Source organism: Bradyrhizobium betae (assembly GCF_008932115.1).
Classification (GTDB): Bacteria; Pseudomonadota; Alphaproteobacteria; order Rhizobiales; family Xanthobacteraceae; genus Bradyrhizobium; species Bradyrhizobium betae.
The window spans coordinates 3,669,083-3,725,166 of sequence record NZ_CP044543.1; the positions used below are offsets into that span (position 1 = coordinate 3,669,083).

General features: G+C 63.2%; 52 protein-coding genes, 1 tRNA gene and 1 pseudogene. 24 read left to right on the forward strand and 30 right to left on the reverse strand.

Annotated elements, in window-relative coordinates; all coding sequences use genetic code 11:
* Positions 1-211: 211 nt before the first annotated feature.
* A complete protein-coding gene (locus tag F8237_RS17420; RefSeq protein WP_151646533.1) occupies positions 212-1,537 on the reverse strand; it encodes a DUF2235 domain-containing protein in 1,326 nt (441 codons plus the stop codon).
* Positions 1,538-1,788: 251 nt separating this feature from the next.
* The gene (locus F8237_RS37230; protein ID WP_259174463.1) at positions 1,789-1,920 is read right to left on the reverse strand and encodes a hypothetical protein; all 132 of its coding nucleotides are present in this window, start codon (positions 1,918-1,920) and stop codon (positions 1,789-1,791) included.
* A 186-nt stretch (positions 1,921-2,106) separates the two neighbouring features.
* Here F8237_RS37230 and F8237_RS17425 point away from each other — a divergent pair, with 186 nt between their 5' ends.
* The 3 genes from F8237_RS17425 (at position 2,107) to F8237_RS17435 (ending at position 3,121) form a co-directional block, all read left to right on the forward strand.
* Entirely contained in the window at positions 2,107-2,388 is a 282-nt protein-coding gene (locus F8237_RS17425) for a hypothetical protein (protein ID WP_151646535.1), read from the forward strand.
* Entirely contained in the window at positions 2,381-2,677 is a 297-nt protein-coding gene (locus F8237_RS17430; RefSeq protein ID WP_151646537.1) for a hypothetical protein, read from the forward strand. Before F8237_RS17425 ends, F8237_RS17430 begins: the two co-directional genes overlap by 8 nt.
* A gap of 165 nt (positions 2,678-2,842) precedes the next feature.
* Entirely contained in the window at positions 2,843-3,121 is a 279-nt protein-coding gene (locus tag F8237_RS17435) for a DUF1488 family protein (RefSeq protein WP_151646539.1), read from the forward strand.
* An 87-nt stretch (positions 3,122-3,208) separates the two neighbouring features.
* On the opposite strand, the gene F8237_RS17440 is transcribed toward F8237_RS17435, so the two are convergent.
* The 3 genes from F8237_RS17440 to rpmB all read right to left on the reverse strand — a co-directional run bounded on the left by F8237_RS17440 (position 3,209) and on the right by rpmB (position 9,057).
* Entirely contained in the window at positions 3,209-4,834 is a 1,626-nt protein-coding gene (locus F8237_RS17440; RefSeq protein WP_201280127.1) for a DNA recombination protein RmuC, read from the reverse strand.
* Between the two features lie 21 nt (positions 4,835-4,855).
* Positions 4,856-8,554, reverse strand: coding sequence for a DEAD/DEAH box helicase (locus F8237_RS17445; RefSeq protein ID WP_151646541.1), 3,699 nt, complete (start codon positions 8,552-8,554; stop codon positions 4,856-4,858).
* 191 nt (positions 8,555-8,745) lie between these two features.
* Positions 8,746-9,057: a 50S ribosomal protein L28 gene (gene rpmB / locus F8237_RS17450; protein ID WP_151646543.1), complete on the reverse strand. Its 312-nt coding sequence runs from the start codon at positions 9,055-9,057 to the stop codon at positions 8,746-8,748.
* A gap of 527 nt (positions 9,058-9,584) precedes the next feature.
* Between rpmB and F8237_RS17460 the strand changes: the two genes are divergently transcribed.
* From F8237_RS17460 to F8237_RS17480, 5 genes and pseudogenes are all read left to right on the forward strand, one after another.
* Positions 9,585-10,394 carry a DUF3108 domain-containing protein gene (locus tag F8237_RS17460; protein WP_162006385.1) on the forward strand — a complete coding sequence of 270 codons (810 nt, stop codon included), beginning with the start codon at positions 9,585-9,587 and terminating at the stop codon, positions 10,392-10,394.
* A gap of 615 nt (positions 10,395-11,009) precedes the next feature.
* Positions 11,010-14,423 (forward strand): helicase-related protein, encoded by a 3,414-nt coding sequence (locus F8237_RS17465; protein WP_151650588.1) that lies wholly within the window; start codon positions 11,010-11,012, stop codon positions 14,421-14,423.
* Positions 14,424-14,489: 66 nt separating this feature from the next.
* Positions 14,490-14,771: pseudogene (locus F8237_RS17470) on the forward strand (RNA-binding S4 domain-containing protein); the annotation flags it as partial.
* A 132-nt stretch (positions 14,772-14,903) separates the two neighbouring features.
* The gene (fdxA, locus tag F8237_RS17475; RefSeq protein ID WP_151646549.1) at positions 14,904-15,242 is read left to right on the forward strand and encodes a ferredoxin FdxA; all 339 of its coding nucleotides are present in this window, start codon (positions 14,904-14,906) and stop codon (positions 15,240-15,242) included.
* Between the two features lie 345 nt (positions 15,243-15,587).
* Positions 15,588-16,391: a CarD family transcriptional regulator gene (locus tag F8237_RS17480; protein ID WP_162006094.1), complete on the forward strand. Its 804-nt coding sequence runs from the start codon at positions 15,588-15,590 to the stop codon at positions 16,389-16,391.
* 136 nt (positions 16,392-16,527) lie between these two features.
* On the opposite strand, the gene F8237_RS17485 is transcribed toward F8237_RS17480, so the two are convergent.
* Positions 16,528-16,887, reverse strand: a complete 360-nt coding sequence (locus tag F8237_RS17485) for a DUF1496 domain-containing protein (RefSeq protein ID WP_151646553.1) — start codon at positions 16,885-16,887, stop codon at positions 16,528-16,530.
* Positions 16,888-17,038: 151 nt separating this feature from the next.
* On the opposite strand from F8237_RS17485, the gene F8237_RS17490 reads away from it, so the two are divergent.
* Positions 17,039-17,987 (forward strand): IS630 family transposase gene (locus F8237_RS17490; protein WP_151650542.1). Its coding sequence is split into 2 segments (ribosomal slippage): positions 17,039-17,374 and positions 17,376-17,987, totalling 948 coding nucleotides; the frame shifts between segments, so codons are not numbered across the junction.
* 6 nt (positions 17,988-17,993) lie between these two features.
* Here the strand turns inward: F8237_RS17490 and F8237_RS17495 are convergent.
* The 8 genes from F8237_RS17495 to cyoA form a co-directional block, all read right to left on the reverse strand.
* Complete coding sequence (locus F8237_RS17495; protein WP_151646555.1) at positions 17,994-18,542, reverse strand: hypothetical protein; 549 nt, start codon at positions 18,540-18,542, stop codon at positions 17,994-17,996.
* Positions 18,543-18,792: 250 nt separating this feature from the next.
* Positions 18,793-19,326, reverse strand: coding sequence for a response regulator transcription factor (locus F8237_RS17500; RefSeq protein WP_014439278.1), 534 nt, complete (start codon positions 19,324-19,326; stop codon positions 18,793-18,795).
* Positions 19,316-20,725: an ATP-binding protein gene (locus F8237_RS17505; RefSeq protein ID WP_162006095.1), complete on the reverse strand. Its 1,410-nt coding sequence runs from the start codon at positions 20,723-20,725 to the stop codon at positions 19,316-19,318. Before F8237_RS17505 ends, F8237_RS17500 begins: the two co-directional genes overlap by 11 nt.
* Positions 20,697-21,548 carry an SURF1 family protein gene (locus tag F8237_RS17510; protein ID WP_151646559.1) on the reverse strand — a complete coding sequence of 284 codons (852 nt, stop codon included), beginning with the start codon at positions 21,546-21,548 and terminating at the stop codon, positions 20,697-20,699. Before F8237_RS17510 ends, F8237_RS17505 begins: the two co-directional genes overlap by 29 nt.
* Positions 21,545-21,925 carry a cytochrome o ubiquinol oxidase subunit IV gene (gene cyoD / locus F8237_RS17515; protein WP_151646561.1) on the reverse strand — a complete coding sequence of 127 codons (381 nt, stop codon included), beginning with the start codon at positions 21,923-21,925 and terminating at the stop codon, positions 21,545-21,547. The genes F8237_RS17510 and cyoD overlap by 4 nt, the downstream gene beginning before the upstream one ends.
* A complete protein-coding gene (cyoC, locus tag F8237_RS17520) occupies positions 21,922-22,551 on the reverse strand; it encodes a cytochrome o ubiquinol oxidase subunit III (protein WP_151646563.1) in 630 nt (209 codons plus the stop codon). The genes cyoD and cyoC overlap by 4 nt, the downstream gene beginning before the upstream one ends.
* Positions 22,552-24,549 carry a cytochrome o ubiquinol oxidase subunit I gene (gene cyoB / locus F8237_RS17525; protein ID WP_151646565.1) on the reverse strand — a complete coding sequence of 666 codons (1,998 nt, stop codon included), beginning with the start codon at positions 24,547-24,549 and terminating at the stop codon, positions 22,552-22,554. It lies immediately after the preceding gene.
* Positions 24,550-24,560: 11 nt separating this feature from the next.
* Positions 24,561-25,721 carry a ubiquinol oxidase subunit II gene (cyoA, locus tag F8237_RS17530; RefSeq protein WP_151646568.1) on the reverse strand — a complete coding sequence of 387 codons (1,161 nt, stop codon included), beginning with the start codon at positions 25,719-25,721 and terminating at the stop codon, positions 24,561-24,563.
* 181 nt (positions 25,722-25,902) lie between these two features.
* On the opposite strand from cyoA, the gene F8237_RS17535 reads away from it, so the two are divergent.
* The gene (locus F8237_RS17535; RefSeq protein ID WP_151646570.1) at positions 25,903-27,231 is read left to right on the forward strand and encodes an MFS transporter; all 1,329 of its coding nucleotides are present in this window, start codon (positions 25,903-25,905) and stop codon (positions 27,229-27,231) included.
* 73 nt (positions 27,232-27,304) lie between these two features.
* Here F8237_RS17535 and F8237_RS17540 read toward each other — a convergent pair whose 3' ends face one another.
* Both F8237_RS17540 and F8237_RS17545 read right to left on the reverse strand, forming a co-directional pair.
* The gene (locus F8237_RS17540) at positions 27,305-28,729 is read right to left on the reverse strand and encodes a M48 family metalloprotease (RefSeq protein WP_151646572.1); all 1,425 of its coding nucleotides are present in this window, start codon (positions 28,727-28,729) and stop codon (positions 27,305-27,307) included.
* 99 nt (positions 28,730-28,828) lie between these two features.
* Entirely contained in the window at positions 28,829-29,680 is an 852-nt protein-coding gene (locus tag F8237_RS17545; RefSeq protein WP_151646574.1) for a thermonuclease family protein, read from the reverse strand.
* Between the two features lie 273 nt (positions 29,681-29,953).
* On the opposite strand from F8237_RS17545, the gene F8237_RS17550 reads away from it, so the two are divergent.
* The 3 genes from F8237_RS17550 to F8237_RS17560 all read left to right on the forward strand — a co-directional run bounded on the left by F8237_RS17550 (position 29,954) and on the right by F8237_RS17560 (position 32,874).
* Entirely contained in the window at positions 29,954-31,159 is a 1,206-nt protein-coding gene (locus F8237_RS17550) for an ABC transporter substrate-binding protein (protein WP_151646576.1), read from the forward strand.
* 174 nt (positions 31,160-31,333) lie between these two features.
* Positions 31,334-32,122 carry an enoyl-CoA hydratase gene (locus F8237_RS17555; RefSeq protein WP_151646578.1) on the forward strand — a complete coding sequence of 263 codons (789 nt, stop codon included), beginning with the start codon at positions 31,334-31,336 and terminating at the stop codon, positions 32,120-32,122.
* A 2-nt stretch (positions 32,123-32,124) separates the two neighbouring features.
* Entirely contained in the window at positions 32,125-32,874 is a 750-nt protein-coding gene (locus F8237_RS17560) for a VOC family protein (RefSeq protein WP_162006096.1), read from the forward strand.
* A 205-nt stretch (positions 32,875-33,079) separates the two neighbouring features.
* Here the strand turns inward: F8237_RS17560 and F8237_RS17565 are convergent, their stop codons facing one another.
* From F8237_RS17565 to F8237_RS17575, 3 genes are read right to left on the reverse strand one after another with little or no spacing between them, the layout of a single operon-like run.
* Complete coding sequence (locus F8237_RS17565; protein WP_151646582.1) at positions 33,080-33,892, reverse strand: enoyl-CoA hydratase/isomerase family protein; 813 nt, start codon at positions 33,890-33,892, stop codon at positions 33,080-33,082.
* A 15-nt stretch (positions 33,893-33,907) separates the two neighbouring features.
* Entirely contained in the window at positions 33,908-35,068 is a 1,161-nt protein-coding gene (locus F8237_RS17570) for an acyl-CoA dehydrogenase family protein (protein WP_151646584.1), read from the reverse strand.
* Positions 35,069-35,086: 18 nt separating this feature from the next.
* Complete coding sequence (locus F8237_RS17575) at positions 35,087-36,151, reverse strand: acyl-CoA dehydrogenase family protein (RefSeq protein WP_151646586.1); 1,065 nt, start codon at positions 36,149-36,151, stop codon at positions 35,087-35,089.
* A gap of 249 nt (positions 36,152-36,400) precedes the next feature.
* Between F8237_RS17575 and F8237_RS17580 the strand changes: the two genes are divergently transcribed.
* Positions 36,401-37,186, forward strand: a complete 786-nt coding sequence (locus F8237_RS17580) for an SDR family NAD(P)-dependent oxidoreductase (RefSeq protein ID WP_151646588.1) — start codon at positions 36,401-36,403, stop codon at positions 37,184-37,186.
* 230 nt (positions 37,187-37,416) lie between these two features.
* Here the strand turns inward: F8237_RS17580 and F8237_RS17585 are convergent, their stop codons facing one another.
* Positions 37,417-37,689 (reverse strand): GlsB/YeaQ/YmgE family stress response membrane protein, encoded by a 273-nt coding sequence (locus F8237_RS17585; protein WP_151646590.1) that lies wholly within the window; start codon positions 37,687-37,689, stop codon positions 37,417-37,419.
* Positions 37,690-37,728: 39 nt separating this feature from the next.
* Complete coding sequence (locus F8237_RS17590) at positions 37,729-38,343, reverse strand: YidB family protein (protein ID WP_151646592.1); 615 nt, start codon at positions 38,341-38,343, stop codon at positions 37,729-37,731.
* Positions 38,344-38,501: 158 nt separating this feature from the next.
* Between F8237_RS17590 and F8237_RS17595 the strand changes: the two genes are divergently transcribed.
* Both F8237_RS17595 and F8237_RS17600 read left to right on the forward strand, forming a co-directional pair.
* Entirely contained in the window at positions 38,502-39,509 is a 1,008-nt protein-coding gene (locus tag F8237_RS17595; RefSeq protein WP_151646594.1) for a 2-dehydropantoate 2-reductase, read from the forward strand.
* 18 nt (positions 39,510-39,527) lie between these two features.
* Positions 39,528-39,743 carry a hypothetical protein gene (locus tag F8237_RS17600; protein ID WP_151646596.1) on the forward strand — a complete coding sequence of 72 codons (216 nt, stop codon included), beginning with the start codon at positions 39,528-39,530 and terminating at the stop codon, positions 39,741-39,743.
* A gap of 143 nt (positions 39,744-39,886) precedes the next feature.
* On the opposite strand, the gene F8237_RS36085 is transcribed toward F8237_RS17600, so the two are convergent.
* Positions 39,887-40,507: a hypothetical protein gene (locus F8237_RS36085; protein ID WP_162006097.1), complete on the reverse strand. Its 621-nt coding sequence runs from the start codon at positions 40,505-40,507 to the stop codon at positions 39,887-39,889.
* Positions 40,508-40,716: 209 nt separating this feature from the next.
* Between F8237_RS36085 and F8237_RS17610 the strand changes: the two genes are divergently transcribed.
* From F8237_RS17610 to F8237_RS17650, 8 genes are all read left to right on the forward strand, one after another.
* The gene (locus F8237_RS17610) at positions 40,717-41,745 is read left to right on the forward strand and encodes an alpha/beta hydrolase (RefSeq protein WP_162006099.1); all 1,029 of its coding nucleotides are present in this window, start codon (positions 40,717-40,719) and stop codon (positions 41,743-41,745) included.
* A gap of 105 nt (positions 41,746-41,850) precedes the next feature.
* Positions 41,851-43,368: an AMP-binding protein gene (locus F8237_RS17615; RefSeq protein WP_151646600.1), complete on the forward strand. Its 1,518-nt coding sequence runs from the start codon at positions 41,851-41,853 to the stop codon at positions 43,366-43,368.
* A 27-nt stretch (positions 43,369-43,395) separates the two neighbouring features.
* Entirely contained in the window at positions 43,396-44,034 is a 639-nt protein-coding gene (locus F8237_RS17620) for an RraA family protein (RefSeq protein WP_151646612.1), read from the forward strand.
* Positions 44,035-44,060: 26 nt separating this feature from the next.
* Positions 44,061-44,432, forward strand: coding sequence for a dimethylsulfonioproprionate lyase family protein (locus F8237_RS17625; RefSeq protein ID WP_151646614.1), 372 nt, complete (start codon positions 44,061-44,063; stop codon positions 44,430-44,432).
* A 59-nt stretch (positions 44,433-44,491) separates the two neighbouring features.
* A complete protein-coding gene (locus F8237_RS17630) occupies positions 44,492-45,448 on the forward strand; it encodes a tripartite tricarboxylate transporter substrate-binding protein (protein ID WP_151646616.1) in 957 nt (318 codons plus the stop codon).
* Positions 45,449-45,550: 102 nt separating this feature from the next.
* A tRNA-Arg gene (locus tag F8237_RS17635) sits at positions 45,551-45,627 on the forward strand.
* Between the two features lie 1,124 nt (positions 45,628-46,751).
* Positions 46,752-47,495: an AAA family ATPase gene (locus F8237_RS37455; RefSeq protein ID WP_162006101.1), complete on the forward strand. Its 744-nt coding sequence runs from the start codon at positions 46,752-46,754 to the stop codon at positions 47,493-47,495.
* Positions 47,495-47,812, forward strand: coding sequence for a DUF6634 family protein (locus F8237_RS17650; protein ID WP_151646622.1), 318 nt, complete (start codon positions 47,495-47,497; stop codon positions 47,810-47,812). The genes F8237_RS37455 and F8237_RS17650 overlap by 1 nt, the downstream gene beginning before the upstream one ends.
* 561 nt (positions 47,813-48,373) lie before the next feature.
* On the opposite strand, the gene F8237_RS17655 is transcribed toward F8237_RS17650, so the two are convergent.
* The 8 genes from F8237_RS17655 to F8237_RS17690 form a co-directional block, all read right to left on the reverse strand.
* The gene (locus F8237_RS17655) at positions 48,374-49,681 is read right to left on the reverse strand and encodes a PQQ-dependent sugar dehydrogenase (RefSeq protein WP_151650589.1); all 1,308 of its coding nucleotides are present in this window, start codon (positions 49,679-49,681) and stop codon (positions 48,374-48,376) included.
* 8 nt (positions 49,682-49,689) lie between these two features.
* The gene (locus F8237_RS17660) at positions 49,690-50,127 is read right to left on the reverse strand and encodes a DUF2231 domain-containing protein (protein WP_151646624.1); all 438 of its coding nucleotides are present in this window, start codon (positions 50,125-50,127) and stop codon (positions 49,690-49,692) included.
* A gap of 13 nt (positions 50,128-50,140) precedes the next feature.
* Positions 50,141-51,001 (reverse strand): 4,5-DOPA-extradiol-dioxygenase, encoded by an 861-nt coding sequence (ygiD, locus tag F8237_RS17665; RefSeq protein ID WP_244625921.1) that lies wholly within the window; start codon positions 50,999-51,001, stop codon positions 50,141-50,143.
* Between the two features lie 24 nt (positions 51,002-51,025).
* A complete protein-coding gene (locus F8237_RS17670; RefSeq protein WP_151646626.1) occupies positions 51,026-51,349 on the reverse strand; it encodes an XRE family transcriptional regulator in 324 nt (107 codons plus the stop codon).
* A 33-nt stretch (positions 51,350-51,382) separates the two neighbouring features.
* Positions 51,383-51,937, reverse strand: coding sequence for an NADPH-dependent FMN reductase (locus F8237_RS17675; RefSeq protein WP_151650591.1), 555 nt, complete (start codon positions 51,935-51,937; stop codon positions 51,383-51,385).
* A gap of 17 nt (positions 51,938-51,954) precedes the next feature.
* Positions 51,955-53,577, reverse strand: coding sequence for a hypothetical protein (locus tag F8237_RS17680; protein WP_244625922.1), 1,623 nt, complete (start codon positions 53,575-53,577; stop codon positions 51,955-51,957).
* Between the two features lie 140 nt (positions 53,578-53,717).
* On the reverse strand, positions 53,718-54,470 hold the full coding sequence (locus tag F8237_RS17685; protein WP_151646629.1) for a helix-turn-helix transcriptional regulator: 753 nt from the start codon (positions 54,468-54,470) through the stop codon (positions 53,718-53,720).
* Positions 54,471-54,768: 298 nt separating this feature from the next.
* Positions 54,769-55,998 (reverse strand): metal-dependent hydrolase family protein, encoded by a 1,230-nt coding sequence (locus tag F8237_RS17690; protein ID WP_151646631.1) that lies wholly within the window; start codon positions 55,996-55,998, stop codon positions 54,769-54,771.
* Positions 55,999-56,084: the final 86 nt, after the last annotated feature.

Genomic DNA, 56,084 nt, shown 5'->3' on the forward strand with positions numbered 1-56,084 from the left:
GTGACGGCGAAGCGTGAAAGTTGGAGGAAGCGGGCCCCAATCCCGCTGTCGTCCCTGCGAACGCAGGGACCCATACCGCGTGACCTTTCGATTGCGGGCGGCGGCAGTCCCGGACGACGAATCTTCGCCAAACGACGCCTTGTGGTGATGGGTCCCTGCGTTCGCAGGGACGACGCCGGTGGCTCGCAATGACGAGTGGTGAGAGCCCCCATCACCCCGTCACGATCTCATCCGACTCCGCTCCCGCGCCCGCATGCGGCCCCACCGGCATCGGGACCGTCTGATACGTCTTCGGCAGATTCACCGGCCGATAGTCCGGGTCCAATTCCATCCGCTTCACCACGCTCTCGTGCACATGCGCGCCTTCGGGGATCACGCGCGGCTCGCAATCGGGGATGTAGAAGCCCAAAAACACCTTCCGCTCCGGCCATTCCTTGTACTTCGCGCTCTTCGGAACATATTCCAGCACGCGCCAGGCCGCGTTCATCGAATTGTGCAATTGGCCCGTCGTTCCCGTGTATTCAGGCGGGACATATTTGAACGGCGAGTTCTTGCGCTGCACGCCCCAGGCAAGCTGGTTCACCGTGCGCGGGTTGAAGTTCAGCCCGGCCTTCGCCGCCTCGTCGATCATCCACACCAGCGGATATTTCGACTCCCCGCTCTCGGCCTCCGGATAGCCGCCGCCGACGTCGCAATGCACGCCGGCGAACCACACCTGCATGATGTCCTGCGGCTGCTTCCTGTCGTCGGGCACGAAGCGGTTGCTCCAGAACTCCTGCGGCTCGCGCCATTGCTTGAGGCGGAACATGCAGCGCCGCTCGTCGATCGCGATCGCCTGCCGGAAGATGTTGACGCTGGGATTGCGCAGCGTGAAGGCCAGCTCCTCGAAGCTCGGCCAGTACAGCCGGTCGGCGCGCGGAACGATCACGCTCGCCACGGTGTCCCAGACGCCGATGAAATGGATGGTCGGCCAGCGCGAGGAGGTGATGCGCGCGAACTGCGCGGCGAGATCGAACTTGTCCTTGGGCAGCGGCCCGTCGTCGTCGAAGCCGGAATCCGTGAGGGCGGCGAGGTCGTTGCCGCGCCCGGAGCCGGAATATTGCTTGTAGGAGATCAGGCCCGAGCCTGCGAGGTTGGCCTGCTCCGGCGAGATCAGGCCGATCTTGTGGATCAGCCCCGCCAGCACCCGCACGGTATAGGCGCCGCGCGAAAAACCGAACAGATAGATCCTGTCGCCGGGCGCGTAATGCTCGACCAGGAAGCAATAGGCTGACAGCACGTTGTCATCGAGCCCGTAGCCGGTGGCGAGCCCCAGCACCAGATTGACGTTGGCCTTGAGCCGGTGCCACGTCGTCGGCTCCGTCACCGTGCCGACGCCGGGATCGTAGAACACCATCTGCCGCGGCTGCGTCTTGTCGGTCTTGCGCAGGCAGCGGTACAGCTTCAGGACGTTGGAGATGTTTTCGGAGATCTCGTTGCCGGTGCCGTCACAGCAGATGACGAGGTTCTTCGGCTCGGCTTTGCGCTCGTGCTCCACAGGTCAGCCCCTCCCGGTGATGCGACCCGGGCGAGTATAGCCGAAAAGCGCAGGAGGGAAGAGACGTGTGGCGCGGCGCATCCCCTCTCCCCTTGTGGGAGAGGGTGGCTCGCCGCGAAGCGGCGAGACGGGTGAGGGGTCTCTCTCCGCGCGCGAATCTCCCGCGTCAGAATTTCCGGAGGCAACCCCTCATCCGGCGCTTCGCGCCACCTTCTCCCACAAGGGGAGAAGGGAAGACAGCACGCCTCGCCCTACTTCTTCTTCCCCGACCCGATCTCCGGCTGCCACGCATCCTTGCGGCTCGGTGCCGCGGCGCTCGTCTTGATCTTGTCCTTCTTCGGCTTCTTGGTCTCGCGATTGCTGCGTTGCTGTCCCTTGGCCATGATGTCGGTCTCCTCTAGACGCGCAATGATGCGCCAGCGTACGCCTGCGGTCCGGCGATAGCGAGCGCTAAAGCGGCAGCCTGCGCGCCGGTGCCGCCGAAGAAAGCGTTGGCTATTGCGGCCAAAGGAGCGCATGTTCGTCCCAGCAGCGTCGGTTGGGGCCTGACCAGCGAAAGGGAGGCTTGCATGACCATTCGCTCGCGGCGCGAAACCATTACATTCAGGCATCCGGTCCACATCCGCGGCATCGAACGCGCATTGCCGGCCGGCGCCTATGAGGTCGTCACCGACGAGGAGATGATCGAGGGCCTGTCCTTCGCATCCTGGCGCCGCATCGCCACCATGATCACTGTGCCGTCCGAAGGCGTCAGGGGCGCAACCGAGATGCTGTCGATCGGCTCGGTCGACCTCGCCGATGCGCAGGCGGCCGACGCGCAATCCGAACAGGCAGGCGCCGCCCATGACTGACATCCCGGTCGATCTCGACAAGCATCGCGGCATGGCCGCCCAGAAGGCGACCGATCTGCGCCGCGCGCTGGCCGACGTCGAGAACAACGTCCGCGAGCTGCGCGAGCGCGAGGCTGATCTCGAAAACCGCATGATGTCGGCGCCCGCCACGTCGTGGCCCGAGGCCGCGGTGAAGGCGCGCTATCTGCTCAACCTCTATGCCGCCAGCCTGCCCACCGAAGACACCCGCCACCGCGCGCTGGTGGCCGCCCTGTTCGACGATTTCGCCAAGCTCAGCGGCGACAGCTGAAGCTAGCCGCAAACACATCTGTCGTCCCCGCGAAGGCGGGGACCCATAACCCCAGGGAGCGGTTTGACGCGAAGGCGGTTACTCCGAGTCCCCGTAAACCACTTTTCCCTGTCGTGACGAGTCCCTGCTTCAGCCGGGACGACGCGCGCAGCAAAGGAGTACCCCATGCCCCTCACCACCAGCCGCTTCATCGCCTACGATCAGGACCGCGGCATCGTCCAGTTCTCGATGCAGGACGGCCCCCGGGAATTCGCCTGCGCGATCTCGACCTCCGCCATGGACGACCTCGAACGCGGCCCCCGCGCCAGGCCCAGCGAGCGCGAAGAGCAGTTCATGCGCCTGCGCGAGCGCATCGAAGCCTGCGTGGAGCGGAAGTATCAGGCGACGGAGTTCGAAGGCACGCCGCCGGGGATCGTGCTGCGGAGCATTGATTTTCGGGGGTAGGGGAGAGGCGAGTACGCGGATCGCCAGCGTAGTGTGGCCTGTTCCGGCACTACGCCTATGAAGCGCGAGCTTTCGAGGCTGCTCCTGCTAAGCTTCAGTCTCGACCGATTGCAATTCCTCAATTGCTGATGGTTCAGGCTCGTCTGAGTTTGGCGTCGCCAAAAGTGCGGTCACTTCAATTTCCGGCAGCATCTCTACGGAGCGTAGCTTTCGGTCGATCGCACGCTTCCGAATTGATACCCCATCAATAGTGTTTGAAGCTTCCTGTAGCTTCTTTTGTACTTTATCGATAATCGAACCGTATTTTTCGAATTCGGTCTTTACTGCGCCGAGAATTTGCCAGACTTCGCTAGATCGTTTTTGAATGGCGAGAGTCCTGAAACCCATGCGCAGACTATTCAAAAGTGCAAGCAGGGTTGTAGGTCCAGTTACGAGAATTCGATTCTCGCGCTGGAGAAAGTCTGAAAGGCCGGGTCTTCTGATGACCTCGGCGTACAAGCCTTCCGTAGGTAAAAACATTACCGCAAAGTCGGTGCTAAACGGCGGGTGAATGTATTTTGTCGCGATATCGTTCGCAGCTTGCCGAATACGGGTCTCCAAGGCTTTGCCGGCTAGGTCGACCGTCTCCACATCGCCGCGCTCTGATGCATCCATTAATCGTTCAAAATCTTCGGTCGGAAACTTCGCGTCGATTGGCAGCCAGAGCGGGCCACCTTCGCCACCCGGAAGTCTGATTGAAAACTCGACCCTTTGATTGCTCCCGGGCCTTACTTCGACGTTCTTTTCATACTGATCAGGCGCCATCGCCTGTTCAAGGATGCTAGCTAACGTGACCTCTCCCCAAGTGCCTCTAGCCCTTACATTTGTCATCATGCGCTTGAGGTCGCCGACACCCGTGGCCAAGTTCTGCATCTCTCCTAAGCCGCGAAAGACCTGCTCCAACTGATCGCTGACTTGCTTGAAGCTATTGGTAAGTCGCTGTTCCAAAGTGTCGTGAAGCTTTTCATCGACTGTCGCGCGCATTTGCTCAAGTTTTGCGGCGTTGTCGCTACGGATGACCTCTAGACGAGCTTCTACCGTGGTGCGAATCCCTTCTTGTGCCTTCTCCAGTCTTTCAGTGAGGGAGCCGAGAGTGTCATTGACATTGCCGAGCCGTTCACTCTGCAACTGACTCGATTGGGTAAGCGAGTCATTTACGCTAGTTCCTAGCCGATGGAAGCTGTTACTGAGTTCGTCTTTCAGGATGCGGGCCGTCTCCGCATGTCCCGTTAAGTTCTGCTCAAGCTTCTGTTCGATCATGCCTCGAAGGCTATCTCGATTTGTGACTGCCTCCGATCTCCTTTTCTCGATGTCAGTGTCCAATTTGGAAGCGATGCTATCGGCTCGCAGCTCAATCGATAAAATTCCGCTATCGAGCCGGGTCGAAAACTCCTTAATCTGGTCGTTGATACCTCGTCCAAGGCTGCTAAAGCCAACGATGATCGCTTCCTGAAATTTCGCTAGTAGATTGGCGAGTTCCTCCCTGACGCTCCGTGATTGATCCTCGGTCACTCGGCGAAGGACCTCAGTCTCTTCGCGAAGTAGTCTGCCAAGCGCGGCCAGCGACAATTCTTGAGCCAATCGACGATAAGATAGGTAGCTGAGGAGCGAGAGTACGGCGGCGATCAAGCTAATTCCACATGAAGCTGACAACAACGAAAGGTTCAAATCCATTTGTCCCTCCAAAAGAAAAAATTATCGATCGATTTCTATCCAGCTCTCCTTGCCACGTTTTCCAACGCAGATACGTCCGGCAATGCTCTTCGCGGAAACATCGTAGAGAGCGCCGACTTGAAACACGCGGAGACCCAGCATTGCTCGTGATTCAGAGGATGTCGCCAGGTGTCGATTGTCTGGTGATGCAATTGCAGCTTCGACCCGATACTTTCCGCCCTTTTTGGCTAACGCAAGTTGGGTAGCAACTTCTGGCCATTTCTCGATGCCATCCGAATTTCGACGGACACCATTTAGCATCTCGATCAGAGGCAGAAGTCGGTAAGGCGCATTTGGCGTCATGAACTCAAGGTGGATCGAGAGGCCAGTCAGTTCGCACGTTCGAATGTCATCTGGGTGGGAAGCGCGGCCACTCCACGCGCATGTTCGCCGTTCGGCCGGTGTGCAGAACGTTCCGGTCGATGATCGATGAGCAACCTGCTCTAAGAGTCTGAGGCCAGACAGATTGCTGTTAACGAAGTAGCGCTTAAGTGCTCGTTTGCCAGTTAGTGCACATCTTTCGAGGCCAATCGGCAAAACCATCTTGTCTGTAATCTCGCATCTCTCGAGAACTCCGAGTTTCACAAAATGGCCGGTTATCTCGCATTTCTCTGCTTCGTCCATCGCTATGGGCAGGCGCGTCTCGTGGCACAGGGCAAATTCATGCTTGTGGCCTGTCCTTCCCGAGACTGACGACTTCATCGCTTCGTCGCGTCTATAGTTCCTTCCGGAAATTTCACTGACGGCCAATTCGTCGGCGAGGAAATCTGACTTCGTAAACGAACATACTCGAAAATGCTCTGCTTCGGCTTTTCTTCCGCTCATCGCTGACGTTTTGAGAAGGTCGGCCGAAACCAATTTTCCAGATACGGCAGATAATTCTGCCTCTTCACGAAGAATGCGCTTCCCGCTGTGCGCACAGAGAATCGTGAATTCTGGGAGAACAAGCCGCCCGCTCGTCTCTGATTTTGTGAGGAGATGCTGGAGCACGTAGGCGCCGGTCACGTCACATCTGGCCAAGCAATGGCTAGGTACAGTCTTTCCGGACTTAGAGCATAAACTTAGTTCGGGGACTCGAACGAGTATTCCATCGTGGGGTCGAACTACGAGAAGGCTCTCGTATTCGTGCTCTGAGTCGATGGTGTATCTTACCTTTACTCCGATTTCTCGATGGACTCTGCCGTCCAGTCCGACGAGGGTCATTTCAAGCCGAGGGGTGAACTCGTCTTCCAGTTTCTTGCGCTTGCGGGTATCGGATGTGCGTGCAGTCTCTTGTTCTCGACGTTCCAAGTAGAAGCGCGAGAATTCAGAAATGCCGTCATCCGACATCGCGGCTCTCTGAAGTCTGTCGATATCGATGCCAAGGGATTGAGGTTTGTCGAGAGCTTTAGGAATTGAATTGATGGCGGTCTTGCCGCGTTCGGTCCGGTGATCTTGATTCTTGCAATCTATGTCCACTAGCCGTTCGTAGCTGTCGTGGGCAACGGTAGCTCGAACTCGCAACAGAGCTGACCCATCGAACATTCGGACGGCATCGATCGGTTCTGAGGACGCGAGGTGTCCCCCGAATTGCGCAACCCAGGTCTGGGCGGCTTCTCGGGATGCTTGCGTCGGGTCCTGATCAAGGTCGTCTACTTTATGCAAGCCGCTCGCAACGACTCGGCTCACAAGGCGCTCGAAGGCTGGCGTCCCCGGTGCGTACAATGTGGTTCGTTTGGCTGGGTCGGTCGGGTCCGCGAATCTGATGTATTCGCGTCCTCCATTCTCTTCAGCGCGAAGAAGTCCGTTGGGGTCCACAGTTAGCTGGACGCCGAGGAGTTTGAGCGCCGCCAATGAGAACTCGCGAGAACCGAGCGATCGTTCAGTTTCGGGAAGTCTCGGGGTGCGTGGACCTTCATACTCGGCTTCCTCCATACCCCCGAGCATGGAGTCAATGTTTGCCTCCTCGCGTTCGAGCTCTATCTTGGCATCCTCAATGCTCTTTTCGGCAAGCTTGGTTGCTCTTTCGACATCTTTTCCTGCTAACGCAGCCAGCACGAGATCCAAGATTCTGTTCTCAAAGCCTGATCCGCCATCTTCGTCTCCGTCGCCGACGTCCGCGCCTTGCAGAAGAGCCTCTACGTCTCCGACGGCGTGTGATGCCATCTGAAGTTTTTCCATCAATCTACCAACGATGTAGTCTTCGAAAGTCCCTCTTAGAGTTACGTTGTAAATGCTCACAAATGCGTGCTCCGAAGCGAGGCGTTGCACGCGCCCGATTCGTTGTTCGACAATCATTGGATTCCAGGGCAGGTCGTAGTTGACGAGCACGTTTGCGATCTGGAGATTGACGCCTTCGGAGCCCGCTTCCGTTGAAACAATGACTCTATAGCGAGGGGGTGTTTCACGGAAGAGCCGGATAGTCGCCTGATTCCGCTCTCCCGAGTCACCATTGATTATGCCGACCTTCAATCCGTGGCCTTCGAGGAAGTTTTGGATTGTAGTTTGTGTCTCTCGGCGGATCGTGAATACGACAAGTCTCCAACCGTCGGGATTTTCTTTTTTTAACTTTTCTATAAGCTTGTTGAGGCCGAGAAGTTTGGCTGTTAGCGGCATCTCCGTCACGATGCTTTTGACTGTTGCTGCTAGGTCGGCCGGAGCCGTCCCTTTCCGTGCCATGTTGTCCAACTGAGCTGAGAGCGCCTCAGGACTGCTCGTCAAGGCCTGCAGTATCGAGATCTGGGTAAGCCGATTGAGTTTTTGAATCGGCTTGGCAATTGCTTTGATAAGCTGAAGCTCCGCGGTGGTGGGGTCTACTTCGTGTCGCAAAACTTTTCGTTCGGGGAAATAAAGGTTCGCATCTCCTCGACGGACGCGAGACATGTAGCCGTAGACGATTGATCGAAATTCGTCTCTCGCCTCTTCCTTTAGCTGGCGTGCCCCATCCCGAGGATCTGCAACAAATTTCCTGATGAACATACCTTCGCTGCCGAAGGGATTGTCATGTCCGCGCGCGACCGTTAGCAGATCGACTAAAGAATAGAGGTCCCACAACCGGTTTTGGATGGGCGTGGCGGTCAGCATTAGCACGTAGGGAAATCGTCGTTCCTCCAACGCCTTGCGAAAACGTTGCGCGACCTGAGGGGTATTGGGGACGCCGTAAAGATTTCTGAGCTTGTGAGCTTCGTCTAGGATAAGCATCTGGAAGCGATCTTCCGGAAGTCTTTCTAGATACAATCGAGCCGAGTTGTATGTTGTGATTACCGCGCCGACTTCGTCAGGCTCAGCGGCAAGTAGCTCTCTCCCGAATGCAACAATGCCTGGAATATTGAATTTTGCTTCCAGCTCTTCCTTCCATTGCTGGGCGAGAATTTTTGGGCAGACGATTAGAATTTTGGACAGCCGGGATCTGACGATAAGTTCGCTGACAATTAGACCAGCGCTGATCGTTTTTCCGAGACCGACATCATCCGCGAGCAAAGTTACCGGAAGGCGACGACAGAAGGTGATGAGGTTGGTTACTTGGTGGTGGTAGGGAGTAAGACGATCGCTCCAACGTGGCGCTGACTTAAAGTCTTCCGCGCGATCAATAACAATTGGATCGGTCAGATCCCACTCCAGACCTGCTCGGTAAATTCTGTAATCTTCGGACTGTTTGCTCCGGCTAAGAATCTTTGACTTAAATTCTGTGGCGACGTCCATCCTCCGTCCCAATCTAAGACGTGCTCAACCCCAGGATGCTCGGTTCTACCCTTGCGGGCAAGTGCACTTTCGTCGGTGTGGTGTTTCGCACAAACAAAAACGGCCGGATCTCCCGATCCGGCCGTCACGTAAAACTCTTACTCGGCTAAGCCTACGCCTCGCGACGCAAGTCCCCACCCAATTCTGAAATCCTAGCTCGCCTTCTTCTCCGGCGCGACCGACGGGCCGACCTTCTTCTGGATGGCGCGCTTCAGCTCGAGGGCGCGGGGCGACAGGGCGTCGGCGTTGGCCTTGAGCAGATAGGCGTCGAGGCCGCCATTGTGGTCGACGCTCTTCACCGCGTTGGTGGAGACGCGCAGGCGCACGTTGCGCTCCAGGGCTTCGCTGATGAACGTCACGTTGACGAGGTTCGGCAGGAAGCGGCGCTTGGTCTTGATGTTGGAGTGGCTGACCTTGTTCCCGACGAGGGGGCCCTTGGCCGTCAGTTCGCAGCGGCGAGACATGGCATAAATCCTTGAGTTCGATCCCCAACGAGTGCGGCCGCCATTCGGGGCGCCACGGGGGCTAATTCTTTCGTCCTTGCAGGGAGCGGCGGACGTATAGGGGGAAGGGGCGGGTAGTCAAGGATTTGGGCCGGGTTTTGGCTATCCGCTCCATGCCCCACGATAGGTGTCATCGCCCAGCTTGACCGGGCGATCCAGTATTCCGGGACGGCGCGGCTGGAGTCGAGGGGCTGCGGCGTACTGGATGCCCCGCCTTCGCGGGGCATGACAGCGGTGGGGGCGGGGCGAGGTGCGCGTCCCTGACGCCCCCCAATCACCAAAACGGTAGTGTTTGCCGCACTTTACCATCACATAAAGGGCGCATTCACCCCCGAGATAACAGGCGGAGTTCCGCGTCAGGCGCGTCCGGGCGCATTGTTTGCCGCGGCTTTTGACTTAAATAACCCCCGTCCGCACCCCGATTGGATCATTTCGTGCTCGCATGCTCCCGACATCTGCCCCGGCTGGGTTTTGCCGGCCGGCTGGCTCTGGCGGCCCTTTGCGGGCTCGCTGTGGCGTGGGGGGCTGTGCCGGCGGCGGCGCAGGGCAAGCTCGAGGCGCAGTATGAGGCGACGCTGGCAGGCATTCCGGTCGGCAAGGGCGCCTGGACCATCGACATCGGCGACGATGTGTTTGCGGCCGCGGCCAGCGGCGGCACCTCGGGACTGCTGAAATCGATCGCCAACGGGTCCGGCTCAGGCGCCAGCCAGGGGCGGGTGGTCAACGGCGCGCTGGTCGCGACCGGCTACCAGGCCTCCACCACCACCTCGAAGAAGACCGAAAACATCCGCATCACGCTCGACAAGGGCAATGTGAAGGAGTTCGGCATCGTGCCGGAGCCGCCGGTCGACGCCGACCGCATCGTCGTGACCGACGCGCATCGCCGCGGCGTCTGGGACCCGATGACGGCTTCGCTGGTGCGCGTATCAGGCACTGGCGATGTGCTGTCGCCGGACGCCTGCCACGGCAGCGCCGCGGTGTTCGACGGCCGCATGCGCTACGAGCTCAAGCTCGATTTCAAGCGCATGGAGGCGGTAAAGGCCGAGAAGGGCTATCACGGCCCGGTCGTGGTCTGCTCGCTGTATTTCGTGCCCGTGGCCGGCTACATCCCCGATCGCCCCGTGATCAAATATCTCGCCGCCCAGCGCAACATCGAGGTCGCCTTCGCGCCGATCGCGGGCACCCGCATCCTGGTCCCGTTCTGGCTGAAAGTCCCGACGCCGCTGGGGCCTGCGATGCTGGAAGCGACCAGCTTCATCACGTCAGCCCAGCCGCCCAAGGTCGCCAAGACGCAGTGATGTTGTTTACCCTCCCCTGGAGGGGGAGGGTAAGAAAGCGACGCCTTTTCAACGCCTTCCTACTGTGCATGGGGTTGTTTTCGCGGAAGTGAGTTCGGAGGGTGCGATTCCGGGAATCCATTTGACTCCTCCCCGATTCTGATTCGACTCCGCGCCGTCCCCAACTTAACGGTTTCCGTCATCAAATCGTCGCTTGTGCGACAGGCCGAAACTCCATCTAGTGCTCACCAAATAGAGTCCCGCGACATGTTGCGTGAACGGAACAGGACTCTCGGGGGAGTCAGCGATTCGGCCGCGATTCGTTCTGGAGTCGTTCCGAAGCTTAAGGCCAGCGGGAAAAGCGTCGCAAAGTGAGACAGTTGCGCGGGATTTGGGAAGGCCGCTCCCACAAACTCGGTGTCATCGCCCGGCTTGACCGGGCGATCCAGTACGCCGAGGTGGTTGTGGTTGAGTGGATGGGCCGCGGCGTACTGGATGCCCCGGTCGAGCCGGGGCATGACAGCGGAGAAAACAGGATCCGCCCCAGCGTTCGGAGACATGGCTGACAGAGCCCTTCGCGCCATCGCCCCTGACAGCACTGACATTCGCCCCATCAGCCACTACCTAATCAACCAGATGCCCTTTTCCTCCTCCCCCTTCGCCTCCGAGCGCGCCCGTTCCGATCGCGTGCCCGGCGCCGGCGTCACCGCGGTGCTCGGGCCGACCAACACCGGCAAGACCCATCTGGCGATCGAACGGATGCTTGCGCATTCGTCCGGCCTGATCGGCCTGCCGCTGCGGCTGCTCGCGCGCGAGGTCTACAACAAGATCGTCGCGCGGGTCGGGCCCGAGGCCGTCGCGCTGGTGACCGGCGAGGAGAAGATCAAGCCGAAGAATCCGCGCTACTGGGTCTCGACCGTGGAGGCGATGCCGCGCGACCTCGATGTCTCCTTCCTCGCCGTCGACGAGATCCAGATCGCATCTGACCTGGAACGCGGCCACGTCTTCACCGACCGCATCCTCAACCGCCGCGGCCGCGACGAGACGCTGCTGCTGGGCGCCGCCACCATGCGCCCGATCATCGAGCGGCTGCTGCCGGGCGTGTCCATGATCACCCGTCCGAGGCTCTCGCAGCTGGAATTCGCCGGCGACCGCAAGATCACCCGCCAGCCGCGCCGCACCGCCATCGTCGCCTTCTCGGCCGACGAGGTCTACGCCATCGCCGAGCTGATCAAGCGCCAGCATGGCGGCGCCGCCGTAGTGCTGGGCTCGCTGTCGCCGCGCACGCGCAATGCGCAGGTCGAGATGTTCCAGAACGGCGACGTCGACTATCTCGTCGCCACCGACGCCGTCGGCATGGGCCTCAATCTCGACGTCGACCACGTCGCCTTCGCCTCCGACCGCAAATACGACGGCTACCAGTTCCGCCGGCTGACGCCGTCCGAATTCGCGCAGATCGCCGGACGCGCCGGCCGTGCCACGCGCAACGGCACCTTCGGCACCACCGGTCGCTGCGGACCGTTCGAGCCCGAGCTCGTCAACGCGCTGCAGAACCACACCTTTGACAGCGTGAAGATGCTGCAATGGCGCAATTCGAAGCTGGATTTCTCCTCGCTCGGCGCGCTCCAGGTGTCGCTGAACCAGTCGCCCGGCCACGAGGCGCTGACGCGGGCTCCTATTGCGGAAGACATGCGCGTGCTCGACCACGCCGCCCGCGATGCCGATGTGCGCGATGCCGCACATGGCAAGGACGCCGTGGAACGGCTGTGGGAGGCCTGCCAGGTCCCGGATTACAGGAAACTGTCGCCCGCGGCCCATGCCGAGCTCGTTACCACGCTCTACGGCTTCCTGATGCAGAAGGGCTGCATCCCCGATTCCTGGTTCGCGGCCCAAATCGACCAGGCCGACCGCGTCGACGGCGACATCGACACGCTGTCGGCCCGGATCGCGCAGATTCGCACCTGGACCTTCGTCGCCAACCGCCCGGACTGGCTGAAAGACCCCGAACGCTGGCAGGGAATCGCCCGCGAGGTCGAAAATAAATTATCGGATGCGCTCCATGAACGCTTGACTGAGCGTTTCGTTGATCGCCGGACCAGTGTATTGATGCGCCGCCTGCGGGAGAACACGAGCTTGAATACGGAAATCGGCAAGACCGGCGAAGTCATCGTCGAAGGCCATGTCATCGGCCGCCTCGATGGCTTCACTTTTGCACCGGATGCGGCGGAAGCCGGCTCCGATGCGAAAGCCTTGCAGGCTGCCGCGCAAGCGGTGCTCGCCGGCGAGATCAACGCGCGTGCCGAAAAACTGGGCGGCGCGCCCGACGAGCAGTTCGTGCTGACGTCGGAAGGCACCATCCGCTGGACCGGCGACGCCGTGGCGCGACTGTCTGCCGCAGAGGACGCGCTGCAGCCGCGCATCCGCATCATCTCCGACGAGCGTCTCACCGGCCCGCCGCGCGAGAAGGTGCAGGCTCGGCTCGAGCTCTGGCTCAAGACCCACATCGAAAAACTGCTCGGGCCGATGTTCGAGCTGTCCAAGGCCGAGGACGTCACTGGCATTGCCCGCGGCATCGCCTATCAGCTGGTCGAGGCGCTCGGCGTGCTGGAACGGCCGAAGATCGCCAATGAGCTGAAGGATCTCGACCAGCCTTCGCGCGCCGTCCTGCGCAAATACGGCGTCCGGTTCGGCGCCTATCACATCTATTTCCCCGGCCTCTTGAAGCCGGCCGCCCGCGCGCTCGCCGCGCTGCTGTGGGCGCTGAAGCAGGACAATGTCGATCTGTCCTCGCTGTCGGGCGCGCAGCATCTGGCCTCTTCCGGCCGCACCTCGTTCCCGGTCGACAAGCAGCTGCCGCGCGATGCCTATCGCGTGCTCGGCTACAAGCAGGCCGGCGAGCGCGCCGTGCGCGTCGACATCCTGGAGCGCCTGGCCGATTTGATCCGCCCGGCGTTGGCCTGGCGCGAGAATTCGCCCGGCGAAAAGCCCGCCGGCACGTTCGACGGCCGCAGCTTCATCGTGACGCAGGCGATGACCTCGCTCACCGGCTCGGCCGGCGAGGATTTCGCCTCGGTGCTGCGCGCGCTCGGCTATCGCATGGAGAAGCGTGCACCGTTGCCGAAGCCGGTCGCGGCTGCTGCGGAGGCGCCGGCTGCCGAGGCTGAATCCGCTGTGGCGGAAACGCCGGTCGAGGATGCCGCGGTACCCGCGGACACCGCGATCGAAGCTGCCGCCGAGCCTGTGACCGTCGAAGACGCCCCCGGCATGGAGCAGCACGACGAGCCCGCTCCCGAAGAGCCGGCGCTCGAAGCCTCCCCCGAGGCACCCGTCACGCCCGAAGACGCCCCGGGCATCGCGCCGCCGGCGGAAGAAGCCGCCGAGGCTGCTCCGGCCGAGACTGCTCCGGCCGAGACTGCTCCAGTTGAGACGGCCGCGCCGGAAGTCGCCGCATCGGCCGACGCCGCCGCACCTGCGGAAGCCGCAGCCGCGCCCGCGGAACCTGAACTCATCGAGGTCTGGCGTCCGGCCGGCCGTCACGAGGATCGCAAGCCGCGCCACGAGCGCCATCGCCACCAGCGTCATCACAATCAGCGTCCGCAGGCGGGCGCCGAAGCAGGCGCCGCGCCCGCCGAGGCTGCGCCCGGCGAAGCTGCCGAAGGCGCCAGGCCGGGTGAGCGTCATCGTCATGGCGGCGGTCGCAGAGACGGCGGAAGGGATTTCCGCAAGCCGCGCGAAGGCGGTGCAGAAGGCGCGCCGCGTCCCGAGGGACGCGACGACAAGAACCGCCGCTTCGAAGGCAAGGATCGCGACAAGGATCGTGATCGCAACAAGGGCAAGTTCGGCGGCGACCGCAACAAGGGCAAGCCCGGTGGCGATCGCGACAACCGTGGCCGCGATCGCGACAAGGGCCGCGATCGCCAGGGTGGTCCCTCGCTGCGACCCTACGCCTCGAGCGCGAATCCGCGCGAGCGCGATCGTCCGGTCGATCCGAACTCGCCCTTCGCAAAACTCGCTGCGCTGAAGGAGCAGCTGGCCGGTCGCAAGGAATAGCGTTTTCAAACGAAGTGCGGAGCGGTTCGCGTGAAGACAACGCGTCAGATGGAGTGAGCCACGTCCGAGCGGCAGCGCCTCGACAAATGGCTGTGGCATGCGCGGGTGGTGAAGGCGCGCACCTCGGCGGCTGAGCTCGTCGAGAAAGGCCGCGTCCGCATCAACGGCGCGCGCGAGACATCGCCGGGGCACGCGATCAAGACCGGCGACGTGCTCACCATTGCGCTCGATCGCACCGTGCGGGTGTTGAAGGTCACGGGCTTCAACGAGCGCCGCGGCGATGCCGCCTCGGCCCGCGTGCTCTACGAGGAACTCGGTGAAGCCAATCCGGATTCTCGGCGCAATTAATTGCGCTTTGAATTCATTTCTTGGTCCGTCAAACACACAAAGCCGTCATGATCGGCCGTTCCCGACCTTGCAGCGCCGGGCCATCCGCGCTACGCAAGCCGCGACTTTTGAATAAGCTTTTCGGAGCGTTGGATGACTTACGTCGTCACTGAAAACTGCATCAAGTGCAAGTACACCGACTGCGTCGAGGTCTGCCCGGTCGATTGTTTCTACGAGGGCGACAACATGCTCGTCATCCATCCTGACGAGTGCATCGACTGCGGCGTGTGCGAGCCGGAATGCCCCGCCGACGCCATCAAGCCGGATACGGAAACGGGCCTGGAAAAGTGGCTGTCGGTCAACGCCGACTACGCCAAGAGCTGGCCGAACATCACCCAGAAGAAAGAATCACCCGCCGACGCGAAGGAATTCGACGGGATGGAAGGTAAGTTCGAGAAATATTTCTCCCCGAACCCCGGCTCCGGAGACTAATTCGGGCTCAAACTTAACCCTAATAGCTTCGTGAACGCTGAAAACCAGCCCTGAAGACCCCTAAATCATTGATTTTTGCGGGAAATGTGCTATATTGGGCACATTAAGCTGAACCCCCGTCAGCCCAGTTGGCCCCGTTGGGTTCCCGTGAAACCAAATGTCGAACAGGGGCGTGGCAGTTTCCGCGCGCAGGCTGTGTCACAGAAAACGCGTAAAAAGAGTACTTCAGCGAGGGCTTCCCATAAGGAGGCCAAAAAAGTCGCCGCGGCCAGCCGTAGCGCATCCAAGGGTCGGACCGCGACTAAGGCACCGGCTGCAAAGTCCTCGAAGAACAAAAGAAGCGCAATGCCTAACAAGACTGCCAAACCGGCCGCAAAAGCGACCGTTGCAAAGCCTGCTGCCAAGCCCGCTGCCGTCAAGGCTCCCGCTGCCAAGCCCGTTGCTCCGAAGGCCCCTGTTGCTGCCGCCCCTGCCAAGGCCCCCGTTGCTGCTGCGAAGCCGGTCGTGAAGGCTGCCGCACCCGCGCCGAAGGTCGAGGAAAAGAAGGTCGTGACCCAGCGTCAGGGCTTCAAGGCCAACGAATTCGTCGTCTATCCCGCTCACGGCGTCGGCCAGATCCTGGCCATCGAGGAGCAGGAGATCGCCGGCGCGAAGCTCGAGCTGTTCGTCATCAACTTCATCAAGGACAAGATGACGCTGCGCGTGCCGACCGCCAAGGTCGCCAATGTCGGCATGCGCAAGCTGTCCGAGCCCGCGCTGGTGAAGAAGGCGCTGGAGACCCTCAAGGGCCGCGCCCGCGTCAAGCGCACCATGTGGTCGCGCCGTGCCCAGGAATACGAAGCGAAAATCAACTCGGGCGACATCGTCGCGATCGCGGAAGTCGTGCGCGACCTCTATCGCTCTGAATCGCAGCCTGAGCAGTCCTACAGCGAACGCCAGCTCTATGAAGCTGCGCTCGATCGTCTGTCCCGCGAGATCGCGGTCGTGCAGCACTCGACCGAGACCGAAGCGGTCAAGGAGATCGAGGCCCAGCTCGCCAAGAGCCCGCGCCGCAACGCCAAGGCGGAAGCCGCCGATGGCGAAGGCGAGGCGGATGCCGAGGCCGACGAGACCGATGGCGACACCACCGTCGCCGACGAGGCCGCGTAAGCTTCTCGTCGCGTCGACTGCAACACATCAAGCCCGGCCGCTCGGCCGGGCTTTTTTGTTGTCGCCTTGTTGTTCTCGATGGCCCAGCGCCGGGCTTTGCGCCGTCCGGCCCAGACCAGTCACCCCGAATGCGGGTTCACTCGCAATACCGCTTGCCGTTGAAGTCGAAGCACTTGGCGGCGCTGATCGAGGGATCGCGGTGGTGCACGCGATAGGCTGCTGTTCGAACCCGCGCATGATGCGGGCGGACATGAGATACGGGAGCCGTGCATCGATCCGCCAGATCCTTGTCGGTGACGGTTGTCCAGGAGAAGCGTCCGCCGTCCGAGCGGCAGATCAGGGCAATCGATTTCTGTACGCACAGGAACGCGCCGTCGCTGTAGCTCCTGCTGGCGTAGATGCAGGACGGCGTGGCCTGCTCGGCCTGGCCCGGCGTGGCGGCTGAAAGCACCGCGAATGCGGCCAGCGCGATGGTGAGACTGTGCAACGTCTTCATGAGTGGGGCTCGCTGTGGTCGGAATGGCGGGGCGCGCTCTCGGCACCCCGTTTTGGTCTAGAGCGGTTCACAGATTTATTGAATCGGAAGAGATTCCGGATCAGGGGCGAATATGATTCAAGATGCTGGCTGGGCTGGAGGCCAGCATCCGATGGTCCGACCAATTTCCAACGATTTGCGTGAGCGCGCAGTCTCCGCTGTGACCAAAGGTGAGAGCTGCCGATCTGTGGCGGAACGGTTTGGAGTTGCGGTCTCTTCAGTTGTGAAGTGGTCACAGCGTTATCGAACGACCGGCTCGGTAGCGCCTGGCAAGATGGGCGGTCACCGCAAGCCCGTGCTTGATTCGCACCGCGCCTTCATCGTCGAGCGGATCACTCAGACGCCGCACCTGACGCTGCATGGTCTGAAGGCGGAGCTGGCATCCCGCGGGGTCAAGGTCTCGCACAACGCAGTCTGGCTGTTCCTGCGCCGAGAAGGGCTGCGGTTCAAAAAAAACACTGTTCGCCCTCGAACAGGCGCGCGCCGACGTCTCTCATAGACGCCAGCGTTGGCGATCCTGGCAGGCCGGACTTGATGCTGGCCGGCTGGTCTTCATCGACGAGACCTGGATCAAGACCAACATGGCCCCCTTGCGGGGCTGGGGGCCCAAAGGGGCCCGCCTGCGCGGCTTCGCCCCGCACGGGCACTGGCGTACCCTCACATTCCTCGGCGCGCTCCGCCATGACCAACTCACGGCACCCTGCGTCTTCGACGGGCCGATCAACGGCGAATGCTTCTGCGCTTATGTGAAGCATGTCCTCCTGCCAACGCTGCGCGAAGGCGACATCGTCATTCTCGACAATCTCGGAAGCCACAAGTCGAAAGTTGTCAGACAGATGATCAAGGCCGCTGGCGCCAGGCTCTGGTACCTGCCGCCATACTCGCCCGACCTCAACCCGATCGAACAGGCCTTCTCCAAGATCAAACACTGGATGCGACAGGCTCAGAAGCGCACCATCGAGGATACTTGGCGCCACATCGGTCACCTCGTCCAGGACATCCAACCACGTGAATGCGCCAACTACTTTGCTAACGCCGGTTACGCTTCAATAAAAACGTGAAACGCTCTAGTGCTCGAAGACATTGCCGGCCTGGATCGAGCAGCTCGTATTGCTCACATGTGCCTCCTTGATCTCAAGGCTCGCTCCATTGATCAAGGAACGTCCCCGCGCGATTGCGGTGCCGTTCTCCCGGCCGAGTACCACATTGGCGGTACAGCCCGAGAAATCCGCGTTGAACTCGATCCGCACGAGACGGACGCCGCCGGCGAACTGCGTCGTCACGATCAGAGACCGGCCGCTTAGCCGGGCCTGCTGACTGCCCGCACCGTCCGATCCGACACTGCTGGCCTGGCCTGTTTTCGGCCTGCCCCTGCCGCCGCCGTAAACTGTCCGCCGCGCGAACACACGGCCCTCCGACGACACGTAGGCACTGAGCGTGTGCGAAAAGCTCTTCGGCGCAAACTCGCCCATGCCGCCCAGGCGCTGAAGCCTCTCCTCTGTCCATCCCGCGGTCACCGACTTGCCGCGCAGTTGCGGTGCGGCGCTCTGTGCCAGCGCGGGAGACATGCATGCAACAAGCAGAAGCGAACACCATCGCGCGCGCGCCAGGAACATTTCGGCCTCCAAAAATGATCTGAAAAACAAGATGGGTCTGTGTGCGTGCTCACAGACATGCAGTCACGGCAGCAGATTGCAATTCACGTCCAGGATGTATCGATCCATCACTGCTTACCCGCGGGATCATCGACGATCGCAATTACGCGGTCAAGATCGGGCAGTCTGGGGGCGCTGGAGCGAGGCGACGAAGTCGGGTCGGAATGTCAGTATCGTTCCGGACCTGCGCGTGCCCGGCCGGGACGACAGCTCACTTCACCGGCCGCTTCTCGAGCTTCCGTGCCAGCGTGCGCCGGTGCATGCCGAGCCGCCGCGCCGCCTCCGAGATGTTGAAATCGGTCTCGATCAGCGTCTGGTGGATGCGCTCCCATTCCAGCGTCTTGATCGAGGTCGGCCGCGCATCGAGCGCGACTTCGACATTACCTTCGGCCTTGTTGAAGGCAGCCTCGATGTCGTCGGTGTTCGACGGCTTTGCCAGGTAGTGGCAGGCTCCGAGCTTGATCGCCTCGACGGCGGTCGAGATGCTGGCAAAACCGGTCAGCACCACGATCAGCATCTCCGGATCATGCGTATGCAGCAGCTCGACGCAGGCAAGGCCTGAGGCGCCGCCGAGTTTGAGGTCGACGACGGCGTGGCCGAAGGACCGTTCCTCCAGCACCTTGCGGACCTCCTCGATCGAGGCGGCGAGCACGACATCGTAGCCGCGGCGCTCGAACGAGCGCTTCAGCGTGCGCGCGAAGCCGGCATCGTCCTCGACGACGATGAGCGATCGGTCAGGCGTCAAAGCTGCCTCCGATCGCGAGCGTTGCGAGCGGCAACGTCAGGCGCACGGTGGCGCCACGCTTGCGATGATTCTCGGCGGTCACGCTACCTCCGAGCTTGCGCACGACGTTCACCACCAGGAACAGGCCGAGCCCGCCGCCGGCGCGGCCCTTGCTCGACTGGTAGGGCTTTCCGAGCTGCGCCAGCATTTCCGGAGCGAAGCCGGGACCGCGATCGCTGATCGACAGCACGAGATTGTCACCCTCGCGCTCGGCCAGAAATTCGACCCAGTCACGCGAGACCTCGTAGGCGTTGTCGAGCACGTTGAAGATCACCTGCTTCAGCGCAACGTCCGAGACGATCGCGACATCCTCGCCGAACGTATTGACGAAGTAGAGCGTGCGCGCCGAGCGCGCGTCGCGCCACTCCTCCACCAACGCCGTGACGAAAGCCGTCACCGTGGTTGGCGAAGAACCTTCGCCGCGCGCTTCCCCCGCCGACACCAGGATTCCCGTCACGATCGACTTGCAGCGCTGCAGCGAGGTCTCCATCTCCGAAAGATCCTCGGCGAGCTCCTGATCGGCGGCGAGATCCGGCATGCGGCGCCAGTCGCTGAGGATGACCGAGAGCGAGGCGAGCGGCGTGCCGAGCTCGTGCGCGGCGCCGGAGGCGAGCAGGCCCATGCGCACGATGTGGTCCTGCTCGGCCGCATGCTGGCGCAGCGCGGCCAGATGGGCGTCGCGCTCGCGCAAATTCCTGTTGATGCGGGTGACGAACACGACCAGCAGAACAGCATTGAGGGCGAAGCCCAGCAGCATGCCGGCCACGGTGAGCGTGTAGGTCTCGCTGAGCGGATTCGGCGGCAGGTCGAGCGGCCGATGGGCCAGCGTCAGCCACACGAAGCACGCGCAGGTCAGCGCGACCAGCGACCAGGTCGAGCGGGCATCGAGCAGCACCGCGCCCAGCGTGACCTGGAGCAGGAACAGCGAGGTGAAGGGATTGGTGGCGCCGCCGCTAAGGTAGAGCTGCGCCGTCAGCGCGGCGACGTCCAGCATCAGCGCGACCAGCAGCTCGTTGTTGGTGATCGCGGCGCGATGGCGCACCCAGACCAGGCTGGAGACGTTGAGCAGCAGCAGCGCACCGATCACCGCGCCCATCCGCTCGAGCGGCAGGGGAATGCCGAGCCCGAAATGCACGCCGCCTATGGTCACGATCTGGCCGACCACCGCGGTCCAGCGCAGCTGGATCAGCAGCGCCATGTTCTTGCGGTTGGTCTCGTCGTCGGTCGGCGCAGCGCCGATCAACTCGCTGCGCGCGTCCGCCTGCGATTGCAGCGTGACGGCGAGCCCGCCAAGCTCCTTGGCAAGTCCCTGGGGGGCCGCCCTACCGTCGTCAGGTCTGCTCGACGATCGTTCCAGCATCTGATCCCGTCCTGCGGGCGGAGGCACTGGAGCCGGCCGCCGGTTCGTGGACGATGCGCTGGCGACGGAACAGCCCGCCGCCGAATGTGACGAAAAGCCAGCCGGCCAGCATGAACGCCAGGGCAAACCACGTCAGCGCGTAGATCAGGTGGTTATTGGGAAAGCGGACCACGGTCAATCCGCCGATGGGGCTGCCGCCTGATTGTGATCCGGCTTCGGCATCGACGAAAAAGGGTGCGACCTCGTGGAGGCCACGGGCGGCCGCAATCGCGGCAACATCCCGTGAATACCAGCGGTTGTGCTGGGGGACATTGTTCCGGAGGAAACCGCCTTTCGGCTCGGACATGCGCAACAGGCCGGTGATCGCGACCTGGCCGTCCGGATTGCCGTCCCGGCGTGCCGATGCGTCGCGCCGCTCGGCCGGCACGAAGCCGCGGTTGACCAGAACCTGCGTGCCGTCGGCGCGCTGAAGCGGCGTCAGCACCCAATAGCCGGGGCCTTCCTCGGTGACGGCCTGAACCAGCGTCTCGCGGTCATGCAGGAAGCGGCCGGTGAGGCTGACGTGCCGGTATTCGTCGTTGGCGGCGGTGACCGCGGACCATGCCGCTGGCGAGGGGATCGGCTCGGCCGGGGCGTGAACGCGCTGCTCGACGCGGTCGATCAGAGCCAGCTTCCAGGCGCGGCGCTCGATCTGCCAGACGCCGAGCGCGATCAGAACGGCAAAGGCCGTGAGCGAGAGGACCGCGAGCCACAAGGACGGGGAGCGCGCAATCTTGTCGTACGCCCCCTCTGCCTCGCTCGTCGCGGTCCGGATCTCGCTCACTTCATTCCCGTCATCTCGTGGATCGGCATCATGTTGCTGTTGAGGTGGCTCATCACCCACAGCGAACCGGACAGCGCGATCACCACCATGACGACGGTGAAGATCAGCGCCATCATGGTCCAGCCGTTCTCGGATTTGGGGCTCATGTGCAGGAAGTAGATCATGTGCACCACGATCTGCACGACCGCGAAGGCCATGATGACCAGCGCCGTGATCTGCTTGCTCGGAAGCGCGCCGCTCATCACCAGCCAGAACGGGATCGCGGTCAGGACGACCGAGAGCATGAAGCCGAGCATATAGGTCGAGAACGAGCCGTGGGCGTGGCTGTCGCCGTGGTGATGATCGTCCGCGCCAGCTGCGTGGGTATCGGTGCTCATCGCAGAACTCCCAGGAGATAGACGAAGGTGAAGACGCCGATCCAGACCACGTCGAGGAAGTGCCAGAACATCGACAGGCACATCAGGCGGCGCCGGTTGGCCTCGATCAGGCCGAACTTCCAGACCTGAACCATCAGCGTCACCAGCCAGATCAGGCCGCAGGACACGTGCAGGCCGTGGGTGCCGACCAGCGTGAAGAAGGCGGACAGGAACGCGCTGCGCTGGGGTGTCGCGCCTTCATGGATCATGTGGGCGAACTCGGAGAGCTCGATGCCGATGAAGGCGAGGCCGAACAGACCGGTGATCGCCAGCCACAGCTGCGTCTGGGCGATCTTGTTCTGCTGCATCGTCAGCATGGCAAAGCCATAGGTGATCGACGACAGCAGCAGCATCGTGGTGTTCACCGCGACCAGCGGCAGCTCGAACAGGTCCTTCGGCGCGGGGCCGGCGGCGTAGTTGCCGCCGAGCACGCCGAAGGTGGCGAACAGCATCGCAAAGATGAGACAGTCGCTCATCAGGTAGATCCAGAAGCCGAGCGAGGTGCTGTAGCCTTCCGGATGCGGGTGTTCGTCGGCGAGATAGAAGACCGGTGCGCCGGTCTGGGCAGGGTTGACAGCGATCGACATTTACTTGGCTCCGGCGAGCAGTTTGGTGCGCGCGTCCTCGGCCCGGACGACGTCGTCGGCCGGAATGTCGAAGTCGCGGTGATAGTTGAAGGTGTGACCGATCCCGACGACGAGCATCGCGATGAAGCTCGCAGCTGCCAGCCACCAGATGTACCAGATCAGGCCGAAACCCATCGCAGTGGCGAACCCGGCGAGGATGATGCCGGTGCCGGTGCTGCTGGGCATGTGGATCGGCTTGAACCCGGTGAGCGGACGCTGGTAGCCGCGCTTCTTCATGTCCCACCACGCGTCGTTGTCGTGAACGACGGGAGTGAAGGCGAAGTTGTAGTCCGGCGGCGGCGAGGAGGTCGCCCATTCCAGCGTGCGCGCATCCCAGGGATCGCCAGTGACGTCCTTGAGCTGCTCGCGCTTGAGGAAAGAGACCGCGAACTGCATCAGCATGCTGAGGATGCCCAGGAAGACGAGGAAAGCACCGATCGCGGCGATGACGAACCATATCTGGAGAGACGGATCGTCGAACACGCGCAGGCGGCGGGTCACGCCCATCAGGCCGAGCACGTAGAGCGGCATGAAGGCGAGGTAGAAACCGACGACCCAGAACCAGAACGACAGCTTGCCCCAGAACACATCGAGCTTGAAGCCGAACGCCTTCGGGAACCAGTAGTTGATGCCGGCGAACGCACCGAACACCACGCCGCCGATGATCACGTTGTGGAAGTGCGCGATCAGGAACAGGCTGTTGTGCAGGACGAAGTCGGCGGGCGGCACCGCGAGCAGCACGCCGGTCATGCCGCCGAGCACGAAGGTCAGCATGAAGGCGATCGTCCACATCATCGGCAGCTCGTAGCGGATACGGCCGCGATACATCGTGAACAACCAGTTGAACATCTTCGCGCCCGTCGGGATCGAGATGATCATCGTGGTGATGCCGAAGAACGAGTTGACGCTGGCGCCCGAGCCCATTGTGAAGAAGTGGTGCAGCCACACCAGGTACGACAGGATGGTGATGACCACCGTGGCGTAGACCATCGAGGTGTAGCCGAACAGGCGCTTGCCAGAGAAGGTCGAGGTGACTTCCGAGAAGATGCCGAAGGCGGGGAGAACCAGAATGTAGACCTCGGGATGGCCCCAGATCCAGATCAGGTTCACGTACATCATCGGGCTGCCGCCGAAATCGTTCGTGAAGAAGTTGGTGCCGACGTAGCGATCGAGCGAGAGCAGCGCCAGCACCACGGTCAGAACGGGGAAGGAGGCGACGATCAGGATGTTGGTGCAGAGCGAGGTCCACGTGAAGACCGGCATCTTCATCATGGTCATGCCGGGGCAGCGCAGCTTGACGATGGTGCAGATCAGGTTGATGCCGGATAACGTGGTGCCGACGCCTGCGATCTGTAGTGCCCAGATGTAATAGTCGACGCCGACGTCAGGGCTGTAGCCGATGTTCGACAGCGGCGGATAAGCCAGCCAGCCGGTGCGGGCGAATTCGCCGATGAACAGCGAGGCCATCACCAGCACCGCGCCGCCGACCGTCATCCAGAAGCTGAAATTGTTGAGGAACGGGAACGACACGTCGCGCGCGCCGATCTGGAGCGGCACGACGTAGTTCATCAGGCCCGTCACCAGTGGCATCGCCACGAAGAAGATCATGATCACGCCGTGGGCGGTGAAGACCTGGTCGTAGTGATGGGCGTTGAGATAGCCTTCGGAGCCGCCAAAGGCGAGCATCTGCTGGCCGCGCATCATCAGCGCGTCCGCGAAGCCTCGCAGCAGCATCACGATGCCGAGGATCATGTACATGATGCCGATGCGCTTGTGGTCGACGCTGGTGAACCACTCGCGCCACAGATAGCCCCACAGGCGGAAATAGGTGAGGCCGGCGAGCAGCGTGACGCCGCCGAGTGCGACCATCACGAAGGTGCCGACGACGATCGGCTCGTGCAGCGGCAGCGATTCGATGCCGAGCCGGCCGAAGATGAGCTTGAGAAGATCAGGAGACATGCGAGCTCTCTTTAGGAGTCTGACTTCGGACGCTGTCCGAGGAAGAAGGACGAGGACTTGAGCGGCGTGAAGGTCGGCCGCTTGAGGCCGGCGCCGGTAAGCGGCGCGGTGTCGACGGGTGCCGTGATGGAGGCCGTGGTCTTGCCCTGCGGCGCCTCGGGCGTGCAGGTGCCGGCGACGAAGGTCGGCTCGGGTCCGAACGCGGTGCCGCGGCGGGCGTATTTGTCGTAGGCCAGCGGCAGCGTGTTGTTCAGGCCCTCATGGCCGCGACCGCCCTTGGCATCGATCGCCATCATCTCGCTCTGGCACATCTTGCCGGTCTCGACGCACATGTTGAGGATCAGGCGGTAGAGATCGGAATCGATGGTGCCGTAGCGGCGCACCGGCTCGTTCTGGCTGGGCTTCTCGAGCTGGAGATATTCGGCGCGACCGAGCGAGCCGCCGGCGGATTTGGCGCTGGCGACCCAGGCGTCAAAACCCTTGTCGTCGAGGCCCTGGAAGTTGAAGTGCATGCCGGAGAAGCCGGCGCCGCTGTAATTCGCCGAGAAGCCCTTGTAGGTGCCGGCGTGGTTCACCACGGCGTGGAGCTTGGTCTCCATGCCCGGCATCGCGTAAATCTGGCCGGCCAGTGCGGGGATGTAGAACGAGTTCATCACCGAGGACGCCGTGATGCGGAAGTTGATCGGGCGATCGACGGGCGCGGCGAGGTCGTTGACGGTGGCGATGCCGTAGTCCGGATAGATGAAGAGCCACTTCCAGTCGAGCGCGACGACATCGACCTCGAGCGGGGCCTTGGACTGGTCCACGGCGCGGTCGGCATGGATGCGGCCGAGCGTGCGATAGGGGTCGAGCAGATGCGTGCCCATCCAGGTCAGCGCGCCCAGGCAGATGATGATCAGCAACGGCGCCGACCAGATCACCAGCTCGAGCTTGGTCGAGTGATCCCATTCCGGCTCGTAGCGGGCCGAGGTGTTGGACTGGCGGTAGCGCCAGGCGAACATCACCGTCAGCGCCATCACGGGGACGACGATCAAAAGCATCAGGAGAGTGGAGATGATGACGAGGTCGCGCTGCTGGGCAGCGATGTCGCCGGCTGGCGCCAGCACGACGTAGTTGCAGCCACTAAGCGCAACTGCCAAGGGTAGCAGCGCCAGGATCTTGAGACGGGACACGGGCCGAGCCTTTGAGAATGAGTTTCTTTTGCGGGGGCAACGGGTAGCTGCGGCGCAGCAATCCGGACATTGGACAATTTGTCCAATGTTGCAGTGCGGAATGTTGGGCCAGACAAGCCCGGATCGCCTGGCGCCCCGCCGGGCGGTTGGCTTTGGTTTTCAGGACGTTAAGGGCGCACGAATGGCGACGGCACAGACCCCCGCAATGGCAGACCTCCACTCGGGCGAACACGGCCACGACCTAGCCAGTCCCGGCGAGATCGCCATCGGCGTCATCATCGGCCGCACCTCGGAATTCTTCGATTTCTTCGTCTACGCGATCGCTTCGGTGATCGTGTTCCCGCGCCTGGTGTTCCCGTTCACGAGCGAACTGACCGGAACCCTCTATTCCTTCATGATCTTCGCGCTGGCTTTCGTGGCACGGCCAATCGGAACCGTCATTTTCATGACGATCGACCGGGAGTACGGCAAGACGGCCAAGCTGGTCTCGGCGCTGTTCCTGCTCGGCACCGCCACCGTGGCGCTCGCCTTCCTGCCCGGCTATTCCGAGATCGGCGTTGCTGCGATCTGGCTGCTGGCGCTGGCGCGCATTGCGCAGGGTCTGGCCTGGGGCGGCGCCTGGGACGGCATGGCCTCGCTGCTGGCGCTGAACGCGCCGCCCTCCCAGCGCGGCTGGTACGCGATGGTGCCGCAGCTCGGTGCTCCGCTCGGGCTGATCGTGGCGAGCGCCCTGTTCGCCTATTTCGCCGGCAATCTCTCCGCCGACGATTTCTTCGACTGGGGCTGGCGCTATCCGTTCTTCGTCGCCTTCGCCATCAACGTCGTGGCGCTGTTCGCGCGCCTGCGCATGGTGACGACGGAGGAATATGCGTCGTTGTTCGAGACCCGCGAATTGCAGCCCTCGCGGATCTCCGAGACCGTTGCGCGCGAAGGCCATAACATCATGCTTGGTGCGTTCGCGCCGCTGGCGAGCTTCGCGCTGTTTCACATGGTGACGGTGTTTCCGCTGTCCTGGGTGTTCCTGTTCACCCGCGAAAGCCCGGTGCGCTTTCTGATCATCGAGATCGTCGCCGCCGTGTTCGGTGTCGTGGCGATCGTGCTCTCCGGCGTCATCGCCGACCGTGTCGGCCGCAAGTCGCTGCTGATGGGATCGGCGATCGCGATCGCGATCTACAGCGGCTTCGCCCCGCAGCTGCTCGACGCCGGCGCGTTCGGTGAGACCATCTACATGGTGATCGGCTTCATCCTGCTCGGCCTGTCCTTCGGCCAGTCCTCCGGCGCGATCGCCTCGAACTTCAGGCAGGCATATCGCTACACGGCCTCGGCGCTGACCTCGGACATGGCCTGGCTGTTCGGCGCGGGCTTCGCGCCGCTGGTCGCGCTGCTGCTCGCCACCAATCTCGGCGTCATCGCTTCGGGTGCCTATCTGCTCTCCGGCGCGTTCTGGACCCTGCTCGCGCTCTGGCTCGCTGGCCAGCGCGAGGCTGGCGACATGGACGCGGGCGCTTAAGCCGCCCGCGGAAGCCTGCACAAATCCCAGATTGCGCTGCGCTCCATTTGGGCTACGCTGACAGTCTGCAGCGTCAATCCGCGACGATCTTCACGCGATCGCGCACCTTCACCTGCGCGCTGCGATCGAGCCCGTTGAGGACGCGGAAGCGTTCGGCGGGGTGATCGACACCGGCCATGCGGTGGGAGAGCGATTCGACGGTGTCGCCGGGCTGCACGGTGATGACCTTGATCCGCAGTGGGCGGGCGGCCTGGATTTCGTCGAGGGTCAGGCGGCGGAATGAATTGACGGTCTCGCGCGCGTTGCGCTCGCTCTCGGTCGACTTCTGCCGTGCCGCGAAGATGAAGCGATAGACGTCGCTGCCGAAGCGCAGCGCGTAGACCTTGAACTGCCACTGATCGCCCTTTGCGGTGGCCGACGCCGCCGGAAAACCGTTGATGGTGATGTCCTCGATCGACGCCTTCTCGACGCCTTCCATCCATCCCGAATTCAGGTAATCGCCGAGCGACTGCTCGGCCGGCACGCGCACGACGTCGAAGCGCATCGCCTGCGAGCCGCCGTCGCGCACGCCGATCACCGCCTGCGCGGTGTTGTCGAGCGTGAAATTGTCCGGTGCCTGGAAGGTGAAGCCGAGCTTCGGATGCAGGAAACGCCGGCCGCGGACGAAACCCTCGCTGGGATCTTCGCCATAGACGAGATTGTCGATCGCGGCGAGATAGGTCTCGCGGTCGCGCTCGCCGCCTTCCGGAGCGATATATTGCCGTGCGATGGTCTGCGCGTTCTGCACGCGCTCCGGGGTCGCCGGATGCGACGAGGTGAAATCCTGCGCGCGCGGATCGAGCGAGGTCTTGCCGGCCTTCAGCTCGGCATTGCGCTCCATCGCCGAGAGGAAGCGCGCGGCGCCGTAGGGGTCGAAATGCGCCTTGGCGGAAATGCCGACGCCGATGCCGTCGGCCTCGAACTCCTGGTTGCGCGAAAAGCTCGCCATGGTGAGCTTGGTCTTGGCGAGCGCCAGCGCGGTGAGATCGGGGTCGTTGCTCATGTCGGTGACGACGCGGGTGACGATCGCGGCCTGGCGGGCCTGGTCCTCGCGCATCGCGGCGTGCTTGGACAGCACATGCGCCATCTCGTGGCTAAGCACGGAGGACAATTCCGAGGTGTCGCTGGCGAGCGCAAGAAGTCCGCGCGTGACATAGAGCTGGCCGTTCGGCAGCGCAAAGGCGTTCACCGCGCCGGAGTTGAGAATGGTGACCTTGTAACCCTGGTCGGGACGGTCGGAAGCGGCAACGAGCCGGTCCACGGTCTTGCTGACGAGGGATTCGAGCCTGGGATCGTCATAGGTGCCGCCATAGCTGGCCAGGATGCGCTCGTGCTCCTTCTCGGTGGCGGGGGTCTGCGCGACGGCCGGCTTCGGCTTCGGCATCGCGACCGTCTGGGTCGGCATCGCGGCCTGGAACCGGCCCATGTCGCCGCAACCGGCGAGGGCCGTGCCCAGCATGAGGCAAAGCGCGGCCGGCGCTGCCCGCAGGCGGCGGCAATCACCTCGTCCGTGCCGTTCTAGCACCCCATTCACGTCGCTTAACCCGTGCCTGACCCCTCAGGGCCTTACCCCTGTCGGCTCGATTGCGCCCAGCAACTCGATCTGTCCCACCCGGAGCACATCGATACGCGGCCCGGTATTCCCCTCGACCCAGCCCCGGACGCGAATGCGCCGATTTTCCAGGGACTTAAGGGACATTCCGGCGCTTTCGAACGCCGGCAGCATGCGCCTTGAAATAGTCACGGCAAAGCCGCGTGTCCAGTTCCGTCCGAAGTTGAGGTAGGTCACTGCCCCAGCTTGCCGGACCGACAGGACTTTGCCTTCGACCACCATAAAGCGCCCGATCCCGGCCAAAATATCGTCCTGACTTTCCGCGTTTTTTATGGCCGACGGGTCAGCCCAATTGCCCTTTTTTTCGCGCCGTGCCTCGGCCTCCGACGCCATCAGGGCCGCTGCGCAGTCCCTGTCGGTGATCTCGGCGGAGACGATGGCGTCGCCTTGGGCGAGGAGGGCGGCCTGCACCGAGGTATCGTCCTCGCCGACGAAGACCAGCGCGCCTTGGCGGCCATAGCGGTCGGGCGTGTCGTCAGCGCTCCGCAGCGTGACGTCGCGGCCGACCAGCAGCGATGTCAGCGCCGGCTTCGTCGTTGCGGTTGGCTCGATGCCGGTAAGGCGGACCTCGCGGCCATCGTCGAGACGCAGGCTGCGTGCGTCGACGATGGCGGCGACGCGGCCTTCGCCTTGCGTTTCGAATTGGCACGGCGCGGCGAACGCCGTGTGACTCGCGACGAGAGGAAATGCGACGACGAGATGAAGCAGTCGCGTCACGGCGCCCGGAGAGGTTGCGTTGCGCGTCAATCTTAACTCAAGCGTAGCGGGTCGCGAAGAGGCTTCCTCACACTCCGTCATTGCGAGCGCAGCGAAGCAATCCAGACTGTCTCTGCGGAAAGATTCTGGATTGCCTCCGCCTTCGCTAGAGCATCGGCGGACAAGTCGCTACGCTCGCAATGACGTGGAAACATTTATCCGCATCTCACCATTCCGCTTTGCGGAAATCGCGCGCCGAACATGCGGCCTCTTCGCACCTGCGCTTGCTGCGCTCTTGCGCATGCGGCATGATTGCGGCAACAGCCACAATCAAGCGCCCAAAGAGTGCGGCGCGATAAGGGAGGTCTCTTTACGATGAAGAATATTTTGTCGGGCATTTTTGCCGCGTCGCTTGCTCTGAGTGCGAGCGCGGTGCAGGCCCAGGACAAGCCGCCGCTCAAGATCGGCGGCATCCTCGACATGTCGAGCCTTTATGCCGACATCACCGGCCCCGGCAGCGAGACCGCCGCCAAGATGGCAGTCGAGGATTTCGGCGGCGAGGTGCTGGGACGCAAGGTTCAGGTGCTGGCGGCCGATCATCTCAACAAGGCCGATCTCTCCGCCAACATCGCCCGCGACATGCTCGACAATCAGGGCGTCGAGATGATCTACGACGTCGCGGCCTCCGCGACTGCGCTTGCCGCCGGCGAAATCGCGAAGGCGCGCAACAAGATCATCATGTTCAACGGCCCGGGCTCGATCCGTCTCACCAACGAGGCCTGCGGTCCCTACACCATCCACTACGTGTTCGACACCTATGGCCAGGCCAACGTGACCGGTCTTGCGGCCGTGAAGTCGGGCCTCGACACCTGGTTCTTCCTCACCGCCGACTACGCTTTCGGCCAGGATCTGGAAAAGGACACCAGCGCCGTCGTCACCAAGACCGGCGGCAAGGTGCTCGGCGCCGTGCGTCATCCGCTCAATACGTCCGATTTCTCGTCGTTCCTGCTTCAGGCCCAGGCCTCCAAGGCCAAGGTCATCGGGCTCGCCAACGCCGGCGGCGACACCGTCAACGCCATCAAGCAGGCGGCCGAGTTCGGCATCACCAAGGGCGGCCAGAAGGTCTCGCCGCTGCTCGCCTTCGTCTCCGACATCGACTCGATCGGGCTGGAGACCGCGCAGGGCCTGCTGCTCGCCGAAGCCTTCTACTGGGACCTCAACGACGACACCCGCGCCTTCTCCAAGCGCTTCATGGAGCGCACCAAGCGGGTGCCGACCTCGGCACAGGCCGGCGTCTATTCCTCCGTCACGCATTATCTGAAGGCCGTGAAGGCGGCCGGCACGACTGACGCGGCCGCGGTCATCAAGGTGATGAAGGAGACGCCGGTCAACGACTTCTTCGCCAAGAACGGCAAGATCCGCGAGGACGGCCGCATGATCCACGACATGTACCTGTTCGAGGTGAAGAAGCCGTCGGAATCCAAGGGCCGCTGGGACGACTACAAGCTGCTCGCCACCGTGCCCGGCAGCGAGGCATTCCAGCCCCTGGAGCAGTCGCGCTGTCCGCTGGTGAAGAAGTGACGGCGTGAGGCGTCGTGGCGACACGCGCGCCCAACAACAGGTCGTCATCCCGGGGCGCGCGTAGCGCGAGCCCGGGATCCATCGGGCGGCAGTGACGGTTGAGAAATGGATTCCGGGCTCGCGCTTCGCGCGCCCCGGAATGACCGAGCAAAACAACAACAAGGGAGACCACCCATGAACGACATGGTCCTGCAAAAGCTCGAAGGCGGGCTGCTCACCATCACGATGAACCGCCCCGAGCGAAAGAACGCGCTCAACCCCGAGATGGTCGCAGGACTGGTCGAGGCGGCGCGGCGCGCGGCCGATGATCCCGAGGTGCGCGCGGTGCTGTTCAAGGGCGCGGGCGGCTCGTTCTGCGTCGGCGGCGACGTCAAGTCGATGGCGGCGGGCCGTGCGCCGCTGCCGTTCGAGGTGAAGATGGCGAACCTGCGCCGCGGCATGGAGGTCTCGCGCATCCTGCATCAGATGCCGAAACCCGTGGTGGCGCAGCTCGATGGTGCGGCGGCCGGTGCGGGCCTGTCGATGGCGCTGTCCTGCGACCTGCGCATCGCGTCCGAATCCTGCAAGATCACCACCGCTTTCGCCAAGGTCGGATTCTCCGGCGATTACGGCGGCACCTATTTCCTGACCCAGCTGCTCGGCAGCGCGCGGGCGCGCGAGCTCTATCTGACGTCGCCGGTGCTGACGGCGAAGGAAGCGCATGCGATCGGCATGGTGACCAGGGTCGTGCCCGACGCCGAGATCGACGCAGCCGCGCACGAGCTCGCGCTGTCGCTGGCGCAGGGCCCCTCGATCGCGCTCGGCTTCATCAAGCGCAACATCAACAATGCCGAGCACCTGCCGCTGGAAGATTGCTTCGACGGCGAGGCGATCCACCACACCCGCTGCAGCGACACCGAGGATCACAAGGAGGCCGCCAAGGCTTTCGTCGAGAAGCGCAAGCCGTCCTTCAAGGGGGCATGACGATGGCGCCCTATATGCGGCTGCGGCAGATTTGTCTGGTCGCGCCGCAGCTCGCGCCCGTGATCTCGGACATCGCCGAGATCATGGGCCTCGCGGTCTGCTACCGCGACGGCAATGTCGCCAAATACGGCCTGGAGAACGCGCTGCTTCCGGTCGACACGATTCTGCTGGAGGTGGTCGCGCCGTTCAAGGACGGCACCACGGCCGGCCGCTTCATCGAGAAGACCGGCGGTCGCGGCGGCTACATGGCGATCTTCTGCTGCAACGATCCGGACGAACGCGGCCGCAACGCCAATGCGATAGGCGTGCGCACCGCCAATGTGATCGACCACGCGCCCTATCACGGCGTGCAGCTCCACCCCCGCGACTGCCGCGCCGCCTTCATCGAGTTCAACCACACCGACGGCAGCGACGACATTCTTGGTGCCTATCCGCCGGCGGGTCCCGACTGGCAGACGTTCATCCGCAAGGATGTGACGCAGGCGCTGACCGCGGTGGAGATGCAGAGCCCGGATCCGCAAGGGCTGGCGGAGCATTGGGGCAAGATCATCGGCGTTGCGCCGGGTGGCGATGCCGAACTGAAGCTGCCCAATGCGACCTTCCGGTTCGTGAAGGGCGCCAGCGAAATCATGAGCGCGCTGGAGTTTCGGGTGGCGGATGCTGCGAGCGTGCTGCATGCCGCGAAAGCCAGGGGGCTCGCGGTGGCGGGGAACGAGTTCTTGCTTGGCGGGGTGACGTTCCGCGTCAGTTGATTCGCTTCATCGTTATCCGTCACCCCCGCGCAATGGCGAAGCCATTGTCGCTGGAGGTGCTCGCCCCTTCGGCGAGCCTCGAAGGGCGACGGCCACCGGCGGGGCCGCTCATCCTTCGAGGCTCCCTGCACGGTGCTGGGCACCGCGCAGCTCGCGCCTCAGGATGACGGGTTGAGAGAGGGCGTGCAGCGATACGCCGCTGCAATCACCGCCCCTTAAAATTCGCCGTCCGCCGCTCTTCCGTGGCCTTGACGCCTTCCTTGAAATCTTCCGTCGCGCGCAATCTCGTCTGCTCGGCGAGCTCGTGATTCGTCGCGGCCATCACACGGTCGGCGAGGCCCGCGCGCATCGTGGCGCGGGTGGAGAGGAGACCGAGCGGGGAGCATTCGGCGATCTCGGCGGCGAGCTTCATCGCGCCAGCCTTCACCTGGTCCTGCGGCACCAGTACATTGGCGAGGCCCCACTTCACCGCTTCTTCGCCGGTGACGCGGCGGCTGGTGTAGAACATCAGCTCCGCGTTGTTCTTGCCGATCAGCTCCGGCAGCGTCGTGGTCAGGCCGAAGCCGGGATGGAAGCCGAGCTTGGTAAAATTCGCGGAGAAGCGGGCTTCGGGGCAGGTGACGCGGAAGTCCGCCGAGACCGCGAGGCCGAGGCCGCCGCCGATGGCCGCGCCTTGCACGGCCGCCACGATCGGCTTCTTGGCGCGGAAGATGCGCACGGCCTGGAGGTAGAGATGGTTGATCGGGCCGAGGTTGTCGGCCGGGTCGCCCTTTTTCTCGGCCTCGCGCGCTTCCTGCTCTTGCCGCGCGGGATCGCCGAAATTGGCGCCGGCGCAAAACGCCTTGCCCTGTGCCGACAGCACGGAGCTGCGGATCTCGATGTCGCGGTCGAACTCGTCGAGCGCGTCCGCGATCTGGTTGATCAGCGAGATGTCGAAGAAGTTCAGCGGCGGGCGCCGGATCTCGATGGTGCCGACGTGGCCGACTTTTTCGACGCCGATATCTGTATAGGTGCTCATGATGTCCTCGAAGCGTTAGCGCAGACCAAGTCCGCGCGCGATGATGCCGCGCAGCACCTCGGTGGTGCCGCCCTGGATGGTGAGTTTCGGTGCGGTCTTGATGGCGAAGTCGAGCTGCTGCTCCAGCGTCTCGCGGTTGGTCGCGGTCTCCTCGACGAAGGCGGCGAGATCGCGCACGCGATGTGGAAGCTGCTGCTCCCAGACGGTGCCGATGTCCTTGACGATGGAGGCCTCCACCACCGGTTCCTTGCCGGCCTGCAGCATGCCGGCAACCGAGACCGACATGCGCCGCATGGTGTGGAGCTGCGCCACGAGCCGGCCGATGCCTTCGGCGCTGCGCGTGTCCGGGTTGGGGCCGACCGCGCGGACCAGCTCGGTCAGCACGTAATAGGTCTCGAGGAAGCGCTCGGGGCCCGAGCGTTCATAAGCGAGCTCCGACGTCGCCTGCTTCCAGGCGCCGTCGACCTCACCGAGCACGTGATCCTCGGGCACGAAGAAGTCGGTGAAGACGACCTCGTTGAATTCGTACTGGCCGGTGATCTGGCCGATCGGGTTCACCTGGATACCCGGCTGCTTCATCTTGACCAAAAACTGCGTCAGGCCGTGACGACGGTTTTCCTTGGTCGGCGGCGAGGTCCGGAAGATCGCGATCATGTAGTCGGCGATATGCGCCGACGAGGTCCAGATCTTGGTGCCGTTGATGAGATAGCCGCCGTCGGTCTTGGTCGCGCGCGTCTTGGCGGCGAACAGGTCCGAGCCGGAGTTCGGCTCGCTCATGCCGATGGCGAAGCAGATCTCGCCGCGGCAGATCCGCGGCAGGATATCCATCTTGATATGCTCGGGCGCGTACTTGATCAGCACCGGCCCGCTCTGACGGTCCGCGACGAAGAAGCGCCGCGTCGGCGCGTTGGCCACGCGCATCTCCTCGGTCACCACGTAGCGCTCGAGGAAGGAGCGCTCCTGGCCGCCATATTTCTTCGGCCAGGTCATGCCGAGCCAGCCCTTGGCGCCGACCCGGCGGGAAAACTCCGGCGCGTCGGTATCTTCACGGTTGGGCTTATGCGGATCGAAGGTGCCGGCGGCGATTTCCTCGGCGAGGAATGCGCGCACTTCCTTGCGCAATTGCTCGCACTTCTCGGGCAGGCGGATCGGATCGAAACGGAGGGCAGCGGTCATTGTTGTTTCGTCTCCTGATCAGCGCGACGCCACGAGCGGCCACAATTCATCGGCACCACGGCTCGCGACCAGCTTGCCGAGCTCGACGGCCCAATGGCTCTCCGAGCCGAAATCGTCGCGCCAGGCCAGCGCCCGCAGCGAGTAACGGTGCAGGATGTGCTCGATGGTGAAGCCGATCGCGCCGTGGACCTGATGCGCGATGGCGCCACCCTTTTCCGCGGCTTCGGCGCAGCGGATCTTTGCGGAGGCGGCTTCGAGATAGACCGCGTCGTCGAATGACTTTGCATTCGCGATCGCGTCGGCCGCGGAGGTCGCGGCTGCGAGCGCTGCGGCGGACTCGCCGGCAAGACGGGCGAGATTGTGCTGCACCGCCTGGAATTTCGAGATCTTCTTCTCGAAGGCGACGCGCTCGTTGGAATAGCGCACGGAGATGTCGAGCATCGCTTCCAGCGCGCCCGCGATCTGAAGGCTGCGCGCGACGCCGCCCATCAGCATCAGGCTGGTCTGGTCCACGCCATCAGGCGCGGCCTTGATGGTGACGGGCTGGACCTTGTCGAGCGTGACGGTGTCGCTGTGGTCGTAGCCGACATTGAGGCCGGATTCGATGCGTCCCTTGCCGGCGTCGACCAGTGCGATGCAGACGCCGTCCTTGCCGTGGGCCAGCACCGCGAAGTGCTTGGCGGCCTTCGCAAAGGGTACGCCACGGGCACGGCCCGAGAGCGCGCCGTCGGCATCGAGCGTGATGCGGTCTCTTGGAGAGGCCGGCAGCACCGTCATCTCACCTTCCGGCGAGGTGATCTTCGCCTGCGCCAGCAGCCATCCGGCCAGCATCGTTTCGGCCAGGGGAACTGCGACCGCGAAACGGCCGGCGGCGTTCAGCAGCGCAAAGCCGTCGGCGAGGCTCGCACCGGAGCCGCCGAGATCGTCCGGCACCCATGACAAGGGCAGGCCGGCTTCGCTCAGCGCCTGCCACAGCGGCGCCTGCCACGAATTCTTCTTGTCATTATTGATCGTCTGCGGGTCGGCGAGATCGGCGAAGATTTTCTCCGCGGTCTCGACGACGATATTGTCACTCTCCGCCACAGCGTTCCCCGTGTTTTGCCATTGGCGCGGTCCGCCCGGTCGGTGCGGCGCGCGGTCTCTTTCTGCGCCCGATGATCGGAAAAAGCCATGGCCCTGACAAGCGTTGACCGCAGGCCCATCTGCGGCTCCGGCATGGGCGCGAGGAGCACTCTGGACTAATTCCGCTTAGCGGAGTTTGCTCGATTTGCAGGGCGCGGCAAACTCGCTAAACAAGGCGCCAGCAATTCGATAACGGGGAAGGAAATCCGGATGGCAAAAGACAGTCTGTGCGCAATCGTGACGGGGTCCGCATCCGGACTTGGTGCGGCGACCGCGGAAATTCTCGCGCGGAGCGGGGCGCGGCTCGTCATCAACTATTCGTCGAGCCAGAAGGAAGCCGAGGCCACGGCAGAGCTCTGCCGCAAGGCCGGGGCCGCAGAGGTTCTGGTCGCGCAGGGCGATGTCTCGAAAGATGAGGATTGCCGCAAGATCGTCGCCGCCGCCAGCGGCTGGGGCCGGCTCGACATCCTCGTCAACAATGCCGGCACCACCAAGCATGTGGCCCATGCCGATCTCGACGGATTGTCGGCGGAAGATTTTCAGCGCCTCTACGGCGTCAACACCATCGGACCATTCCAGATGGTGCGCGCGGCGCGCAGCCTGCTCGAGGCGGGGTCGAAAGCCTCTGGCCGGCCGTCGGCGGTGGTCAACGTGTCCTCGGTCGCCGGCATCAGCGGCGTCGGCTCGTCGATCGCCTATGCCGCGAGCAAGGGCGCGCTCAACACCATGACGTTGTCGCTGTCGCGCGCGCTGGCGCCGCTGATCCGCGTCAACACGGTATGCCCCGGCTATATCGACACGCCCTGGTTCACCAAGGGCCGCGGCGAGGCCGGCGCCAAGCAGGTCCGCGACGGCGTGGTGGCCAAGGTGCCGCTGAAGGTTGCTTCAACCGCCGACGACATCGCGCAGCTGGTCTGCTTCCTGGCGATGCCGGCGTCGAGCAACATGACCGGCGAAGTGGTGCGCATGGATGCGGGAATGCATTTGATTACGTGAGTGATACCGCGCTGCGCGCGTCACACGAGATGTCGTCCCCGCGAACGCGGGGACCCATAACCCCAGGGAGGAGTTTGACGGGATACGGGTCACTCCGAGTCGTCGCCAAACTCCTCGCTGTGGCTATGGCGACGAGCGCAAGCGCTCGCGCGGAGGTCCCGGATCTGCGCTTTGCTTGTCCGGGACGACAGTGGAGTTTGTGGCGCGAGATTCGCGCTTCGCGACAGCCGCTACCCCTTGATCACGCCACTCGCCACCAGCCGGTGCCAGATGAACAGCACCACCACGGCGCCGATCGTGGCCATGATGAAGCCGGCACCCTGGTCGGGGCTGTAGTGTCCGATCTCCTGGCCGATGAAGGTCGCTAGAAATGCCCCGGCGATACCGAGGATGGTGGTGAGGATGAAGCCGCTCGGGTTGTTCGGTCCCGGCGCGAGCCAGCGCGCGATGAGGCCGGCGATGAAGCCGACGACGATGATCCACAACAGGCCGCCGAAACTCATGACTGTGCTTTCCTTCCTGAATTCGTAGATCAGGCGCTGTTAAATTCTGCCCGAGAGCTCGTTCTCGGTCGGCAGCCGCCCGTCCGGCGTCAGATGGTCGATCACTTGAGGCAGGTACTGGCTGAGGCCGGAGAGCAGTTCCTCGCGTGACAGGCCGCTCTGGGCGGACAGGCTTTCGATCTGGTCGGCGCCGAGCGCCTTGGCGAGATCGCCGGGCGCGATCGCCTTGTTCTCACCCTTGCCGACCCAGGTGCTCGCGGTGTCGCCATGGCCGCCCTGCTGGAGCTGGTTGAGGAGATCGCCGAGCCCGCCGCTGAGCACGCTGCCGGCCGCGCCGCCCGCCAGCAGGCCGCCGAGGCCGCCCTTCAAGAGGTCACCAAGGCCGCCGCTTCCGCCAAGTGCGCCACCAAGTGCGCCTCCGAGGCCACCGCCTGCGCCCGCATTCACCGGCGGGGGGAGCTGCGTCGGCGCCGGGGACGGCTGTGGCGCGCTGCCGGACTGGTTGGCTGTCATGTGCTTGAAAGCTTTCCAGGCGAGCAGGCCGAGCAGCGCCATGGTCATCGGCGACATGCCGCCGGAGGATTTCTCAGAGCTTGGCGTGCTCGGGCCGCGCGGGCCGTTCTGCATGCCGTTGAGGACGTCGAGCAAACCCATGGCGTTCTCCTTTGGCGATCTTTTGCCGGAAACAAGCCCCATCCGAAAACATATGAGGCTCTCATGACCGTTACAAGGCGATTGCACTGCAACCGTTCCATGGGCAGCAGTCGTCTCCTCTGCTATCGAAGGCGTGTCGTTCAGGGGAGCAAGGTCTGGTGGTTACGGATCGACCGATCGTGGTGGCCGGCGCGGGCGCCATCGGCTGTTTCGTCGGTGGAATGCTGGCGGCCGCTGGCCGCCGCGTCGCGCTGCTGGCGCGGCCGCGGGTGAAGGCCGAGATCGAGCGGTTCGGCCTGCGGCTGACCGATTTCGACGGCTCCGAGAAGAAGTTGGGTCCAGGCCAGCTCGCGCTGTCGGAGGATGCTTCGATCCTCTACAGTGCCGGCATCGTGCTGGTCACGGTGAAGAGCGCCGACACCGCCGATGTCGCGGACCAGATCGCGCAGCATGCGCCGCAGGATGCCGTCATCATCTCCCTGCAAAACGGCGTCGGCAATGTCGCGGTTTTGCGCGAGCGCCTGGCCGGGCGGCGCGTGCTCGCCGGCATGGTGCCGTTCAACGTGATCGCGATGGGTGAGGGGCGCTTCCACCGCTCGACCTCCGGCGACATTCATGTCGGCGAAGACGAAGCGAACACGGCTGCGGCGCTGTCGGTGCCCGGCCTCACGATCCGTGCCAGCCGCGACATCGCCGGCGTGCAATGGGGCAAGCTGATCATCAATCTCAACAACGCACTCAGCGCGCTGTCCGACATGCCGCTCGCCGCGCAATTGGCGAACCGGGACTGGCGAAGATTGTTTGCCGACCAGATGGCCGAGGGCCTGGCTGCGCTGAAGGCGGCCGGCATCACGCCGGTCTCGGCGACGCCGATCCCGGCGAACTGGACGCCGGTCTTGCTGAGGCTGCCGGATGTGATCTTCAACGCGATCCTCGGACGCACGATGAAGATCGACCCGGAGGCGCGCTCGTCGATGTGGCAGGATCTGAAGCTGGGCCGCAAGACCGAGATTGACTACCTCCAGGGCGCGGTCATCGCGCTTGCCGAGCAAAACAAGGTCGGCGTGCCGCTGATGCGCCGCATTGTTGCGCTGATCAAGGAGGCCGAAGCAGCCGGCAGCGGTCCGCCGCGGCTGACGCCGCAGCAGATTCGGGGCGTGGCTTGAAAGTGATGGAGGGACGCGATGAGGCGTTGTCTAACGATCGGGCTCGCGCTGGCCGCGCTCTGCGGCGCATCGACACTCGCCCTGGCAAGGCCACCGACGGTGATGAACTCTCCCGGCTATGACAGGCGATTGCAGGAGAGCCGATCGCAATTGGGCAGCTCGCCGGCGGTCATGGAGCCGGCGGGCACGTCGGTGGTCAAACCGAAGCGCAGTAAGAAGAAGCATCCGAACTGAGCTTGTAGGGTGGGCAGAGCGAAGCGTGCCCACCATCGTCTTTCTTGCCGGAGTGGTGGGCACGGCGCGCCAAGCGCGCGCCTTTGCCCACCCTACATTCTAAGCTCGTCCGGGACGACAGCGGAGTTTGCCGCGTCAGCAGCTCACCCCTTCTTCGCCGGCTTGCTCGGCGTCGGGTTGAACAGCTTCTTCAGATCGTTCAAGCCTTCCGATAGCCGCGGCCATTCGCAGGAGAACGAACCCTTGGCACAGGGGGGGCCCTTCGGCCGCGGGCCAATGGCCTGCTGCACCTTCGGTCGCTCCACCGGGACGGGCACGCGCTCCACCTCGGTGCGCAGCGCGACCTGCTGAAGCTGCTGCGCCTGTCGTTCCTGCTGCTCGCGCTGCTGACGCATGGCGGCCTGGGCCGCTTCATTGCTACGGCGCTGATTGGCGAGATAGGCGGTGTAGGATTCGTCGATTTTCTTCTGCTCGTCCGGCGTCGGATTAGGACCTGCGATGTCGAAGGTGCGGTCCTGCAGGAAGTCGTAATAGGAATAGCCGCCACCGGTCTTGCGCCGGCCGGCGAACTTCGCATTGCAATCGGCAAGCGCGGAGGTCTTCTCGGTCTTGGTCGCGGCCTTCTCGGCGGCGTCGGCGCATTCCTCGAAGTCGACAGGCGCGCGCTTCCACCATTGGGCCTGGGCATGCGACGGCGTCAGCAGAAAAAATCCTGCTGCGGCAACGAGAAGCGCCGCACGACGCGATGCAGACACGACCGACATTCTACGAGAGCATTCCTTGCAAAACTCAACCCGAACTGAGTCGAGGCGGATTTTTGCCTCTTTATCGCCGGCTTGTCACCCGTGGAACCCGGGAATTTCAGGGATGCAATGCTGACATTTTTTGCTTGACGTGGCGCTGCAGTCACAGCCGCGCGGCACCTGTTGCGTCTAGAGTTTTATCGATTTGAATGCGAAGGGGAATGTCCGTCATGAGAGCGCTGGTCAGCTTCGCCGCAATCGCGTGGGCGCTCCTTTCCAGCCATGCTCTCGCAGCCGACGAAGATGCGCCCAACCGCAAGCCGGTGAAGGCCATCGGCGATGCGCGGCTTGCGGTCGGCGGCCGGGGAATGCTGCCGCTCTACCTCTCCCGCGACTGGTCGATGCCGCTGCCGGCGATCTCGCGCGCGATCATCGTGCTGCACGGACGCTTGCGCAATGCCGACGAATATTACATCTCGGCCAACAACGCCCAGGCCGCAGCGGGCGACGACGGCAAGAGCGCGCTGATGATCGTGCCGCAATTTCTGGCGGAGATCGACATCGAAGCGCACAGGCTGCCGGAGGACATGCTGCGCTGGTCGCTGGAGGGATGGGAGGGCGGCGATGCCGCGCTCGCACCGACCCCGGTGTCGTCCTTCGAGGCGCTCGATGCGATCCTGGCAAAACTCTCCGACCGGCGCATCTTTCCGAACCTGAAGCAGGTCGTGGTGGCCGGTCATTCCGGCGGCGGCCAGGTCGTGCAGCGCTACGCCATCGCCGGAAAGGGCGAGGCGAAGCTGTCGCGCCAGCACATCGACATCCGCTATGTCGTCGCCAATCCCTCGTCCTATGCCTATTTCAGCGCGGACCGGCCCGTGCCCAAGATCGCCGCATCCTGTCCGGGCTACGACAACTGGAAGTACGGAATGGGTGACCGTCCGTCCTATCTCGCGGACGCGACGCCGGCGGCGCTCGAGCAGCGCTATGCCGAGCGCGAGGTGATCTATCTGCTCGGCACGCTCGACACCAATCCCAAGCACGCCGCGCTGGACAAGAGCTGCATGGCGGAGGCGCAGGGCCCCACCCGCTACGCCCGCGGCCACGCCTATACCGACGCGATGGCCAAGCGCGGCCACGGAACGCCCAATCACCGTGTCTGGGACGTCGCCGGCGTCGGCCATGACGGCGACAAGATGCTGACCTCGAAATGCGGGCTCGCGGCGCTGTTCGATATTCCGGGCTGCGGGGCAGAGCGGTGATGCCTTGAAAGCAGATGCCTTGAAGGGTTTGCTCCGGCTGTTACACTTCGCACCGTGAGCGCCTCATCCTGAGGCGGCGCCAAGAAGACGAAGTGGAAACGCCTGATGCTGCTGCCCCTGTCCGATGTGCCGCGCTGGTACGCCGAGCGCAAACCGCAAGGCACGATCGCCGTCCAACATGGGCAGGATACGCTGACATGGGATGAGCTCGAGCGCGGCGCCAACCGGCGTGCGCGCGCGTTTGCCGCCAAGGGCGTCAAGCCCGGCGATTTCGTCGCGATCGGCCTGCCGAACGGCAATGCGTTCTTCGAGACGTCGTTTGCGGTGTGGAAGTGCGGGGCGACGCCGACCTCGCTGTCGTGGCGGCTGCCGCGCGGCGAGGCCGCCGCGGTGCTCGAGATCCTGAAGCCGGCGCTGGTGGTCGGCGGCGAGGCCGACTGGAACGCGCCGAACCGTTTGCCCGCGGATTTCGTCCCGGAAGGGTTTTCGGATGAGCCGCTCGCCCCGCCGGTGTCGCGCTACTGGAAGGCCATGACCAGCGGCGGCTCCACCGGCCGGCCAAAGGTGATCCTTGATCACCAGCCGGCGGTGATCGACACGGCGGCGGCGCTGCCGCTCAGCATTCCCTTCGGGGCCTCGCTGCTCAATCCGGGGCCGCTCTACCACAATGCGCCGTTCATCGTGTCGCATTACGCGTTGTTCGGCGGAGGCAAGCTCACCGGCCTCGTCAAGTTCGATGCCGAGGAGACGCTGCGCCAGATCGCGCGCGAACGCGTGCAATGGGTCAATTTCGTGCCGACCATGATGCACCGGATCTGGGCGTTGCCTGAGAACGTGCGCAACTCTTACGACGTCTCGAGCCTGCAGACCGTGTTCCACATGGCCGCGCCGATGCCGCCGTGGCTGAAGGAGAACTGGATCGACTGGCTCGGCCCGGAGAGGGTGTGGGAGCTCTATGGCGGCACCGAGCGGCAGGGCTCGTGCATCATCTCCGGCACGGAATGGCTGACCCACAAGGGCTCGGTCGGCAAGATCGGCGAGATGGCCAAACTGCGCATCATCGGCGAGGACGGCAAGGACGTCGCGCCGGGCGAGACCGGCGAGATCTATTTCCTCAACAACGACGGCAGGGACGCCACCTACCATTATCTCGGCGCCGAGCCGAAGCGCCGCGCCGACGGCTGGGAATCGCTCGGCGATATCGGCAGGTTCGATGCGGACGGCTATCTCTATCTCGGCGACCGCCTCGCCGACATGGTGCTGCGCGGCGGCGCCAACATCTATCCGGCCGAAGTCGAGGCTGCCGTCTCCGCCTGTCCCGGCGTGCGCTCCTGCGTGGTGGTGGGATTGCCCGATCCGGAATTGGGCCAGCGCGTGCATGCCATCATCGAGCCGGAGCCCGATGCGGACGGCCAGGCCATTGCCGATGGCATGGCGGATTTCCTGAAGGATCGGCTCAGCCGCTACAAGCACCCCGAGAGTTTCGAGATCGTGGCCGTCCCGCCGCGCGATGATTCCGGAAAAGTCCGCCGCACCCTGTTGCGCGACGAACGCGCAGCGTGGATGAAGGAAGGGCGCGCTTTCCGGATCAGGCCGGCGAAAGCATCTTCGCACGCCGAATAAGAAAATTCACGAAAGGACTCTTTTGACATGACGATCACGATCGCCGCGAACAGCGTGCCGAAGCCGCCCGCCGAGATCATCGAGGGCTTTCGAGGTGCGCCGACCTCGGTCATTTCAGACAATCTCGCCCGGCTGCCGGGTGCGGTGGGCCTGAAGCCCTATCACCGCGGCGGCAAGCTGGTGGGGACGGCCTTCACCGTGCGCACGCGCCCCGGCGACAATCTCGCCATCCATCGCGCGCTCGAGCTGGTCGGTCCCGGCGACGTCATCGTGGTCGACGGCGGCGGCGACGAGACCCGCGCGCTGGTCGGCGAGATCATGAAGAACATCGCGCAGTGGCGCAAAGCGGAAGGCTACGTGATCGACGGCGCGATCCGCGATGTCGCGTCTTTCGCCGGCGATGATTTTCCCTGCTATGCCCGCGCCGTGATCCATCGCGGCCCCTACAAGAACGGTCCCGGCGAGATCAATGTGCCCGTGTCGATCGGCGGCAGCGTGATCTCGCCCGGCGACATCGTGGTCGGCGACGAGGATGGCGTGGTGTCGTTTCCCGCGGCTGGTGCGGCCGCACTGCTCGAAGCAGTCCGTGCCCAGGTCGCGCGCGAGGAGGAGACCATGAAGGCGATCCGAGAGGGGCGCTACCAGGGCTCCTACGGCAAATCCTGAGCAGAAAAAGAGAAAGGGAGAATGGCGTGAGCCAGAAGGAAGAATTCCACAATATCGACAACCCCGCCGACGGGCTGTTCCGCGAGCTCGCGGCGGGCGTCACTACGCGCATCTTCTCCGGCGAGCAGGCGATGCTGTCGGTGGTGACGCTGGGCCCGCATGCGCAGGGCACGCTGCACCATCATCCCGAGGAGCAATGGGGCGTGCTGCTCGACGGCTCCGCCATCCGCGTCCAGGGTGACGAGGAAATCCCGGTGAAGAAGGGCGATTTCTGGCGCACGCCGGGCAACGTGCCGCACACCATGCGCGCCGGCCCCGATGGCGCCCGCGTGCTGGACATTTTCAGTCCACCGCGGCCAGAATACAAGAAAGCGGGATCGGGCTTCGGGATGACCTGAAGCCTGCCGCACGCGCCACAGAGCAAAAGCCGGGCGCAAGACAATAAAGGGAGGGGACCATGACGATCACAAGACGCACGCTGCTGGCCGCGCCGGCCATTCTTGCAATGGCGCCGGCGATGGCGCAGGCCGGCAAGATCACCTTGGTCGTGCCGTTTCCGCCGGGCGGCTCGACCGATGCGATGGCGCGGCTGCTGCAGAGCAATCTGCAGACCAAGCTCAACCGCATCGTCGTGGTCGAGAACAAGTCGGGCGCCGCCGGTGCGCTCGGCGCAGCGCAAGTCGCCAAGAGCCCGCCGGACGGATCGACGTTCCTTGTCACCTTCGATTCCCACGCGGTGATCCCGGCCATCCTCGACAAACCGCCGCTCGACGTCGAGCGTGAGCTGATGCCGGTGTTCCTGGTCGGCACCGCGCCTTACGTGATCGCGGCCGGCGCCGGCCGTCCCTACAAGAGTTTTGCCGACGTGGTCGCCGCCTGCAAGGCGACGCCCGGCGCGGTCAAGTACGCCTCCGTCGGCATCGGCACGCTCGGCCATCTGGCCATGACCGTGCTCGGCAACAAGGCCGGCGTCGAGATCATGCATGTGCCTTATCGCGGCGGCGGCCCGGCGATGAACGACGTGCTCGGCGGCCATGTCGATCTCATCGCGGGATCGGCGGCGCTGGTCGCAGCCCAGCTCGGCAGCAACATGCTGCGCCCGATCCTGCAGCTCGGCCGCGAGCGGCTGCCGGCGCTGCCGGATACGCCGACCGCGATCGAGGCCGGCTTTCCTGATTTCGAGACGCTGGCCTGGTGGGGCATCTTCGCGCCGACAGGCACGCCGCCGGACATCGTCTCCGCCATGGCGACGGCGTCAAGGGAGATCCTGAGCGAGCCTGCGACCGCGGCCCAGCTCAAGGAGACCCAGCAAATGACGCTGTTGCTCGAGGACGGCCCCGCCTTCAAGACCTTCTTCGACAAGCAGGTCGCCACTTGGGGCAAGGTGGTGAAGGACAACAATATCAAGGCGTGAGGGGCGGGAAGACCTCCGCATTCGGCCGGCGGAGGGCTTCCGATCCCGCCCTCGCTTTGATATGAACACCTCTAGGCAACCCGCCTGACAGGCGGGTTCCGCGGTCCCGTAGCTCAGCCGGATAGAGCGGCGGTTTCCTAAACCGTAGGTCGGAAGTTCGAGTCTTCCCGGGATCGCCAGTCATTCCGACGCAAGAAACCCAATAAATATCGGCATTTCCTCTACGTACGCGGTCCGTTCTGAGGCCCATTTGGTAGTCTCAGGGCCGATTCCGTATGCTCCGTGCAGCACGTGGAATTACAAGGGGTTACCTGGGACGACGTCTGCTCCATGCAACACGGATGTAACACGAAGCTGTCAGCATGTTCGTCCTTCGTCCTGTCGCATCTGCGCGGCACAGAGCCGGGATTTCTCGCGCGAGCGGTGAAGCGTCGTCGAGGAGATGCGCACCTTAAGGGCGAGCTGCAGCTTTCATGTCGCACGACTTGATGGAGTCACCGGCTCCGGCAAGACCGACGTCACCGCGCGGTTTCCCGATGTCTCTGCTCTGCAGTTGCCATGAACCATTTTTTCTTCGACGCGATTCGCAGGCTATTCGGATAGCTCGACAGCCATGCGAAGCTCGCCAAATCGCTGTCTGGCGTCTTTCCGGACTTGTCTGAAGTCCGTCGTTGCCGAGCTGATCCGGCATTGCCACCACGATCTTCGGAGCGAGGCTTCCCAAGCTGTATACGAGGGTTCGCCTTCGCCCGCTCCATCTCGCCAAACGTCGACAGGATAGGCATTTCTGCAATTTCCAAAGGGCAACTTTGTCGCTTCAAGTCGGCGGTTCGTACAACGATCGTACAAACCTTGCAGCGAAATTAGCGCAGAGTTCCAACATGGTGGCTCAAAATCCTTGAGCGAAGGGCGCGGGGTCCCTCGGAGAGTGGGCTAAAATCACGATGTCGACGGTTCGATTCCGCGCCAATTTCAAACACCCGGGTCACAACAAGGGAAAGGTCTTGGGAGGTCGGCATTGGTGACACAGCCGCTTCGGTACTTCCAAGGAGAGCCGACCCGTTCGCGCTGAACACCATCCTCATGACGGATTAGGTCGTCACCGCGATCAAGCAGCTCGGTGCCGACGACGAAGACCCCAGAGGTCAGATTAACCCTTGAGGAATTTGGCGTAGGTGCGGATGTCAATCATCGGCACCGTCGCCTCAGCCTGCAAGCGGGCAATCAGTTCTAGTAGAAACGCCGTGGCAGCCCGCGTGCTGGGTTCGATCGACGTCGCATCATTCGTGCGATAGAAGTTGCCATGCGCGGCGCCTTCCGTCCGCTGCACGATCAAATGCCAGCGCAAGCGGCGCGCGGATCGGCGCTCAGACCCGGTCGGAATAGCGATCGTAGGCCGTCATGCGACGGACAGGATTTCCGCGTCGGGCTGCCGGTAAATTTCGCTGCGAAGAAATTCGCTCTCGGTCTCGAGCTTGTCCTCGGCGACATCGGTATGCCAGGCTTTCGGCCGACCATCGTTACCGTCATTCCATCTGTAACTGCGCCTCTTAAGGACGTCCTTCATCTCGAACGGGGAGCGATCATGATGTCGCGGATCGCCAACCCGATCGCGTTCGTCGACGAGATCGATCGTGCGGGGGAAAGCACGTACAATGGCAATCTATGGTCGGCGATGCTTCCCTTTCTGGAGGTCACGACATCACGCCGGTATCGCGAGGTTGGCATCGACGCGGAACTGGATTTGTCCCACGTCCTCCATTTTTCCACAGCCAACTCCGTCGAAAAGCTGCCTTCTCAGCTCAGGGACCGCTTCCGCGTGATCCGTATGCCGTCCCCGACCTTGGCGTACCTCCCGGCCTTGGCGGCGCTGATCATGAAGGAGCTGGCCTCGGAGGGCGATCGTCGTTTCGACGAGCCGCTCGCCACGGATGAGCTCCACAACATCGGGCCGGTTTGGAAACGGGAACGTTTTTCGATGAGGAAGTTGAAGCGGCTGATCGAGGCGACTCTCGAGGCCCGGGACGCATGCGCGGTGAGGCACTGATGTCGTTGAAGGAGGAGTTGGGTACGGATATCGAAAGCTACCTGCGTGGCGAGCAGCCGTCGCAGGATGCCATGACGAAAGCCGCGCGGATCGACGACTGGGCGCCTCTGATTTCGCGCGGCCTACGCGGCGGGTACGTCATGACGCTGGTGGGCAAGGTCTCGAACCATCCGGCGGTTGCCGACGGCAAGGTCACGGAAACCAGCGAAATCTGCTGGCTCGATCGCGAGAGGCGATGGGCGCGGACCCGGTCCAGGCTTTGGCTGCTCGGAGAGCCCGAGGGCAGCGAGATCGCGGTCGACGGTCTGGAATTGTGACCCGTTCGCGGTCCGCTGCGCTACGGTCGCGGACAGCCTCGCCTCACGACGGAGGCCTTCTAACGGATCTCGTTCAGGAGGCCGTCGAAGTATCTGCGCAGGTCGCTCGATCGCTGCTCCCCCTTGGAGGAGAAGAAGGGCAACACCGAACTTTTGAAAGAGCTCGACGATGCCGAGAAGATGCTTCGTTCTCTGCGCAAGGCGCTTTCCTAGCTTCGATACTCCCCCTCAAAGGAGCTGGCGAGCGTGAGCGGTCATCATGACGGCTGCAATTTCGCTGATGTCGGTCTAACCGGCCAACTGAGACCGCGTGAATCTCGTAAGAGGGATGAGAATCCCTCCCTCTCCGCCATAATAAAACGGCTTCGAGAAAGCCCCGTAAAATCAGGCCTTGCTGCACGCCAGAGGTCACTGGTGTAGCCCCTGGGTGTAGCCCCAAGGTAGCGCCCAATCTGCCATGATCGGCAGAAATTTTCAAACGACCGCAGGCCGCCCCGGCGTCTTTCCCGACTAGACGGCGGCGATCGTGACGGACGAAGCAAGCCTTTGCGGTTGAAGGCTCTACTGCGCCGACTGGCTTGCGCTGACGCGCCACACCGCGTTGCCAGTATCGTCGGCAACTAGCAGCGCGCCGGTGCGGTCAAGCGCTACGCCCACAGGTCGGCCCCGCACCGTACCGCTATCGTTGCCGAGGAATCCAGTGACGACCGGGACGGGTTTGCCCTCCGGACGGCCATCAACCAGCGGCACGAAAATGACCTGATAACCGTTGACAGGGCTGCGGTCCCAACTGCCGTGCTCGCCGACAAAGACGCCGTTACCGAATTGGGGGGACAGCGTCTCGCCTTTGCTGAACGCAAGACCGAGCGCGGCCACGTGTGAACTCAGGCCGTAGTCGGGCTTGACGGCCTTAGCCACCAGATCGGGTCGCTGCGGATGGACCCGAACGTCCACGTGCTGGCCCCAGTAGCTGTAAGGCCAGCCATAGAAGGCGCCCTCACGAACCATGGTGAGATAGTCCGGGACTAGGTCCGGGCCAATCTCGTCCCGCTCATTCACTACTGCGAACAGCCGCCCTGTGTCGGGATCGACGGCGAGATTGGTCGGGTTGCGCGTGCCCGAGGCATAAATGCGCTTAGCACCGGTGGCGCGATCCACCTCGTATATCGCGGCTCGGCCCTCTTCGGCGTCAAGCCCATTCTCAGTGATATTGCTGTTGGATCCGACGCCGACATAAAGCTTGGATCCATCGGGGCTGGCGACCATCGATTTGGTCCAGTGATGGTCAATCGGTCCGGCGGGAAGGTCCGCAAGCTTCGTCCCTGGCTCCGTGATCTTGGTCTGCCCGGGCGCGTACTTGAACGCCATGATCGCGTCCGTATTAGCGACATAGAGCGTGCCGTCCACATACGCCACGCCATAAGGTGAGTGAAGGCGGTCGACAAGCACCGTTTGCTGCTCCGGCTTTCCATCGCCGTCGGCATCGCGGAGCAGGGTGATGCGGTTACCTCCCTTGCCGGCTGTTCCGGCCCGCGCCTTCACCTTCCCTTGGATGAAGTCCTTAGGCCGGAAAGGTGTGGTGCCGGGGCTGTTGCCCTCGACGACCAGGATGTCGCCGTTCGGCAAAGGATAGACGATGCGAGGATGCATCAACCCTGTCGCCATCGCCTGGACCTTCATTCCTGCAGGCACCGTTGGCATCTCCCCCGATTCCCAGCCCACCGCCTTTGGGACGCTCATTGGCGGCAACAGATAGTTCTGAGGCTCCGGAAGGTAGGGATCCGCCCCGTATTGCCGCATGGGATCGCCGCCTTGGTCGCAAGCGGTCAGAGCGAGTAACGCGCAGAGGGCTGGCACGGCTCGAAGCATTGCGTGGGTCACAGGCGGTCTCCGGCGGCGGTGGTACGAACGGTGGTCACCCTCCAACCTGTGGCAGCCGCCAGTAGCAGCAGAATCGTCACGATGGCGGAGAGCGAAATTCCCTGCGGCACGACGGAGGTCCAGGCATCGCGGCTGTGAACGAAAACATTCAGGAGCGAGAGCAGGGCTGCCGCTGCCACAAGCAGGAACGGCATCCACCTGATCCGTCCGGCTCGGCTGGTGAGAAAGTCGATGATCAGGGTGATCGTGGCGACGAGAGCGAGGACCAAGCCTGCAGCAATCAACCACGCCGAGGAGTTTGCCCACTGCCAGTTCGATGTATTCCAGTACATGATATCGGTGGCCAACCCGGCGATAAGCAGGGTTGATCCGGCACCGATGAAGCCGGGATGCAATAACGATCTCGGACCGGCTTCGGACGCCAATCTGGCCATGTGCTCTCTCCAATCAGATGTTGGTTTGGTCCGCAGGCACGTTGCCGGGCATTTCGGAGATACCTTCTGCGGTAGCGGGCAGGCTGAGCTCGGGCCCGACATTATAGCTGGTCATCGAGAGCGACCCGAGGGAGTAGCCCCGGATGAGTGGTTGCGACCTGCCTTCCGCCGCCGCGATGCCTGCCGTGTATAGCAGGGGGATGTAATGGTCTGGCGTCGGCACGGACCGCGCGAAATCGGGATGCTGGTTGAGCTTCAGAATCGCCGCGGGATCTTCCGCCATTTGCCGCATGACCGCTTCGTCGAAGCGATGCGCCCAGTCCGCGCCCTCGGTCGGCCTGTTCCATTCGACAAGCCCAAGGTTGTGCACGACGTTGCCGCTTGAAAGAACGAGAACGCCCTTGTCGCGGAGCGACGATAGGCGCGTAGCCAAGGCAATATGATACTCGAACGGCTTGTGCGCGTTGATCGAGACCTGCACCACGGGAATGTTGGCCTTGGGATAGAGATGCGCCAGGACGCTCCACGTGCCGTGGTCCAGTCCCCATTGATCATGGTCGAGGCCGACCCAGTCCGGTTTGACCGCTTCCACGACTTCGCCCGCGACCTCCGGCGAGCCGTCGGCCGGGTATTCGAAATCGAACAACGTCTTCGGGAAGCCGTAGAAGTCGTGGATGGTACGGGGCCTGGCCATCGCCGTCACCGCCGTGGCGCCGATGAACCAATGCGCCGACACGACGAGGATTGCCCTCGGCTTGGGCAGCTTTTCGCCGAGCGACCGCCAAGCACGCGTGAAGCCGTTGAGCTCGAGTGTGTTCATCGGGCTACCGTGTCCGATGAAGAGTGCCGGCATACGGCTCGTCTGCATGTTCATGTGACCGCCACTCTTTCACCGTGCCTAGAGAGCGTCATCGGAGCCGACAATGCCGCCTTCGCCTTCCAAGCGTGCGATCTGTCGCGCATCCTGACGGGTGAATTTTAATCTGACGCCCGCGCCAAAACCATCGGATTCGTCGATAGCAATGACACCGAAATGGTCGAAACCGCGTCGGACAGCTTTTGCGTCGCTCTCCGAGTGAAGCCAAGCACTGCCATTCGCTTCCATCTGCTGCAGGACTTCCTGGGGAAGTCCCGCTGCGGTCGCAAAGTCATCCACACTTATCCCGGTCAGCGCACGCGCTGCGGCGATCAAGCGGCCGGTCATCATAGTCGCCTCGCTCACGCAATCCTCCCGTGGGTACGACCGCTCAGAGATCTATGAATGGTTGGAGGCGATCCATTTCGCGAAGGACTGCATGAAGCCTTCGAAGAACTTCCGTGTCCCGTCGTTGACGAGTTTGCCGCCCGCATCGAACAGCTTATCCGCGCCTCCGATGTAAGCCTCCGGCTGAGCCATCGCCGGAACGTTCAAAAAGACAAGCGACTGCCGCAGATGGTGGTTGGACCCGAAGCCTCCGATGCCGCCAGGCGACGCAGTGACGACTGCGCCCGGCTTGCCGTTCCATGCGCTTTTGCCGTAGGGTCGCGATCCGACGTCGATCGCGTTCTTGAGCGCTGCGGGCACTGACCGATTGTGCTCCGGCGTCACGAAGAGGACCGCACTGGCGGCTGCGATGCGCTGGCGGAACGACGTCCATTCGGATGGTGGATTGTCGTCGCCATCCTGATTGTAGAGCGGGAGCTGGCCGATCTCCACGATGGACAGCTTCAGATCAGCGGGCGCAACCTCCATCAACGCATGCGCAACTTTGCGGTTTATCGAGTCCTTCCGCAGGCTGCCCACGATCACTGCAACATCTCGCCTATCCATTGAATATCCCTCCTTGGCTAACGTTTGCATGCGGTATTGGCGGCCTCGGGCATCGCGAGGAACGTGATGGTGGCCGGAGCGAATGTGACGGAGCCAGCGGCCGTCGCCTGAGCTTTCAGTTCCGGCAAGGCGTCGTTCGGACCCAGTTCGAGTACTGCATCGTTGAGTTTTACGGTTTCGGATTGAACCGGATCGGCCGTCAGAGTGTAGCGAAGACTTGCGGCGTCGAGATCGATCGCGGTCGAGGCGCTGCGGCTGTTGTTGATCGCGAGAAGTGCCACTCCGCCTGGCTTATCGCGCAAGCATTGCGCATAGAGGTGAAGTCCTTCCCGGGATGGCCCCACATCCAGGACCGTCGTCCCCATCAATCGCCGCCAGAGTAGGCCCCCCCAGTAGTTTGGCTTCGGTGCGTAGGTTCGTTCGTCCAACAAGCCGTAGTCGCTCGCCGCGAGCGTGTTGTGGATGACGACTTTGACGTCTTGCCGCGCGAGGCGTCCGAGTTGATCGAGGTAACGGAAGGTATCGAGAAACGTACCGGCCCACGGATTTCCCCCGCATGCCGCATCCGCGGTCTCCGTGTTCCAGAACGGCTTGCCGGGCATCGCTTTGTCGCGGACCGCGCGATAGTAGGCCAACGTCTTGTCGGTTCGCCCGAGCCAGTCTTCCGAAAGCGCGTCGGCGGCGCTCGTTCCCGTCGCTGTGCAGCGTTTCGAGGCCGCTCCGTAGTGGTGATAGGAGAACGCATCGGCATCGCCAGTAAACGCGGCGAGGTCGCCGGCTTTCAATACGGTCATCTCGCCGTAGCCGCCGCTCGCCACGCACCAGGATGCGTCAGCTTCCCCGACGGAACCGGGGCCAAGAATTCTGACGCGAGGATATTCCTTACGCATGAACGCATCGAAGACTTTGAAGTCGCGGCCGAAAGCGGTCGCGTCATAGCCCTTCGGCGCGCCGCCCATGAAGGCCAGAGTTGGTTCGTTGAAATATTCCGCAGCGGCGATCGTTCCGCCGTGTGCCATCGTGAAGGCCAGCCAGCGGCGGGCCTGGTCGGGTCGCCACACGCCGTCGGGACTGCGCGTGCCCGCGCTGGTCGGAAGGGAGGTCACGATCGGCGCATCGACAGCGCGCGAGAACGCGATCGCTCCCAACCACTGATCCCGCGTCAGCACGCCGTTGTAGCCTTCGGGTGGCGACTTCGGCGGTGTCTTCGCGTCGGTGAAATAGGTCGTGTTCGCCCAGGTGCCGCTCACGCGCACGTAAGCCGGGCCCAAGTGTCGTGCGAGCGCGCGCAAACGCCTGTTGGTGAGATCGATGGGCGGGCGATATTGATAGAGGTCCGGACTCATGCCGGCTGGCGCGGCCGTGCTTGACGCGGCTCCGGTGGCTTGGTCGCTTGCCGACGCGGAGGTCTTCTTGATGTCCTTGTAGGGCTTCCAGAAGCGGCCGCCGGTCACCTCCAACATCTCGATATTGTAGGACTGGAAGCGGTCGTCGACGGTGGATATCTGCTGTAGCTTCGAAGGTGTGATCAGTTCCGCGCTTGCGTAACCACCTGCAACAAGACCTAGGGCAACCGTCGTCACAGTCGCACAAGCCTTGGTGACAACATCGTTGCTTTTCTTGATGTCGACCTTCGTCATGCGCGCACTTCGGGCCAGCAGCAATTCGCGACGGGCCGATGGCCGGCGCTAGGAGCCCGTCATCTTCTGCTTGGGGCCCATGAACCGGTACCCACCTGATCGGGTGAGTTCGGGCGTTTCGCTAGAGGCGCAAAAAACGATTATTGCGAGGGATCCGATCTGAGAATGCCGGCCATCACCGCTCGAAGGACGAGTTGTGCCCGGGAGTTGGCGCCGAGCTTGCTCTTCGCCGCCTCCACGTGAGCGTGCACGGTGTTTGGCGAGAGGCCCAAGATCATGCCGATTTGCGGATCGCTGCGGCCTACGGCGACCCACCTCAAGCATTCCGTCTCCCGCCTGGTCAGGGAGGGCGGAGCCGCGTGCGGAGCAAGGTGCATCTTGAGACCGGCTTGCGCATAGGCCTCGCACATTCCCTGCAGAAGAAAACGCTCATAATCGCCGAGATCGAGCAATCGACCCGTTCCCAGCATCACCACGCCCAGCTCGTCGTATTCCGCCCGGATCGGTGCGCAGAAGCCGTCGTAGAGGCCGTATCTGCGACTATCCTTGAGGATAGGGGCGCCCAGGCGCGACGTGCGAGCTACCTCGTCGAGCGTGAAGGCGCCTGTCATGCGGCAGGCTGCGGAAACGACGGGGTCGTTGATTTGGTAATGCTGGGATTGATAGCGCTCCGCCCAATTCGGGACGGTGCCGCCGAACAGAAATCCGGCGGAGTGGAACTGGCCTCGGCCGAACACGCGGATATAGCCTGCAGTGTGGAAGCCGAGGCTGATGACCCGCTCGACGAAAATCCGGTCGATTTCGGAGATGTCCTTCGCGCCGGCCAGAGCCGTTACCATTCCCTCAGCAGCGGACCTGAACGCGTCGAATTCGCCCGCGGGGTAATGTTTCATGCACTCTCTCCGGGCGGCTGAGGCGACTGAACTCTACCTGCGACAGAATAGCGCATCAGCCCGGTTGCAGCGAGTCCCAATCGGGTGAGGCTTGGAAGGTTCAGTGTTCCGACGCCGGTAGCTCTGGCTGCTATTTCCGACTTACGGGTTAGGAGGGCGTTGACGTTTCCCGTTGAACGGCGTCGTCAATCGACCCGTGGTCGCCGCGATTTCATGCGGTCGGGAGCTTCGAGCACGCTCCAAGCCTGTCTAGGCGGAACGCGTTCATGACGAGCCGCGGATCTCAGAAGCGCCGCCGTCACTGAAGTATGTCGAGCGCTCCATACCGATAGACCCGACCGCCTTTCATGACGAAGTCCACCTTCGCCGTGGCGGCAATGTCCGCCAAGGGATCACCTGGCATCGCGATGATGTCCGCCTGCTTACCAGGCGCGATCACGCCGAGGTCGTCGCGTTGCAACAGTTCCGCCGCGACGCTAGTGCCCGCCTTCAGCGCCCGAACGGGAGCGATACCCGCGGCTACCATGGCCTGAAACTCCAGGACGCCTTCGCTGAACGGAAACATTCCGCAATCCGTCCCGAAAGCCACCTTAGCCTTGCTTCGTGCGATGCGCTTCTGCGCCTTCTCGATCTCCGCGACGTCGCGGCGGAATTTCCAGACCGCGTGCTCTGGAAGCTTGCCCGCCTTCATGAGCGCCTTGTCCTCCCTCGTCATCTGCATCGTGGGAACGAGAAACGAGCCGGCTTTCTCCGCCATCGCGACGCCCTCGTCGTCGATGAGGTAACAGTGCTCCAAACTTCGCGCGCCAGCTCGCAGGGCCTGCTTGCACCCCTCCGCCGCGCCGGTATGGACCGCCAACGGTAGGCCGAGCTGCTGCGCGGTCTGCCCGAGGGACAGCATCTCGTCGTCGAACCAGGTCACTCTGGCCGGATCGTCACCCGCACTCATGTAGCCACCGGTGTTCATCGTCTTGATCCAGTTGCCGCCGAAGGCATGCTCCATCCGGACCAACTCGCGGATCTTGGCCGGAGAGTCCGCGACCCTGGACAGACCCATGTGGCACCGGCACGGAAACATCCCTTGCATGTCGCCGTGCCCGGCGGTCGCACTGATCATGTGAGGGGCAACGATCAGACGCGGCCCCCGGGCCATCCCGCTGTCGATGGCGTCGCGAAGATTCACGGTCGGCCATTCGGGGTCCAGCGTGCCCATGTCTCGAAGGGTGGTGAAACCGAAACGCATGTATTGCTGCGCGTAGTACAATCCGGCGAGGGCTTTCGCGGGCGAGCACTGCAGCGTTTGCCTGGCGAGATTCAGGCCGTCGATACAGAGGTGGACGTGAGTGTCGATGAATCCCGGCGAGACCGCACGCTCGCTTAGGTCGATGACTTCGGCGCCCCTGGGACGGCCTACCGAGGTCGACACTTCGACGATGGTGCCCTCGTCGATCAGGATTTCCATCGGACCGAGCATCATGTCGCTCTGGCCGTCGAATAGCTTGCCGCATACCACGACTTTGCTTGTCATCTCCGGCCTCCTCGAACCATCGGTTACGGTTCAACCCAAGTTAATCGCTGCGGCAGCTTGGACTTACCGACCTGATCAGGTCGGTT

What these genes read in the sequence shown, in the direction of transcription:
- F8237_RS17660 (WP_151646624.1), bottom strand. Translation starts at nt 50,127, where the DNA reads ATGGCCAGATTGGCGTCCGAAGCCGGTCCGAGATCGTTATTGCATCCC.
- F8237_RS17445 (WP_151646541.1), bottom strand. Translation starts at nt 8,554, where the DNA reads ATGGACGTCGCCACAGAATTTAAGTCAAAGATTCTTAGCCGGAGCAAA.
- F8237_RS17435 (WP_151646539.1), top strand. Translation starts at nt 2,843, where the DNA reads ATGCCCCTCACCACCAGCCGCTTCATCGCCTACGATCAGGACCGCGGC.
- F8237_RS17550 (WP_151646576.1), top strand. Translation starts at nt 29,954, where the DNA reads ATGAAGAATATTTTGTCGGGCATTTTTGCCGCGTCGCTTGCTCTGAGT.
- F8237_RS17580 (WP_151646588.1), top strand. Translation starts at nt 36,401, where the DNA reads ATGGCAAAAGACAGTCTGTGCGCAATCGTGACGGGGTCCGCATCCGGA.
- F8237_RS17485 (WP_151646553.1), bottom strand. Translation starts at nt 16,887, where the DNA reads ATGAAGACGTTGCACAGTCTCACCATCGCGCTGGCCGCATTCGCGGTG.
- F8237_RS17685 (WP_151646629.1), bottom strand. Translation starts at nt 54,470, where the DNA reads ATGAAACATTACCCCGCGGGCGAATTCGACGCGTTCAGGTCCGCTGCT.
- F8237_RS17535 (WP_151646570.1), top strand. Translation starts at nt 25,903, where the DNA reads ATGGCGACGGCACAGACCCCCGCAATGGCAGACCTCCACTCGGGCGAA.
- F8237_RS17565 (WP_151646582.1), bottom strand. Translation starts at nt 33,892, where the DNA reads ATGAGCACCTATACAGATATCGGCGTCGAAAAAGTCGGCCACGTCGGC.
- F8237_RS17585 (WP_151646590.1), bottom strand. Translation starts at nt 37,689, where the DNA reads ATGAGTTTCGGCGGCCTGTTGTGGATCATCGTCGTCGGCTTCATCGCC.
- cyoC (WP_151646563.1), bottom strand. Translation starts at nt 22,551, where the DNA reads ATGTCGATCGCTGTCAACCCTGCCCAGACCGGCGCACCGGTCTTCTAT.
- F8237_RS17440 (WP_201280127.1), bottom strand. Translation starts at nt 4,834, where the DNA reads ATGGATTTGAACCTTTCGTTGTTGTCAGCTTCATGTGGAATTAGCTTG.
- fdxA (WP_151646549.1), top strand. Translation starts at nt 14,904, where the DNA reads ATGACTTACGTCGTCACTGAAAACTGCATCAAGTGCAAGTACACCGAC.
- F8237_RS17615 (WP_151646600.1), top strand. Translation starts at nt 41,851, where the DNA reads ATGCTGCTGCCCCTGTCCGATGTGCCGCGCTGGTACGCCGAGCGCAAA.
- F8237_RS17425 (WP_151646535.1), top strand. Translation starts at nt 2,107, where the DNA reads ATGACCATTCGCTCGCGGCGCGAAACCATTACATTCAGGCATCCGGTC.
- F8237_RS17590 (WP_151646592.1), bottom strand. Translation starts at nt 38,343, where the DNA reads ATGGGTTTGCTCGACGTCCTCAACGGCATGCAGAACGGCCCGCGCGGC.
- F8237_RS17505 (WP_162006095.1), bottom strand. Translation starts at nt 20,725, where the DNA reads ATGCTGGAACGATCGTCGAGCAGACCTGACGACGGTAGGGCGGCCCCC.
- F8237_RS17630 (WP_151646616.1), top strand. Translation starts at nt 44,492, where the DNA reads ATGACGATCACAAGACGCACGCTGCTGGCCGCGCCGGCCATTCTTGCA.
- rpmB (WP_151646543.1), bottom strand. Translation starts at nt 9,057, where the DNA reads ATGTCTCGCCGCTGCGAACTGACGGCCAAGGGCCCCCTCGTCGGGAAC.
- F8237_RS17600 (WP_151646596.1), top strand. Translation starts at nt 39,528, where the DNA reads ATGAGGCGTTGTCTAACGATCGGGCTCGCGCTGGCCGCGCTCTGCGGC.
- F8237_RS17555 (WP_151646578.1), top strand. Translation starts at nt 31,334, where the DNA reads ATGAACGACATGGTCCTGCAAAAGCTCGAAGGCGGGCTGCTCACCATC.
- F8237_RS17690 (WP_151646631.1), bottom strand. Translation starts at nt 55,998, where the DNA reads ATGACAAGCAAAGTCGTGGTATGCGGCAAGCTATTCGACGGCCAGAGC.
- F8237_RS17465 (WP_151650588.1), top strand. Translation starts at nt 11,010, where the DNA reads ATGCCCTTTTCCTCCTCCCCCTTCGCCTCCGAGCGCGCCCGTTCCGAT.
- F8237_RS17430 (WP_151646537.1), top strand. Translation starts at nt 2,381, where the DNA reads ATGACTGACATCCCGGTCGATCTCGACAAGCATCGCGGCATGGCCGCC.
- F8237_RS17540 (WP_151646572.1), bottom strand. Translation starts at nt 28,729, where the DNA reads ATGCTGGGCACGGCCCTCGCCGGTTGCGGCGACATGGGCCGGTTCCAG.
- F8237_RS17650 (WP_151646622.1), top strand. Translation starts at nt 47,495, where the DNA reads ATGTCGTTGAAGGAGGAGTTGGGTACGGATATCGAAAGCTACCTGCGT.
- cyoD (WP_151646561.1), bottom strand. Translation starts at nt 21,925, where the DNA reads ATGAGCACCGATACCCACGCAGCTGGCGCGGACGATCATCACCACGGC.
- F8237_RS17675 (WP_151650591.1), bottom strand. Translation starts at nt 51,937, where the DNA reads ATGGATAGGCGAGATGTTGCAGTGATCGTGGGCAGCCTGCGGAAGGAC.
- F8237_RS17570 (WP_151646584.1), bottom strand. Translation starts at nt 35,068, where the DNA reads ATGACCGCTGCCCTCCGTTTCGATCCGATCCGCCTGCCCGAGAAGTGC.
- F8237_RS17480 (WP_162006094.1), top strand. Translation starts at nt 15,588, where the DNA reads ATGCCTAACAAGACTGCCAAACCGGCCGCAAAAGCGACCGTTGCAAAG.
- F8237_RS17610 (WP_162006099.1), top strand. Translation starts at nt 40,717, where the DNA reads ATGAGAGCGCTGGTCAGCTTCGCCGCAATCGCGTGGGCGCTCCTTTCC.
- F8237_RS17655 (WP_151650589.1), bottom strand. Translation starts at nt 49,681, where the DNA reads ATGCTTCGAGCCGTGCCAGCCCTCTGCGCGTTACTCGCTCTGACCGCT.
- F8237_RS17620 (WP_151646612.1), top strand. Translation starts at nt 43,396, where the DNA reads ATGACGATCACGATCGCCGCGAACAGCGTGCCGAAGCCGCCCGCCGAG.
- F8237_RS17680 (WP_244625922.1), bottom strand. Translation starts at nt 53,577, where the DNA reads ATGACGAAGGTCGACATCAAGAAAAGCAACGATGTTGTCACCAAGGCT.
- F8237_RS17495 (WP_151646555.1), bottom strand. Translation starts at nt 18,542, where the DNA reads ATGTTCCTGGCGCGCGCGCGATGGTGTTCGCTTCTGCTTGTTGCATGC.
- F8237_RS36085 (WP_162006097.1), bottom strand. Translation starts at nt 40,507, where the DNA reads ATGTCGGTCGTGTCTGCATCGCGTCGTGCGGCGCTTCTCGTTGCCGCA.
- F8237_RS37455 (WP_162006101.1), top strand. Translation starts at nt 46,752, where the DNA reads ATGCGCGGCGCCTTCCGTCCGCTGCACGATCAAATGCCAGCGCAAGCG.
- cyoB (WP_151646565.1), bottom strand. Translation starts at nt 24,549, where the DNA reads ATGTCTCCTGATCTTCTCAAGCTCATCTTCGGCCGGCTCGGCATCGAA.
- F8237_RS17560 (WP_162006096.1), top strand. Translation starts at nt 32,125, where the DNA reads ATGGCGCCCTATATGCGGCTGCGGCAGATTTGTCTGGTCGCGCCGCAG.
- ygiD (WP_244625921.1), bottom strand. Translation starts at nt 51,001, where the DNA reads ATGAACATGCAGACGAGCCGTATGCCGGCACTCTTCATCGGACACGGT.
- F8237_RS37230 (WP_259174463.1), bottom strand. Translation starts at nt 1,920, where the DNA reads ATGGCCAAGGGACAGCAACGCAGCAATCGCGAGACCAAGAAGCCGAAG.
- F8237_RS17545 (WP_151646574.1), bottom strand. Translation starts at nt 29,680, where the DNA reads ATGACGGAGTGTGAGGAAGCCTCTTCGCGACCCGCTACGCTTGAGTTA.